The organism is Achromobacter sp. Bel, assembly GCF_012928505.1.
Taxonomy (GTDB): Bacteria; Pseudomonadota; Gammaproteobacteria; order Burkholderiales; family Burkholderiaceae_B; genus Achromobacter.
Genome location: NZ_JABBJN010000033.1, coordinates 1 through 56,648 on the forward strand (window position 1 = coordinate 1; position 56,648 = coordinate 56,648).

General features: G+C 65.3%; 47 protein-coding genes, 1 tRNA gene, 1 pseudogene and 1 riboswitch (1 of these 50 running past the window's edge). Of the genes and pseudogenes, 29 read left to right on the forward strand and 20 right to left on the reverse strand.

All coding sequences use genetic code 11. From position 1 onward, the window contains the following. From HG262_RS19830 to HG262_RS19855, 6 genes are all read left to right on the forward strand, one after another. On the forward strand, window positions 1-350 hold a 350-nt coding region (locus HG262_RS19830; protein ID WP_169272645.1), incomplete at its 5' end, for a (2Fe-2S)-binding protein. Beyond that, the gene (locus tag HG262_RS19835) at window positions 347-1,501 is read left to right on the forward strand and encodes an FAD-dependent oxidoreductase (RefSeq protein ID WP_169272646.1); all 1,155 of its coding nucleotides are present in this window, start codon (window positions 347-349) and stop codon (window positions 1,499-1,501) included. The genes HG262_RS19830 and HG262_RS19835, both read left to right, overlap by 4 nt. Then, window positions 1,498-2,439 (forward strand): ABC transporter permease, encoded by a 942-nt coding sequence (locus tag HG262_RS19840; RefSeq protein WP_169272647.1) that lies wholly within the window; start codon window positions 1,498-1,500, stop codon window positions 2,437-2,439. Before HG262_RS19835 ends, HG262_RS19840 begins: the two co-directional genes overlap by 4 nt. Then, entirely contained in the window at window positions 2,436-3,308 is an 873-nt protein-coding gene (locus HG262_RS19845; RefSeq protein WP_169272648.1) for an ABC transporter permease, read from the forward strand. Before HG262_RS19840 ends, HG262_RS19845 begins: the two co-directional genes overlap by 4 nt. After that, on the forward strand, window positions 3,305-4,324 hold the full coding sequence (locus HG262_RS19850) for an ABC transporter ATP-binding protein (RefSeq protein WP_169272649.1): 1,020 nt from the start codon (window positions 3,305-3,307) through the stop codon (window positions 4,322-4,324). The genes HG262_RS19845 and HG262_RS19850 overlap by 4 nt, the downstream gene beginning before the upstream one ends. Next, window positions 4,321-5,316, forward strand: a complete 996-nt coding sequence (locus HG262_RS19855; RefSeq protein ID WP_169272650.1) for an oligopeptide/dipeptide ABC transporter ATP-binding protein — start codon at window positions 4,321-4,323, stop codon at window positions 5,314-5,316. The genes HG262_RS19850 and HG262_RS19855 overlap by 4 nt, the downstream gene beginning before the upstream one ends. Window positions 5,317-5,384: 68 nt before the next feature. Here the strand turns inward: HG262_RS19855 and HG262_RS19860 are convergent, their stop codons facing one another. Further along, a complete protein-coding gene (locus HG262_RS19860) occupies window positions 5,385-6,428 on the reverse strand; it encodes a LacI family DNA-binding transcriptional regulator (protein ID WP_169272651.1) in 1,044 nt (347 codons plus the stop codon). A 141-nt stretch (window positions 6,429-6,569) separates the two neighbouring features. Between HG262_RS19860 and HG262_RS19865 the strand changes: the two genes are divergently transcribed. The 3 genes from HG262_RS19865 to ggt all read left to right on the forward strand — a co-directional run bounded on the left by HG262_RS19865 (window position 6,570) and on the right by ggt (window position 11,203). After that, on the forward strand, window positions 6,570-7,919 hold the full coding sequence (locus HG262_RS19865) for an MFS transporter (RefSeq protein ID WP_169272652.1): 1,350 nt from the start codon (window positions 6,570-6,572) through the stop codon (window positions 7,917-7,919). Next, window positions 7,916-9,298 (forward strand): amidase, encoded by a 1,383-nt coding sequence (locus HG262_RS19870; protein ID WP_169272653.1) that lies wholly within the window; start codon window positions 7,916-7,918, stop codon window positions 9,296-9,298. The genes HG262_RS19865 and HG262_RS19870 overlap by 4 nt, the downstream gene beginning before the upstream one ends. A gap of 189 nt (window positions 9,299-9,487) precedes the next feature. Beyond that, window positions 9,488-11,203: a gamma-glutamyltransferase gene (gene ggt, locus HG262_RS19875; protein WP_169272654.1), complete on the forward strand. Its 1,716-nt coding sequence runs from the start codon at window positions 9,488-9,490 to the stop codon at window positions 11,201-11,203. Window positions 11,204-11,270: 67 nt separating this feature from the next. On the opposite strand, the gene HG262_RS19880 is transcribed toward ggt, so the two are convergent. Beyond that, window positions 11,271-12,635 carry a lysozyme inhibitor LprI family protein gene (locus HG262_RS19880; protein ID WP_248293431.1) on the reverse strand — a complete coding sequence of 455 codons (1,365 nt, stop codon included), beginning with the start codon at window positions 12,633-12,635 and terminating at the stop codon, window positions 11,271-11,273. A 121-nt stretch (window positions 12,636-12,756) separates the two neighbouring features. On the opposite strand from HG262_RS19880, the gene HG262_RS19885 reads away from it, so the two are divergent. Together HG262_RS19885 and HG262_RS19890 are read left to right on the forward strand one after the other, a co-directional pair. Next, on the forward strand, window positions 12,757-13,440 hold the full coding sequence (locus tag HG262_RS19885; protein WP_169272655.1) for a MarC family NAAT transporter: 684 nt from the start codon (window positions 12,757-12,759) through the stop codon (window positions 13,438-13,440). Then, the gene (locus HG262_RS19890) at window positions 13,427-14,485 is read left to right on the forward strand and encodes a DUF4105 domain-containing protein (RefSeq protein ID WP_169272656.1); all 1,059 of its coding nucleotides are present in this window, start codon (window positions 13,427-13,429) and stop codon (window positions 14,483-14,485) included. The genes HG262_RS19885 and HG262_RS19890 overlap by 14 nt, the downstream gene beginning before the upstream one ends. 6 nt (window positions 14,486-14,491) lie before the next feature. Here the strand turns inward: HG262_RS19890 and HG262_RS19895 are convergent, their stop codons facing one another. Further along, window positions 14,492-15,127 carry a TetR/AcrR family transcriptional regulator gene (locus HG262_RS19895; protein WP_169272703.1) on the reverse strand — a complete coding sequence of 212 codons (636 nt, stop codon included), beginning with the start codon at window positions 15,125-15,127 and terminating at the stop codon, window positions 14,492-14,494. A gap of 168 nt (window positions 15,128-15,295) precedes the next feature. Between HG262_RS19895 and HG262_RS19900 the strand changes: the two genes are divergently transcribed. Beyond that, a complete protein-coding gene (locus HG262_RS19900) occupies window positions 15,296-15,538 on the forward strand; it encodes a hypothetical protein (protein WP_169272657.1) in 243 nt (80 codons plus the stop codon). 113 nt (window positions 15,539-15,651) lie between these two features. Here HG262_RS19900 and HG262_RS19905 read toward each other — a convergent pair whose 3' ends face one another. The 3 genes from HG262_RS19905 to HG262_RS19915 form a co-directional block, all read right to left on the reverse strand. After that, entirely contained in the window at window positions 15,652-16,788 is a 1,137-nt protein-coding gene (locus HG262_RS19905) for a porin (protein WP_169272658.1), read from the reverse strand. Between the two features lie 487 nt (window positions 16,789-17,275). Next, window positions 17,276-18,562: an LLM class flavin-dependent oxidoreductase gene (locus HG262_RS19910; RefSeq protein ID WP_169272659.1), complete on the reverse strand. Its 1,287-nt coding sequence runs from the start codon at window positions 18,560-18,562 to the stop codon at window positions 17,276-17,278. Window positions 18,563-18,567: 5 nt separating this feature from the next. Continuing rightward, on the reverse strand, window positions 18,568-19,350 hold the full coding sequence (locus HG262_RS19915) for a 3-oxoacyl-ACP reductase (RefSeq protein ID WP_169272660.1): 783 nt from the start codon (window positions 19,348-19,350) through the stop codon (window positions 18,568-18,570). Window positions 19,351-19,462: 112 nt separating this feature from the next. Then, a riboswitch (TPP riboswitch) is annotated at window positions 19,463-19,570 on the forward strand. A 103-nt stretch (window positions 19,571-19,673) separates the two neighbouring features. On the opposite strand from HG262_RS19915, the gene HG262_RS19920 reads away from it, so the two are divergent. Beyond that, window positions 19,674-21,125, forward strand: a complete 1,452-nt coding sequence (locus tag HG262_RS19920; RefSeq protein ID WP_169272661.1) for a sodium:solute symporter family protein — start codon at window positions 19,674-19,676, stop codon at window positions 21,123-21,125. Window positions 21,126-21,277: 152 nt separating this feature from the next. Here the strand turns inward: HG262_RS19920 and HG262_RS19925 are convergent. Continuing rightward, window positions 21,278-21,353: transfer RNA gene (locus tag HG262_RS19925), tRNA-Ala, on the reverse strand. A 68-nt stretch (window positions 21,354-21,421) separates the two neighbouring features. Further along, window positions 21,422-22,204 (reverse strand): exodeoxyribonuclease III, encoded by a 783-nt coding sequence (gene xth / locus HG262_RS19930; RefSeq protein WP_169272662.1) that lies wholly within the window; start codon window positions 22,202-22,204, stop codon window positions 21,422-21,424. A 123-nt stretch (window positions 22,205-22,327) separates the two neighbouring features. On the opposite strand from xth, the gene HG262_RS19935 reads away from it, so the two are divergent. Next, window positions 22,328-22,594 (forward strand): hypothetical protein, encoded by a 267-nt coding sequence (locus tag HG262_RS19935; RefSeq protein WP_169272663.1) that lies wholly within the window; start codon window positions 22,328-22,330, stop codon window positions 22,592-22,594. Between the two features lies 1 nt (window position 22,595). Here HG262_RS19935 and HG262_RS19940 read toward each other — a convergent pair whose 3' ends face one another. Both HG262_RS19940 and HG262_RS19950 read right to left on the reverse strand, forming a co-directional pair. Further along, window positions 22,596-22,895, reverse strand: coding sequence for a hypothetical protein (locus HG262_RS19940; protein WP_169272664.1), 300 nt, complete (start codon window positions 22,893-22,895; stop codon window positions 22,596-22,598). 1,409 nt (window positions 22,896-24,304) lie between these two features. Then, window positions 24,305-25,237, reverse strand: coding sequence for a hypothetical protein (locus HG262_RS19950; protein WP_169272666.1), 933 nt, complete (start codon window positions 25,235-25,237; stop codon window positions 24,305-24,307). Window positions 25,238-25,628: 391 nt separating this feature from the next. Between HG262_RS19950 and HG262_RS19955 the strand changes: the two genes are divergently transcribed. Further along, window positions 25,629-25,853: a hypothetical protein gene (locus HG262_RS19955; RefSeq protein WP_169272667.1), complete on the forward strand. Its 225-nt coding sequence runs from the start codon at window positions 25,629-25,631 to the stop codon at window positions 25,851-25,853. Between the two features lie 34 nt (window positions 25,854-25,887). Here HG262_RS19955 and HG262_RS19960 read toward each other — a convergent pair whose 3' ends face one another. Further along, on the reverse strand, window positions 25,888-26,691 hold the full coding sequence (locus tag HG262_RS19960; RefSeq protein ID WP_169272668.1) for a FadR/GntR family transcriptional regulator: 804 nt from the start codon (window positions 26,689-26,691) through the stop codon (window positions 25,888-25,890). Between the two features lie 272 nt (window positions 26,692-26,963). On the opposite strand from HG262_RS19960, the gene HG262_RS19965 reads away from it, so the two are divergent. Beyond that, complete coding sequence (locus tag HG262_RS19965; protein WP_169272704.1) at window positions 26,964-28,400, forward strand: aldehyde dehydrogenase family protein; 1,437 nt, start codon at window positions 26,964-26,966, stop codon at window positions 28,398-28,400. A gap of 113 nt (window positions 28,401-28,513) precedes the next feature. Next, complete coding sequence (locus HG262_RS19970; RefSeq protein ID WP_169272669.1) at window positions 28,514-29,218, forward strand: riboflavin synthase subunit alpha; 705 nt, start codon at window positions 28,514-28,516, stop codon at window positions 29,216-29,218. A 31-nt stretch (window positions 29,219-29,249) separates the two neighbouring features. Here HG262_RS19970 and HG262_RS19975 read toward each other — a convergent pair whose 3' ends face one another. Next, window positions 29,250-30,746, reverse strand: coding sequence for a M81 family metallopeptidase (locus HG262_RS19975; protein WP_169272670.1), 1,497 nt, complete (start codon window positions 30,744-30,746; stop codon window positions 29,250-29,252). Window positions 30,747-31,059: 313 nt separating this feature from the next. Here HG262_RS19975 and speG point away from each other — a divergent pair, with 313 nt between their 5' ends. After that, entirely contained in the window at window positions 31,060-31,644 is a 585-nt protein-coding gene (speG, locus tag HG262_RS19980; RefSeq protein ID WP_169272671.1) for a spermidine N1-acetyltransferase, read from the forward strand. Between the two features lie 42 nt (window positions 31,645-31,686). Here the strand turns inward: speG and HG262_RS19985 are convergent, their stop codons facing one another. Beyond that, a complete protein-coding gene (locus tag HG262_RS19985) occupies window positions 31,687-33,852 on the reverse strand; it encodes a heavy metal translocating P-type ATPase (RefSeq protein WP_169272705.1) in 2,166 nt (721 codons plus the stop codon). Between the two features lie 354 nt (window positions 33,853-34,206). Between HG262_RS19985 and cadR the strand changes: the two genes are divergently transcribed. Further along, entirely contained in the window at window positions 34,207-34,641 is a 435-nt protein-coding gene (gene cadR, locus HG262_RS19990) for a Cd(II)/Pb(II)-responsive transcriptional regulator (protein ID WP_169272672.1), read from the forward strand. Between the two features lie 79 nt (window positions 34,642-34,720). Here cadR and HG262_RS19995 read toward each other — a convergent pair whose 3' ends face one another. The 3 genes from HG262_RS19995 to HG262_RS20005 all read right to left on the reverse strand — a co-directional run bounded on the left by HG262_RS19995 (window position 34,721) and on the right by HG262_RS20005 (window position 38,848). Then, on the reverse strand, window positions 34,721-37,048 hold the full coding sequence (locus tag HG262_RS19995) for a TonB-dependent receptor (protein ID WP_169272673.1): 2,328 nt from the start codon (window positions 37,046-37,048) through the stop codon (window positions 34,721-34,723). A gap of 287 nt (window positions 37,049-37,335) precedes the next feature. Next, complete coding sequence (locus HG262_RS20000; RefSeq protein WP_169272674.1) at window positions 37,336-38,361, reverse strand: FecR family protein; 1,026 nt, start codon at window positions 38,359-38,361, stop codon at window positions 37,336-37,338. Continuing rightward, window positions 38,348-38,848, reverse strand: coding sequence for a sigma-70 family RNA polymerase sigma factor (locus tag HG262_RS20005; RefSeq protein WP_169272675.1), 501 nt, complete (start codon window positions 38,846-38,848; stop codon window positions 38,348-38,350). The genes HG262_RS20000 and HG262_RS20005 overlap by 14 nt, the downstream gene beginning before the upstream one ends. 216 nt (window positions 38,849-39,064) lie before the next feature. On the opposite strand from HG262_RS20005, the gene HG262_RS20010 reads away from it, so the two are divergent. The 6 genes and pseudogenes from HG262_RS20010 to lpdA all read left to right on the forward strand — a co-directional run bounded on the left by HG262_RS20010 (window position 39,065) and on the right by lpdA (window position 45,228). After that, a complete protein-coding gene (locus HG262_RS20010; protein WP_169272676.1) occupies window positions 39,065-39,658 on the forward strand; it encodes a nitroreductase in 594 nt (197 codons plus the stop codon). Window positions 39,659-39,790: 132 nt separating this feature from the next. Then, window positions 39,791-39,922, forward strand: a pseudogene (locus HG262_RS20015) (acyl-CoA dehydrogenase family protein); the annotation flags it as partial. 270 nt (window positions 39,923-40,192) lie between these two features. Further along, on the forward strand, window positions 40,193-41,425 hold the full coding sequence (locus tag HG262_RS20020; protein WP_169272677.1) for a 3-methyl-2-oxobutanoate dehydrogenase (2-methylpropanoyl-transferring) subunit alpha: 1,233 nt from the start codon (window positions 40,193-40,195) through the stop codon (window positions 41,423-41,425). A 2-nt stretch (window positions 41,426-41,427) separates the two neighbouring features. Next, window positions 41,428-42,471 carry an alpha-ketoacid dehydrogenase subunit beta gene (locus HG262_RS20025; protein ID WP_169272678.1) on the forward strand — a complete coding sequence of 348 codons (1,044 nt, stop codon included), beginning with the start codon at window positions 41,428-41,430 and terminating at the stop codon, window positions 42,469-42,471. Window position 42,472: 1 nt separating this feature from the next. Continuing rightward, window positions 42,473-43,822 (forward strand): dihydrolipoamide acetyltransferase family protein, encoded by a 1,350-nt coding sequence (locus tag HG262_RS20030; RefSeq protein ID WP_169272679.1) that lies wholly within the window; start codon window positions 42,473-42,475, stop codon window positions 43,820-43,822. A gap of 2 nt (window positions 43,823-43,824) precedes the next feature. Then, entirely contained in the window at window positions 43,825-45,228 is a 1,404-nt protein-coding gene (gene lpdA, locus HG262_RS20035; protein ID WP_169272680.1) for a dihydrolipoyl dehydrogenase, read from the forward strand. 175 nt (window positions 45,229-45,403) lie between these two features. Here lpdA and HG262_RS20040 read toward each other — a convergent pair whose 3' ends face one another. Next, the gene (locus HG262_RS20040) at window positions 45,404-45,865 is read right to left on the reverse strand and encodes a MaoC family dehydratase (protein ID WP_169272681.1); all 462 of its coding nucleotides are present in this window, start codon (window positions 45,863-45,865) and stop codon (window positions 45,404-45,406) included. Window positions 45,866-45,923: 58 nt separating this feature from the next. Then, window positions 45,924-46,838: a tripartite tricarboxylate transporter substrate binding protein gene (locus HG262_RS20045; RefSeq protein WP_169272706.1), complete on the reverse strand. Its 915-nt coding sequence runs from the start codon at window positions 46,836-46,838 to the stop codon at window positions 45,924-45,926. A gap of 279 nt (window positions 46,839-47,117) precedes the next feature. Here HG262_RS20045 and HG262_RS20050 point away from each other — a divergent pair, with 279 nt between their 5' ends. Together HG262_RS20050 and HG262_RS20055 are read left to right on the forward strand one after the other, a co-directional pair. Further along, complete coding sequence (locus tag HG262_RS20050; protein ID WP_169272707.1) at window positions 47,118-48,020, forward strand: LysR family transcriptional regulator; 903 nt, start codon at window positions 47,118-47,120, stop codon at window positions 48,018-48,020. A gap of 117 nt (window positions 48,021-48,137) precedes the next feature. Further along, the gene (locus HG262_RS20055) at window positions 48,138-49,298 is read left to right on the forward strand and encodes a CaiB/BaiF CoA-transferase family protein (protein WP_169272682.1); all 1,161 of its coding nucleotides are present in this window, start codon (window positions 48,138-48,140) and stop codon (window positions 49,296-49,298) included. Window positions 49,299-49,328: 30 nt separating this feature from the next. Here the strand turns inward: HG262_RS20055 and HG262_RS20060 are convergent, their stop codons facing one another. Together HG262_RS20060 and argH are read right to left on the reverse strand one after the other, a co-directional pair. Beyond that, complete coding sequence (locus tag HG262_RS20060) at window positions 49,329-51,347, reverse strand: PEP/pyruvate-binding domain-containing protein (RefSeq protein WP_169272683.1); 2,019 nt, start codon at window positions 51,345-51,347, stop codon at window positions 49,329-49,331. A 366-nt stretch (window positions 51,348-51,713) separates the two neighbouring features. Further along, entirely contained in the window at window positions 51,714-53,135 is a 1,422-nt protein-coding gene (gene argH, locus HG262_RS20065) for an argininosuccinate lyase (protein ID WP_169272684.1), read from the reverse strand. A 148-nt stretch (window positions 53,136-53,283) separates the two neighbouring features. Here argH and HG262_RS20070 point away from each other — a divergent pair, with 148 nt between their 5' ends. After that, window positions 53,284-54,648: a mechanosensitive ion channel domain-containing protein gene (locus tag HG262_RS20070; protein ID WP_169272685.1), complete on the forward strand. Its 1,365-nt coding sequence runs from the start codon at window positions 53,284-53,286 to the stop codon at window positions 54,646-54,648. A 76-nt stretch (window positions 54,649-54,724) separates the two neighbouring features. Beyond that, window positions 54,725-56,648, forward strand: partial view of an NAD(+) synthase gene (locus HG262_RS20075; RefSeq protein WP_169272686.1) — the 5' portion only. Its footprint extends 143 nt past the window's final position; only the first 1,924 of its 2,067 coding nucleotides appear in the window; the start codon lies at window positions 54,725-54,727; its stop codon lies off the right edge, out of view.

The following is a 56,648-nucleotide window of genomic DNA, read 5'->3' on the forward strand; positions in this document are numbered from 1 at the left end:
CGTCGTTGCTGCGACTGCGTCCGATGCTGGATGCCATGTATCCGCCTCGGGCGGCCATCTTTTCCCCGCCCGACGACACCATCGTGTGCCGCTGCGAAGAACTGACGGCAGGCGATATCCGCAAGGCGGCCGCCATCGGCCAGCCCGGACCCAATCAGATCAAGTCCTACACGCGTGCCGGCATGGGCCCATGCCAGGGCCGCCAGTGCGGCTACACGATCGCGCATATTCTCGCGGCGGAACAGAAGCGGCCGGTGGCGGAAGTGGGGTTCTACCGCATCCGCCCGCCGCTCAAACCGTTGACGCTGGGGGAACTGGCGTCGCTCGACATCGAGGAAACGCAACCATGAGCACGCGCACTTGCGATGTGATCGTGATCGGCGGCGGCCTGCACGGCCTGTCGGCAGCGTTGCAGATGGCGCGCCAAGGCAAGCGGGTGGTGGTGATCGAACGCCATTGGGTCGGCCGGCACGCCTCGGGCGCCACGGCGGCCGGCGTGCGCACGCTGAACCGGGACCTGGGCGAACTGGACCTGTCATTGGAGGCGATGGACATGTGGCACGACATGGCGTCGCTGGTCGGCGACGACTGCGGCTTTCATGCCAACGGGCAGATCTGCGTGGCGGAAACGCCTGCCGCGCTGGCCGCGCTGCAGACCCGCGTCGACGGGCTGCGCGCCAGCGGCTACACCCACGAAGAACTGATCGGCCCCGATGAACTGCGGCAGTTGTTGCCGGAACTCAGCCACCATTGCCTGGGCGCGTCGATCGCGCGGCGCGACGGCGCGGCGGATCCGCACCGCGCATTGCGCGCGTTCCGCCACAGCGCCGAAGCCGCGGGCGTGGCCATCATCGAACACTGCGGCGTGACCGGGCTGGCGCGCGCCGGGCAGGATTGGCGCGCGCAGACCGACGCCGGCGATTGGACCGCGCCGTATGTGGTCAACACGGCCGGCGCCTGGTCCGCGCGCGTCGCGGCCATGGTGGGCGACGACATCCCGCTGGCGACCAAGTCGTCCATGATGATGGTCAGCGAGCGCCTGCGCCCCTTCATCAAACCCGTGGTGGCCATCATGGGCCGATCGCTGTCGTTCAAGCAATCCGACCAGGGCACCCTGGTGATCGGAGGCGGCCTGCAAGGCATCCCCGACCTGGACCGCGAAACCTCCACGGCGCGCATGCAGGTGCTGGCCAAGGGCGCCCATGCCGCCACCGATCTGTTTCCGGCCGTGCGCGATATCCGCATCGTGCGAGTGTGGGCGGGCCTGGAAGCGAAAACGGCCGATATGTTGCCCATCGTCGGCCCGTCGCCCAACGCGCCGGGCGTATTCCATGCGTTCGGCTTCTCGGGCCATGGATTCGAGCTGGTGCCGGTGGTCGGCGCCGCGCTGACCGACCTGGTGGTTCATGGAAAAACCGACCGCGCCATCGGCAACCTGCAAGCGCAGCGTCTGATGCGGGGCAAGGGCGCCGCGCCGTCCGCACCGGAGCACGCATCATGATGCGCTACGCCATCAAGCGCCTGCTGCTGGCCATTCCGACGCTGTTGGCCATGTTGACGGCGGTCTTCATCCTGGTGCGGCTGGTGCCGGGGGACCCTGCCGCGGTGATGCTGGGCGACCAGGCCAGCGCCGAAGCCCTGGCGGCCTTGCGCCTGCGTCTGGGACTGGATCTGCCCACGCACGTGCAGTACCTGCGCTTTCTGGGTGACATGCTGACGGGCAACTTCGGCGTGTCCATGGCCAGCGGCCGAACCGTGCTGCAGGAAGTGTCGCTGGTGCTGCCATGGACGCTGCAGCTCACGGCGGCGGCCATCGTGATCGGCGTGGCGTTCGGCTTGCCCATGGGTATCTGGGCCGCGCTGCGCCGCAACGCCTGGCCGGATTACCTGGGCCGCCTGCTGTCGCTCACCGGCTTGTCCTTTCCGGCTTTCGTGTCCGCCATCCTGATGCTGCTGGTGTTCGCCATCCAGTTGCGCTGGTTTCCCGTCATCGGCGCGGTCGGCGCGGGCGACTGGACGACGCAATTGCGCGGCCTGGCGCTGCCCGCCTTCAACCTGGGCCTGATCATGATGGCGTACGTGATGCGCGTCACGCGTTCATCGATGCTGGGAGTGATGGGCGAAGACTACGTGCGTACCGCAAGGGCCAAAGGCGTTCGGCCGATGCGCCTGATCGTGCGCCATGGGCTGCGCAACGCGCTCATTCCGATCGTGACCGTGGTGGGCCTGTACTTCGGGACGCTGATCGGCAACTCGGTGCTGACCGAGATCGTGTTCAACCGGCCGGGCCTGGGCAAGCTGATCCTGGGCGCGCTCAACAGCCGCGACTACACGCTGCTGCAGGGGCTGATGGTGGTATTCGCGTCGTGTGTGATCGTCGTCAATCTGCTGACCGACCTGGTGTACGGGCTGGTCGATCCAAGGGTGAAATACAAATGAGCGCTGTCGCCGCCATTCCGTCGTCCCGCCCCAATGCCTTGTGGCAGGCGTTGTCCAAGAACCGGCTGTCGTGGATCGGCATCGGGCTGCTGCTCGTGATCGTGCTGGCCGCCGTGTTCGCGCCGTGGCTGGCGCCACACGATCCGTTGCAACAGAACATCGCCTATCGGCTGGAGCCGCCATCGGCGGAGTTCTGGCTGGGCACCGACAGCTACGGGCGCGACGTGCTGTCGCGCCTGGTCTACGGCGCGCGCGTGTCGCTGCTGGTGGGCTTTGTCGCCATCCTGATCGCCATGTGCATCGGCTCGGCGCTGGGCATTCTGGCGGGTTATCTGGGCGGCCTGGTCGATCAGCTCATCATGGGCCTGGTCGACGTCCTGCTGTCGTTTCCCACCTTGCTGCTGGGCTTGATGGTCGCCGCCATGCTGGGCGCCAGCCTGGAAAACCTGATCATCGCCATCGCCATCACCGAAATCGCGCCGTTCGTGCGGGTGGCGCGCGCGCCCACCATCGCCCTGAAACAACGCGATTTCGTGGAAGCGGGCAGGGCGCTGGGCTATGGCCCGTTGCGGCTGATGGGCGTGCATATCCTGCCCAACATGGTGTCGGACGTGGTGGTGCTGGGGTCGCTGTGGATGGCGTCGGCCATTCGCACCGAGGCGTCGCTGAGCTTTATCGGCCTGGGCGTGCCGCCGCCCGCGGCGACGTGGGGCAGCATGATTCGCGAAGGGTTCGAGAACATCCTGGATGCCTGGTGGCTGACGGTGTTCCCCAGCGTGGCGATCCTGTTGACCGTCCTGGCGCTGAATCTGCTGGGCGATGCCCTGCGCGACGCCATTGATCCCAAGTTGCGTTCGGAGCGCTCATGAACCCTCAACCGAACAGCCTGTCAGGCTCCCAGGCTCCCGTGCTGGAGCTGCGCGACCTGCGCACGGAGTTCCGCGTGGGCGGCGGCTGGCATGCCGCTGTGCGCGACGTGTCGCTGCAAGTGGGGCGCAACGAAACGCTGGCGGTCGTCGGCGAATCCGGTAGCGGCAAGAGCGTGACGGCCTTGTCGGTGTTGCGCCTGCTGCCGGAGGCGGGGGCCCGCCACGGTGGCGGGCAGATCCTGCTGGATGGCGCCGATCTGGCGGCGCTATCCGAAAAGCAGATGATGGCACTGCGGGGCGAATCCATCGCCATGATCTTCCAGGAGCCGATGACGTCGCTGAACCCCACGATGACCGTGGGCGACCAGATCGCCGAGGCCATCCGCCAGCATCGCCGGCTGCCGTGGAAAGAGGCGCGCCGGCTGGCGCTGGCCGTGCTGGAGGAAGTGAAGATTCCGGCGGCCGCCAAGCGTTTCGGCGACTACCCGCACCAGTTCTCGGGGGGCATGCGCCAGCGCGTCATGATCGCGATGGCCTTGGCGTGCAAACCCCGGGTACTGCTGGCCGACGAGCCGACCACTGCCCTGGATGTCACGATCCAGGCGCAGATCCTCACGCTGCTGTCGGATCTGAAGGCCGCGCACGGCATGGCGGTGCTGTTCATCACGCACAACCTGGGCGTGGTCGCGCAGATTGCCGACCGCGTCGCGGTCATGTACGCCGGCGAGGTCGTCGAGACCGCCGACGTGCAGACGCTTTTTGCACGGCCCACGCACCCGTACACCGAAGCGCTGCTGCGCGCGATGCCGCGCGTGGACGCCGATAGCGCGGTGCTGGAATCCATTCCGGGCGGGGTGCCGGCCATCACCGCCATGCCCAAAGGCTGTGCCTTCGCGCCGCGCTGCCGCCTAAAGGAGGCGCGGTGCGAAGCCGAACGGCCAGCGCTGACCCGTATCGGCCCGTCTCACGAGGTGCGCTGCGTGGTGCGCGCCGAACCGCTTGGGGGCAAGGCATGAGCGATCTTCTGCAAGTCCGCAACCTGGTCAAGCGCTTTGAAAGCGGCGGCGGTTGGCTGGGTGGCGAAAAACAGGTGGTGCGGGCGGTGAACGACGTGTCGTTCAGCGTCGCGCGGGGCCAATCGCTGGGGTTGGTCGGGGAGTCCGGCTGCGGAAAATCGACCGTGGCGCGCACCTTGCTGCGGCTGATCGAACCGGACGAGGGCAGCATCGTCTTCGACGGGGTGGACATCCGGCAGGCCGGCGCCTCCGCCCTGCGCGCATTGCGCCGCCGCATCCAGATCGTGTTCCAGGATCCCTATGCGTCGCTCAATCCGCGGCGCACCGTGCGCCAGGCGCTGTCGGAGCCGCTGTTCGTCCACAAGCTGGGCAATGCGGCGCAAATCGCCGCCAAGGTGGAGCAGGCCGTTGGCGAAGTGGGCCTGCCGGTGTCGGCGCTGGACCGCTTTCCGCACGAGTTTTCGGGCGGGCAGCGCCAGCGCATCGGCATCGCCCGCGCATTGGTGCTGGACCCGGAATTGATCGTGGCCGATGAGCCCGTGTCGGCGCTGGACGTGTCGGTCCAGGCGCAGATCCTGCAACTGATGGAACGCCTGAAGCGCGACCGCGGTCTGTCGTTCGTGTTCGTCTCGCACGATCTGGGCGTGGTGCGCCACTTTTGCGACACGGTCAGCGTGATGTACCTGGGCCGCATCATCGAACACGGGCCCACGTCGCAGGTGCTTGACCGTCCCTTGCATCCGTACAGCCGGGTCCTGCGGGATTCGTCGCCCGTGCCGGACCCGGCGGCGCGCATCCGATTGCTGAAGATCGAAGGCGAAATCCCCGCGCCCACGCACTTGCCGCCGGGTTGCACGTTCCATCCTCGCTGCGCCCGCGTCCAGGCGGATTGCGCCAAGCGGGTGCCCGCGCTGGAATCGTTGGGCGGCGGCCGGTCGGCGGCCTGTTTCCATCCGCTGGTCGAGGATGCCCCGGCCATGGTCCAGGCCTGAACTCAGGTTGAAGGGCAGGTCAACGGCCGGGCCGGCATTCAGGTCCAAACCGTGGCCGCAAGCCGGCGTCAGCCCGCGATGCGTCGCTTGCTGCTGTCGCGCACGACCAGTTCGGGCGCCAGCCGCAGGCTGTCCGGCTGGCCGCCTGCCAGCTTCTGCAGCAGCAGTTCCAGGCCCAGCCGTCCCATCTGGTGCATGGGCGAATGGATCGTCGTCAGGCCGATAGGCAGCGCGCCCGCAAGCGGCGTGTCGTTGTAGCCGACGATGGCGACGTCGCGCCCGGCTTCCAGGCCCTGGTCGCGGGCGGCGCCCATGACGCCTACGGCCAGGAAGTCGTTGACGGCGAAGATCGCGGTGGGGCGGTCGGCGGGCGACAGCAGCCGGGCGCCGATGTCGCGGCCGGCGTCGGTGTCGAACGGGCTTTCGATGCGCCAATGCGCCGGCACGTCCACGCCGTGCTGCGCGCAATAACCGAAGAAGCCGTCGGAGCGGTCGCGGCCGGTGCTGGCGAACGGTTCGCCCACCATCACGGCGATGCGCCGATGGCCCATGTCCAGCAAGTGCTTGGCCGCCAGCCGGCCGCCTTCCAGATCGTCGCAGGTGACCGCGCAGTGGTGGTCGGCATGGCGGCTGACCAGCACGAAGGGCACGTCGCGCCGCGCCAGTTCAGCCAAGAGCGGGTTGGGCGGCGCGTTCGCGGGCGCGCTGTGCGCGTCACCCAGGATCAGGCCGTCCACGCGGCGCGCCAGCGCCATGTCGATCAGCTTGCGCTGTTTGTCCGGGTCGTCCTGCGTGTTGGACACGAAGGTCAGGTAGCCGTGCTCGGCGGCGGCCTCGTCGATGCCTTCGTAGATGGTGGCCAGCACCATGTCCGACAGCCGGGGCACCAGCACGCCGATCGTGCGGCTACGCCGCGTCTTCAGGCTGGCCGCGTGGGGATTGGTCTGGTAGTGCAATTCGGCGGCAAGCGCCCGGATGCGTTTCACCGTGTCCGGGGCCGCTGCGCCGCGCGCATCGTCTTCGGATCCGTTCAGGACCCGGGACACGGTTGAAACATTCAAGCCGAGCTCCCGCGCCAGGCTTTGCAGCGTGACAGGGCGCGATCTATTCATGGGGCTGGAGGATACACGCGGAAATAGCGCAGCAGGGCGCATTCCGGCAACCTAGGGTTTTCACCGAGTCGATTTTTGGATTTGGACCCCTTAGCATTGCGCAACCCAAACGTTTGGGTAAACCGACTGGATAGACACGCAATGACAACTGAAAGCCAGGATTCCCGGTTCCGGTACCGGATCTTCACCATGGTCGTGCTGCTGGCGCTGATCAACTACATCGACCGCGGCGCCATGTCCTACGCGGCCGCGCACATCACCGGCGAATACGGCCTGGACCGCGGCGCCTGGGGCTCGGTGCTGGGCTACTTCGGCTACGGCTACATGGTTGGCGCCCTGTTCGGCGGCATGCTGGCCGACCGCTACGGCCCGCGCAAAGTCTGGATCGTGGCCGGCGTGGCCTGGTCCGTGTTCGAAATCGCCACCGCCTGGGCGGGGGATTTCGGCCTGGCGTTCCTGGGCGGTTCCGCGCTGGCTGGCTTCGCCACCATCCGCATCCTGTTCGGTGCGGCCGAAGGCCCGGCGTATTCCATCATCAACAAGACCATCGCCAACTGGGCGACCACGCGCGAACGCGGTTTCGTCGTGGGGTTCGGCCTGCTCAGCACGCCGCTGGGCGCCTTGCTGACGGCCCCCGTGGCGGTGGGCCTGCTGACGCTGACCGACAGCTGGCGCGCCATGTTCTTCATCCTGGGCGGCGCGGGGCTGCTGGTGCTGGTGTTCTTCATGCGCATCTTCACCGACCGCCCGGAAACCAACCCGCGCGTGTCGCCGCAGGAACTGGCCGAAATCCAGGCTTCGCGCGCCCAATCGGCCACGGGCGCCCAAGCGGCCGATGCGCCCGCGCTGCCGTGGTGGAGCTTCTTTCGCAGCAAGACGCTGTTGCTGAATACGCTGGGCTACTTCGCGTTCATGTACGTGAACTTCCTGCTGTTGACCTGGACGCCCAAGTACCTGCAGGACAACTTCGGTTATAGCCTGTCGTCGCTCTGGTACATGGGCATGATCCCCTGGACGGGCGCGTGCGTGACCGTGCTGCTGGGCGGCCGCATTTCAGACTTGCTGTTCAAGCGCACGGGCAGCCTGAAGATCGCCCGCAGTTGGTTCGCCGCCGCCTGCCTGCTGGCCACGACCTTGTGCTTCCTGCTGGTTTCGCAGGCGCAGTCTGTGTTCGCCGTCATTGCCCTGATGACCCTGGCCAACGCGCTGAACGCCTTGCCCAATTCGGTCTACTGGGCGGTCGTGATCGACACCGCGCCGTCCAACCGCGTAGGCACCTTCAGCGGCCTGATGCACTTTTTCGCCAATATCGCCTCCATCCTGGCGCCGACCCTGACGGGCTATCTGACGGCGCGTCATGGCTACTCGGTGATGTTCATCGCCGCATCGGTGGCGACAGCCGTCGGCATGGTCGCTATGCTTCAGGTGCGCCCGGGCGTGGGCCCGCGCATGCCCGCCAGTCCGGCCCAGCCTTCCGGAGCTTCCCAATGACCCAAGCCAACCCGACTTCCCCGCAACTTGCCGTCGAACCCGGATTCTTCCGGGGGCGTCGCATCGCCGACTTGCAGCAGGCCATGGCCAGCGGCAGCCTGACCGCCGAGGATCTGGTGCGCCACGCCGGCGCCGCCATCGAGCGGCTGAACCCGCAGCTCAACGCCTTCGTCCATGTCGACATCGCCGCCGCGCTCGCCGTCGCCCGCGAACGCGACGCCGAACGGGCAAGCGGCAAGGTGAGGGGGCCGTTGCATGGCATTCCCATCGCCATCAAAGACAACGTCGACACGGCCGACATGCCCACGACGATGGGCGCGGCCCATTTCCTGGGCCACCGGCCGCCAGCCGACGCGCGCTGTGTGGCGCTGCTGCGCGAAGCCGGCGCCATTGTCGTCGGCAAGACGCTGACGCATGAATTCGCCTACGGGCCCACCGGCGACCGCAGCGTGCAGGGCGCGGCGCGCAACCCGTGGCGCACCAGCCAGATGACCGGCGGTTCCAGCGCAGGCAGCGCGGCCGCCGTCGCGTCCGGCATGGTGCCCGTGGCGTTGGGCACGGACACTGGCGGTTCCGTGCGCGTGCCGTCCGCGCTATGCGGCCTGGTCGGCTTCAAGCCCACGCATGGCCGCGTGTCCGACGCGGGCGTGTTTCCGCTTGCGCCGACGCTCGAAGATCCGGGTGTGCTGGCACAGTGCGTGGAAGACGCGCAAGTCTTCATGCAGGCGTTGAGCGGCGGCGCGATCGCTCCCGCCATCGCTGGCGTTGACGCGCCGCGGATGGGCTGGGTGGCAAACGTTCCCTTCGCCATCGACGACGCGGCCGTCACCGCTTGCGTGCGGGCGGCAGCGGAACGCTTCGCCCGCGGTGCCGTGCCCGCGGCGCCCGAGGTCACGCAGTACGCGCGCGCCTTGCAAAGCGCGCTGGGCGCCATCCAGCGCGCGGAAGCCTATGAAGTCCATGCCGAACGCGTGGAATCCGAACCCGGAAAGTTCGACCCCGAAGTGCTGGAACGCCTGCGCGCCTCGCGCCCCGTGCAGGGGTGGGAGTACGTGCGGGCGCTGAAGGAAAGGACCCGTTTGCAAGCCGAATTCGCACGCCTGTTCCAGCAGGTGGATGTCCTGGCGCTGCCCGCCGTCGCCATCACCGCGCCCGCGTTGCAGCAACGCACCGTGGCGGGGCCGGGCAGCGCGGGCGTGCGTGAAACGTTGCTTGGCCTGACCAACCCCTGGAATGTGTTGGGGCTGCCCGCCATCAGCCTGCCCGCGGGCTGGGTGAACGGCATGCCGGTAGGCTTGCAGCTTGTCGCCGCGGCCGGCGCGGACGAGACCTTGCTGGCGCTGGCCGCCAGCCGCTGGCAAGCGCCGCCAGCAGACTGACCGGATGGGCCGGCCGGTGCCGCGTCGCGTGCGCGGGCCGGCCCCGCATGCTGCGCCGCGGCATGACGCGGCGGAATGGCGGCGGTAGTTTTTTTCGTTTGCGGCGTTGCCGGGCGGCTCCCAGAATGACTTGGCGGCGCCGGCTGGCTGGCCTGCGTCGACATCCAAAAAATAATGAGGAGACGTTGTATGCAGGGCTATACCCGCAATCCGTTGTTCGTCGCCGTCTTGAGCGCATCGGCGCTGTTCGTGGCCTTGCCGGCCCAGGCGGTATCGCCGCCGCCAGCGCAAGGACAGAACGGCATGGTCGCCAGCGCTCACAAGCTGGCCAGCCAGATCGGCGTGGACGTACTGAAGCAGGGCGGCAATGCCGTGGATGCTGCCGTCGCCGTGGGCTATGCACTGGCCGTGACGTTGCCCCAGGCGGGCAACCTGGGCGGGGGCGGATTCCTGGTGATCCGCATGGCCGATGGCCGCGAGACCATGGTCGATTTCCGCGAAGCCGCGCCCTTGGCCGCCACCGCCGACATGTACCTGGACCCGGATGGCAAGGTGCGTCGCGAAGCCGTGTCGCGATCCTGGCTGGGCGCGGCGGTGCCGGGCACCGTGGCCGGACTGGAATACGCTCGCGGCCACTACGGCACCCTGCCCAGCAAGTCGCTGGTGATGCCGGCCGTGGCGCTGGCTCGCGACGGCTATGCGCTGACCCAATGGGACGATGTCGTGGTTCACGCCGACCTGTTGACCGCCTTTGCCAAAACCGATGCCTACGTGGGCAAGTACTTTCTGAACGGCGGCCGGCCCTACCGCGCCGGCGAAACGTTCCGCCAGCCTGCGTTGGCCAAGACCTTGCAAACCATCGCGGACGACGGACCCCAGGCGTTCTACCAAGGGTGGATCGCGGACGAGACCGTGCGGGCCAGCAAGGCGGGCGGCGGCATTTTCGCGCCCGAGGACTTCGCGCAGTACAAGGCCCTGACCTACAAGCCCATCCACTGCAACTATCGGGGCTATGAACTGGTGTCGGCCGCACCGCCCAGTTCCGGCGGGATTTCGCTGTGTGAAAGCCTGAATGTGCTGGAAAACGTGTCGCTCAAGGATATGGGCCTGCGTTCCGCCGCCAGCACGCACCTGTACATCGAAACCCTGCGCCGCGCCTTCGCGGACCGCAACGTTGAACTCGGCGACCCGCGCTTCGTCGAGAACCCCGTCGACAACCTGATCTCGAAATCCTATGCGCAACAGGTGCGCGCCAGCATCGATCTGGGCCGCGCGACGCCGTCATCGGCGATCAAGGGCGGCACGCCGGTCAAGGAAGGCAACCACACCACCCATTACTCGATCGTCGACAAGGCGGGCAATGCGGTGTCCGTCACGTACTCGTTGGGCTTGCGCTTCGGCACGGGCAAAGTCGCGGGCGACGCGGGCTTCTTCCTGAACGACACCATGGAGGGCTTTACGGCCAAAGTGGGCGCGCCCAACGTGTTCGGCCTGATCCAGGGCAAGGCCAACGCGATCGCGCCGGCCAAGCGTTCGCTCAGTTCCATGACGCCGACGGTGGTGCTCAAGGACGGCAAGGTCTACATGGTGACCGGCAGCCCGGGCGGTCCGCGCATCATCACCACGACCCTGCAGACCCTTCTCAACGTCATCGACTACGGCATGGATGTGCAAGCTGCCGTCGACGCGCCACGCATCCACCATCAATGGCTGCCGGACACCGTCTATCTGGAAGCGGGCGCGTTGTCGCCGGACACGCAGGCGTTGCTCGAGAAAATGGGCCACACGTTCAAAGTCCAGGAAAACTGGAGCGTGGCCGACGCCATCGTGGTGGACCGGGACCGTGGCCTGATCTTCGGTGGTCACGACAACCGCGCGCCAGCCGGAGCGGCGTTGGGCTACTGAGCGCACAGGCAGGCGTCCGCGCTCGATGGCGGGCAGGGCAGGCGGCGGCCGATCGGCCGCCGCTGTTCTAGATCGGGCCGACCGACGTGCCGAAACGGATGGCGTGGCGCCTGCCTTGCACCAGGAATTCCTCATCGCCGTTGTCCGCGCCGGGCTCACGCATCCACATCATGGCCGACAATCCGGACTTGGCGTCATAGCTGCCGAACCAGTCGATCAGCCGCGCGACATAGCAGCGCGCACCCACGTGCACCGCGATATCGGCCACGGTTTCATAGGAATAGTGCCCCGCGCCATACTGGTAGTAGCGGTCCCGCTCGTCGTCTTTCACGTCGGCGGGGATCGGGCACAGCGGTCGGGCCGGTGCGCCCGGCGGGTTGGCGGAATCTCCGCCGCCCCTTGCGGATTCGGGGTCGACCCCGGCCAATGCCTGCGTCAGTCCGGCATGCAAGGCGTCGTCCAGGATGCGGACCTCGTCTTTATCGGCGCGCTTCTGCTGTTTCGGCACTTGCAGCTGATAGCGGTACTGGACGGTCAGGGTGGGCACCTCGCCCACCGCATGCAGGGGCCGCAGCAGATAGACCTGGTCCGCGCCGTAGTTGCTGTTGCGATAAGCCGCGTAGACGCGGCCGCGCAAGCGGACCCAGTCGCTGCCCTGGTTCGAGCCGCGGCCGTTCAGCGTGTACAGGCCGGACACGGCATCGCCATTGGCGCCGATGGCCTCGGCGTAGCGGTCGCCCACGCGCCGCAGGGCGCTGATGTCTGAAAACAGGCCGGTACCGCCGGTGTAGGAATCGATCACCAGGTCGCGCTGGCCGTCCCCGTCCAGGTCCATCAAGGTGTAGGACGCGGCCCCGTTCTCGCCGCCGGCGTCGATGCCGGACGCCTGCAATGCCTTCCACTCGTCCGGCGTCACGCCGTCTGGCCGCTTGGCGGGGAACCTGGCCTCGTCGTCATCGACGTTCGCTCGGACATTGGCGAAAGTCGTCATGCCGCCCTGGATGGACAGGGCCGCCAGCGCGTCCTCCAACGGGAACTCGGCGTTCTTGCGGCTGGCGGCCTCTACCGCCTGGCGCAGGTCTTCCAGCGCGAGCCGGTCGGTCTCGTCCGGCACGTAGGCCGTGGCGCTGCGCAGCAGGTCCTGCAAGGCGCTCAGGCGCACCAGGTACTGGTCGCGGATGCAGCCGGCGTCGGCGCCGCAGCGGTTGCGCGCGCGCAGCCAATCGCGCTGGTCCTGCCGCAAGGCGGTGCGGCCGTCCGGCCGGGCAGCGCCCAGTTTGCCGTAGACGACCGACAGGTCGCTGTCACGGCGCAGCAGGTCCGCGTCAGCGCAGATGGCCAGTTCGGTAGGGGTCTTCGCTTGCGCGCAGTTCATGCCTGCGGCAAGCGCGGGCGGGGCAAGGGGTGCCAGCGCCAGAAGGACGGCAAGCAAGGGTTTGGGGATCGGTGTCAACGTTCGGCGGGGAGTGGGTGAGGTACAGTGCATTACACGATTGAACCGTTGAACCAGGCAAGCCGGCCGTTGCGGCCCGCGCCAAATATTTGTGAGTTCCATGATCGACGACCTGATCCAACTGGGCAAACTGATCAGCCTGGGCCTGGCGCTGATGCTGCCGCTGGCCAATCCGCTGACATCCATGACGCTGCTGCTGTCCCTGGGCCAGCAAATTCCCTACAAAGAGCGCGAACGCCAGGTCACCCAGGCGGCCTTCTACGTCGTCGGCATCATGCTGGTGACCTATTACGCGGGCGCGTGGATCATGCACACGTTCGGCATCTCGATCCCCGGCCTGCGCATCGCGGGGGGACTCATCGTGGTCAGCATCGGATTCAGCATGCTGTTCCCGCCCGCCGAGTCGCGCACGCTGGAATCCGAGGCGGCCGCCGACGCGCAACAGCGGCAAACGCCCAACATCGCCTTCGTGCCGCTGGCGCTGCCCGGCACCGCGGGGCCGGGCACCATCGCCATGATCATCAGCGGGGCCGCGTCGGTGGATACCGCGATCACCCCCGACTATGCGCCGTGGGTGATCGCGGTGACGCCGGTCATCGTGTTCGCCTTGCTCGGCGTGTTCTTCTGGATCTGCCTGCGCTCGGCGGGCCGCATCGTGGCGGTGATCGGCCAAAGTGGCGTCGAAGCCATCTCACGCGTCATGGGCTTCCTGCTGGTCTGCATGGGCGTCCAATTCGTGATCAACGGCGTCCTGGAAATCGTTAGCCAGCATGCCGGCGGATAGCCCGGCGTCGCGTGGCGGTTGGCTGCGGCGCGGCGCAGTCGTCTTCGGGCGCGTCGCCGGCAGCCTGCTGGTCGCGGCCTCCGCCTTGTGGGGCGGATTGGCGATCGCCTATCAGGCGCCGGGCGGCGTTTGGGGAAAAGGGGCCGCCGCGCTGCTGTGGACGGGGCTGTGCACGGGCGCGCTCGTTGCGGTGTGGCGCCGCGGCCCGTGGCGCCGGCGCGCCGGATGGGCCTATGTGGCCGGGGGGCTCGTGCTGTGCGGTTGGTGGCAGACGCTTGCGCCTTCGAATGACCGCGTCTGGGCCGACGATGTCGCGAAGATGGTGCGCGGCACGGTGCAAGGGCCGGTGGTCACGCTTGCGAATGTGCGTAATTTCGATTGGCGTTCGGACGACGACTACACGGCGCGCTGGGAAACCCGCCAATACGACCTGGACCAGCTTGTTTCCGTGGATATGGCGCTGTCGTATTGGTCGGGTCCGGCGATCGCCCACACGTTGGTGTCCTTCGGTTTCTCGGATGGCCGTCATGTGGTGTTCTCGGTCGAGATCCGCAAAGAGCGAGGCGAGCAATTCTCCGAGATCGGCGGGTTCTTCAAACAGTTCGAATTGAGCGTGGTGGCGGCGGAGGAACGCGACATCCTGTACGTGCGCGCCGGGCCGCGCGGCGAAAGCGTCTACCTGTATCCGGTGCGCATGCCCGTGCCTGTCATGCGTGAATTGTTCCTGTCGTATGTCGCCACCGCCAATGCGCTGGTCGATACGCCCCGCTTCTATCACACGGTGACAGCCAATTGCACGACGCTGGTCTATCAGATGGTGCGCGCCATCGTTCCGGGGCTGCCGCTGGACACCCGTATCCTGTTGTCGGGCTATCTGCCCGAATACCTGTACGAGCAGGGCGGCTTGGACGCCAGGGTGCCTTTGGAGGTGTTGCGCCAGCAGGCAGCGGTCGGCCCGCTGGCCGCGCCCGGCGACGACCCGCAGGCCTTTTCCCGCCAGATCCGGCGGCATGGGCCGTCCGCGCCGCTAGCCCCAAGCCCATAGACGCCGCTACGCCTGATAGGCGCGCAACAGCGTATCGACGCCGTAGTGGCAGGTGGCCAGATGGTCGGCGCGCGGGCCGTCGGCATACCCGCCGACCAGCCGCGCATGGAATGCGATGCCGTTGATCAGATTGCCCAAGGTCAGTGCGGCCTGGCGCGGGTCGTCGATCTTCAGCTCGCCGCGTTGGCAGGCGTGCCGCAGGCATTGTTCCAGCGGCGTGTGGACTTGCTTGTCGACGGCCTGTTGCAGGGCGGCTGCGAGTTGCGGCATCCGGTGGCATTCAGACACCAGCAGGCGGTGCAGGGCGGCCGACTTGGGCTGTACGGCATAGGCCAGGAGGCGCACGGCAAGATCGTGCAGGGCGGCCCCTACCGGCTGGCGGGGTGGCGTCGCCAGGAATACGGCGGCCCGCAGATTGTCCAGTTCAAACTGCAGCACGGCCGCCAGCATGCCCTCTTTGTTGCCGAACAGCTGATAAGCGGTCGCCGCGGATCCCCCGGCCTGTTGCACGATGCGCTGGATGGAGGTCTGCGCGTAGCCGTGTTCCAGCAGGGACTGGCTGGCCGCTTCAAGCAGCCGCCGCCGCCGGGCTTCGCCCTTGCTGGTCAGCGCGCGCGGCACGGAATCGGCCTGATCGCCCATCACCTGTTTCTCCCCGTTTCCAATCCGTGTTTTCAGACGAATTTACCCGACTTTAGGCATGTAATGTAGAGTACATTACACTCTCAAGCGCTTCACGCGTGCGCATTTCTCTCACGTGAGTTTTGGGTCTGGTATCGGAACCGGGCTGTTTTGAAGGAGGGCGCCAAGATGTCCTGGCTAACCCTGAGCATTGCCCTGATTGTCGCGGCCGCCATTGCTGCGGTCCTGCTGCGCCACCCCGGTGTTGTCTTGTACGACTGGATCGTCACCCGTCAGGCTGCCGCCCGCGCGCGCCGTTCCGCCATGGCCCGGGTGCGCCCGGCCACGTTCCAGGCGCGTCCCGCCCTATCCGCTGCGCAAGCGCAGCCGCGCCCCACCGAGCACGCCGAACCCGCCGCCATGGCGGGATAGCCGCTTGGCGATCTTTTCCCTGCGAAGATAAAAAAAGGCCATCCTGGAAAGGATGGCCTGAAAGTAAGGAAGGGCGCCCCGACTCTGCTCAGTTGGGGCGGCCCGTAGCCTGCTTAGAAGCGATGGCGGATGCCGACGCCGACCGTGCTCATCTTGTTGCCATCGATGAAGGCGGCGCCATCGGCGTAGGACGCCAGGGCGTACAGATTGGTCCGCTTGGACAGGTCGTACGTGTAGCCCAGGCTGTAGATGTCCATGGCGTACAGGTTCTTGTTCGGATCAGCACGCTGCCACGACGCGAAGACGTTGCTGGCGCCGCCGATCGGCGCGCTCACGCCGACCATGTACGAGTTGATGCGCAGGCCGTCCCACGTGAAACGGTCGTTGGAGAAGCCTTGGCCTCGGGCCGGGCCGCCAGCTTGTTGGCGGCCGCCCATCAGCTCGAAGTCCTGGCCTGCGAAAACGCCGTCTTCCGAACGGCCGTAGGCCAGCGACAGCTTGACCACTTCAAAGTCGTACGCACCGCCGATGATGAACTGCTGCGGTTGCGGCTGGTTCGGCTTGCGGTATTGCACGTCATACGACAGGGCCAGCTTCAGCGGGCCGTTGTCGTAGCGCACGCCGGCCGTGATGGCGCGGTTGTTTTCCTTGGTCTTGAAGCCGGTCGGGCCTTCGACGTCATCCGTCGAGAACGAGTAGCCCACGCCGCCCTGGAAGCCGCTCCAGACCGGGGTCTGGTACATGACCATGTTGTCGTAGCGGACCGTGTTGGCCGCGCTGAAAGCCATACCCATGTTGGCGTTCAGGTAGTCCAGCGAGAACGGGTCGATATCGCCGAAGTACTTCGACGCGATGTTGGTTTGACGGCCCAGTTCCAGCAGACCCCATTGGTCGCTGCTCAGACCGATCGTGGCCTGGCGGCCGAACAGGCGGTCGCCTTGCGAGCGGTTGCCGTTATTGGCCGTGAAGCCGCTTTCCAGCGTGAAGACCGCCGACAGGCCGTCGCCCAGGTCTTCCGTGCCGCGCAGGCCGAAGCGGGAACCGTTCTGGATGCCATCGTTCATGCCGATGCGGGATTGATAGTCACCGCCATACACGCCACGATTCGAATCGGTGGTGCCGACCTTGCCGCGTTGGTACGTCAGACCCAAGTCGACGATACCGTACAAGGTGACGGACGTCTCAGCCTGCGCCGCACCGGCCATGCCAGCCAGAATCGCGCCTACGAGCAAAGTTTTCGTTAGTTTCATATCCACATCCGGTTCTAAGGCTTGTATTGCCTGCTTTCAGCGCCGTGAAAGCAGCCCAGGTCTCCACAATAGGGAAGGCCGCCGGAAAACATGAAACTGAATACTTCTTAATGGTTCTTTATATAAAAATTGGGGCCGTATTTACGGGATTTTCCCCTGACGGCGGCCTGAAGGCAAAAAAATTAGTTACTTGGTTCACACATAAAAACGGGTCATTTATGGCTTAAGAACAACAGTTGCCCAAAAAGTGACCGGCATTGGCCTCGTAAATCTACGGCTAAGCATTGATATTATTGAAGAAAATAATGTCTGCTTGTTGCGTACAAATTGATAAAGTGTGTCTATCATTTCGTTGCGACTGAGACCGCATTGCATTCAAATGCGCCTGCCTGCGCCAGCAATCCATGAAAAATGCGCATCGCGCCGGCCGGCGGATGCGCACGGGTGGGGCGACCCGGGTCTCGGTGCGTGACCCGTCGCCTTGCCGTCAGCGGGCGGGTCTTTGCAGTCCCAAGTGCCCGCGCAGCGTGCTGTGTTCATACTCGGTGCGGAACAGGCCGCGGCGCTGCAGGACGGGAACCACGTGGTCGACGAAGTCGTCGATGCCGCCGGGTAAGGCGGGCGGCATCAAGTTGAAGCCGTCCGCCCCATCGTTCCTGAACCAGAATTCCATCTGATCCGCGATCTGCTCGGGCGTGCCGACCATCGTGCAGTGGCCGCCGCCAGCGGCCAAGCGCCCCAGCAACTGGCGCACCGTGGGCTGTTCCGTCTCGATGATCCGCAGAATCGTCGCGTACCGGCCTTTTGGCCCCTGGAATTCGGACAGCGGGGGCAGCGCCGGCACCGGCGCGTCCAGCTCCCAACCGCTGCAGTCCTGCAATACGAAGGTTCCCAGTTGCCGCAGCGACGCGTCGCTGGGCAGCAGCTCGTCCAGTTCGCGCTGCTTGGCCCGGGCCTCGGCTTCGGTGGCCCCGACATAGGTGACCAGGCCGGGCATGATCGGGACGAAGGCGTCGCGGCCCGCGGCGCGCACGCGCTGCTTGATGTCGCGGTAATAGGACTGCGCGGCAGGCAGGTCATACGCCACGGCATAAATGGCTTCAGCGCGGCGGGCGGCCAGGTCGCGGCCCTGGTCGGATGCGCCGGCCTGGAACAGCACGGGGTGGCCTTGCGGCGGGCGCGGGACGGTCAGCGGGCCGTCGACCAGGAAATGATCGCCATGGTGGTGGATCGGGTGGATGCGTTCCGGCACGCCATAGACGCCGTCGCGGTCGATGGACAGGGCCTCGTCTTCCCACGAATCGAACAGGCGTAGCGCGACGTCCACGAACTCTTCGGCGCGGGCATAGCGCCAGTCGTGCCCGGGCATGGCCTCGTAGCCGTGGTTGCGGGCTTCGGCGTCGAACATGGAGGTCACCACGTTCCAGCCCATGCGGCCGCCTGAAATGTGGTCCAGCGACGCAACCATGCGGGCGGCGTGGAAGGGGGTGAAGAAGGTGCTGGAGACCGTGCTGATCAGGCCGATGCGGGTCGTGGCCCGCGCAATCGCGGCCATGGCGGTCAGCGGCTCCAGGTACCAGCGCGGGCCGTCGCCGATGTTGTCCGTGGATTGGCCGTCGGCAAAGAAGATGGCGTCCAGCTTGCCGCGTTCTGCGGTGCGGGCCAACGCTTCGTAATAGCGGATGTCGCCCAGGCGTTCGGCGGCCGAGCCCGGGTGGCGCCAGGCCGCTCGGTGATGGCCGCAGCCGAAGATGAACAGGTTCAGGTGCAGCATGGCGGTCAGTTCTTGACGAGGCCGCCGTCCACGACCAGGTTCTGGCCGGTGACGCTGCGCGACCACGGGCTGGCGAAGAACAGCACGGCATCGGCGAATTGCTCGGGCGTGGTGACGGCGCGCAGCGGCGTGCTGGCGGCGATCAGGTCGAACACCGCCTCGGGCGTGGCCGCCGACGCGTCGGTCGTGCGCAGCAAGCCGCCCGACACCATGTTGACGGTGATGCCGTGCGGGCCCAGGTCATGCGACAGCGTGCGGGTGAACGACAGCAGGGCGGCCTTGGCGGCGGTGTAGTCGTGGTAGGGCACGACCGGGTTCTGGACCAGGTTGGTGCCGATGTTGATGATGCGGCCGACGCCGGCGCCGCGCATGCCGGGCAGGGTGGCCTGCACGGTGTTCAGTGCGCCGCGCACGCAGCCTTCGATCTGGTGGTTCAGATCGTCCCAGGTCAACGTATCGGCGTGCGGGCGGGCGTCGCCATTGAACTGGAAGGCGGGCAGGGCGTTGTTCACGACGGTCGTGACCGGCATGCCGAAATGGCTTTGCGCCTGCGCCACCATGGCCCGAACGGCCTGCGCGTCGCGCACATCGGCGGCGACGGCCAGCGCGCGGTCTGGCGCGGTGGCCGCCAGCGCCTGGGCGGCTTCGGCGCTGTTCAAGTAGTTGATGGCCACGCGCGCGCCTTCGCGCAGGAAGGCGCGCACGATGTGTGCGCCCAGGCCTCGGGCGCCGCCCGTGACAAGAATCAGTTGTTCGTTCAGGGCGGGGGCGGAGTGTGCAGGGGACATGGTGAGGCTCGTCGATTCCATCGGCAGGCACACAAAACGGGTGCCGCAAGCGGGCGAACTTAGCATGAATCAATGCGCCGTTGACATTGCCTCGCCGCTCTCCTAACCTTGCGGCAATTCCTGGGGGAGCCCTGTTTCGGGCTGAGATTCCGCGTCGTCGCGGTAACCCTTTGAACCTGATCCGGGTAATGCCGGCGAAGGGAAGGACATCGCACGACTCGCGCGCCCTCCCTAGACTTTCATCCATCTTGCGGCCCCTGCATCCGGGCGGGCCGCGCTGTTGCGCGCCCGGCTTGCCGCCGGGAGCGGGAGGGCCGTTTCGCATGTTGACCCAATCCACCGCCTTGATGTGGCTGTTGCTGTTTTCCGGCGGCTTCGCGCTGGCCAGCGTGCTCTACACGCGGCGCAAGCGCGGCACCCTGGAAGACTACATCGTGGCCCGCAACAGCCAGGGCGCCTTCGGCACGATCCTGACGCTGATGGCATCCACGCTGGGCGCATGGATCCTGTTCTCGCCGGCGCAGGCGGCCACGTGGGGCGGCCTGGCGGCGGTGATCGGCTATGCGCTGGGATCGATGTCCCCGCGTCTGGTGATGATTCCGCTGGGCCGGCGCATGCGGGAACTGATCCCGCACGGGCATACGCTGACCGAATTCCTGATGGCGCGCTACGGACGGCCGATGTACGGGCTGGCGCTCTTCATCATGCTGTTCTACCTGTTCATCGCCTTGTCGGCCGAAGTCACCGCGATTGCCAAACTGGTCACGATGCTGGCCCCGGTGCCGCTGTGGGCCACCGCCGCCATCGTGATGGGCACGACGCTGCTGTACACCACCTACGGCGGCCTGCGTTCGTCGATCTTCACGGATCAGGTGCAGATGATGGTCATCGTGCCCTTGCTGGTGATTCTGTGCGTGGTCGGCTGGCAGGCCGCGGGCGGCGTGTTGCCGACGATCGAAGCGCTGCAGGCCAAGGCCCCCCAGTTGCTGGACGTGACCGATCCCGGCGGGGTGAAAGCGGGTTTGACCTTCTTCGTGGCGATTTTGCTGACGGGTATCTTCCACCAGGGCAACTGGCAGCGCATCTATGCGGCGAAAGACGCGCGTTCGATGCGTAACGGCTTTCTGTTAGGTGGCATCCTGGCCGCGCCGTTCATCTTCCTGATGGGCTTGTTCGGCCTGGCCTTCGTGGGCGTTGCGCCGGCGGGCGACAGTTCGATCGCGCTGTTCAGCGTCATCATGCCGCACGCGCCCGCCTGGTTCGTGATCGCGCTGATCCCTTTGGGCTTGGCGCTGGTGATGAGCACGGCCGACACGGCAATCAGTGCCGTGTCCAGCATCGTCGCGGTGGACATGCGCCGCCTGATGCCCAACGCCGACGGCATGGACATGAAACGGCTGGCCCGCTGGGCGGTCCTGCTGCTGGCCATCCCGGTCATGATCGTGGCGTCGCAGGGCTACAGCGTGCTGTACCTGTTCCTCTTGGCCGACCTGCTGTGCTCGGCGGCCGCTTTTCCCGTGTTCTACGGTTTGTTCAGCCGCAAGCATGATGGCCTGACGGCGACCACCGCGACCATCACCGGGCTGGCGGCGGGTCTGTTCTTCTTCCCGGCGCCGGGCGACAAGCCTACGTTCCTGTTGGAATCGTTCTTGCTGGCGGCCTTTGTTCCGGTGGTCACGACGGTGCTGATGCGCCTGGTTCGGCGTGGCGGCCAGCAGTTCGATTTTGCGACGTTAAGCGCCGCGGTGCGCCGACTGGATCGGGACGCGGTCTAAGGCTCGATACTGCGGGGGTCGATAGGGTGGGGGCGATATGGGGGGGCTAGGCGCCGAACCGGATGGGCGCCCCGACTAAACGGGCGCCTCGCCGATCAAAACAAAAAAGCCTTGGAGCACATAACGTGTCCAAGGCCTTTTCGTCTGGAATTTGGTGGAGCGGAGGAGGATCGAACTCCCGACCTTCGCATTGCGAACGCGACGCTCTCCCAGCTGAGCTACCGCCCCAATGAAGCAAGACCAAAACTATACAGGAACATTCTGGCGGCGCGCAACACGCCGCCAGACAAAAATTTTCAGACAAATTCCAGCGTGGCAATTACCGGCGCATGGTCCGACGGCTGCTCGTTGCGGCGCGGTTCCTTGTCGATCACGCAGGCGACGCAGCGCTTGACCAGCGGGGCCGACAGCAAAACGTGGTCAATCCGCAGGCCGGCGTTGCGGCGGAAGGCGAACTGGCGGTAGTCCCACCAGGAAAACGACTTTTCAGGTTGCTCGAACAAGCGGAAGGAATCGGTCAGGCCCAGATCGAGCAGCGCGCGCAAGGCGGCGCGTTCCGGTTCGGACACCAGGACCTGGCCTTCCCACTTTTCCGGGTTGTGCACGTCTTCGTCGGCGGGGGCGATGTTGTAGTCGCCCAGCACGGCCAGGCGCGGGTACTGCTTGATCTCTTCGGCCAGCCACTTGTGCATGGCCTCGTACCAGGCCAGCTTGTAGACGTACTTGTCGGAGTCCAGCGACTGTCCGTTGGGGCAGTAGGCGCATACGACGCGCACGTCGCCTTCGGGGCTGGGGAAGGTCAGGGCCAGGACGCGCTGTTGCGGATCTTCGTAGTCGGGGATGTTGCGGACCATCGACGTGCCTGGCATGCGCGAAACGATGGCGACGCCGTTATAGGTCTTCTGGCCGGCCCAGACCGCGTGGTAGCCCGCCTCCTTGAAGGCGTCCTCGGGGAATTTGTCGTCGGTGAGCTTCAATTCCTGGATGCACAGCACCTCGACCGGATTGGCAGCCAGCCAGTCCAGCACCTGCTGCAGGCGCACGTTCAGGGAGTTCACGTTCCAGGTGGCTAATTTCATGATTTTTGTAGACCGTTTGTTTATGCGGTTCTCAGGGGTGCTGCCTTCCAAAAAAACCCGGCCTAGCTACTGATCTGGCTACTCATCCGGGGCGTGGTTGGCGGGCGCCGGGGACAAGGCCAGATGATACCTGCTCATGCTGCCTTCCTCTGCTTGCCGCGCACGATCAGTGCCTGGACGCTGACCGGCGCGGGCGACGCCGAGCCGCACTGGGTCATTAACGTCATGTTCACCGCCTTCCGCTTGTTGTTCTACGCCTTCAGCTGCTTCAAAGCCCGCCTCGCCCGCTTGAATGTTCTGACTGCCTGTGAGTTCGCTTCTGCTGTAGAACTCCCCCATGAGAAGACGCGACTTCTGATGCAACGTTTCTCTGGGGGAAATCCCAACTGAATCACCGGATATGATCGATATTCTGTTTTTTATCGCGGCTCATCCAAAATTTATTAAAAGCAAAGAAGGCGACCGCCATTACGACTGCAGTTGCTAGTCCACCGAGCAAGCTTCTGTCGAGAGATATGTTACGAACCCAATGGTTGACCATCGTTACTACGACGATGGAAGTCGATGCCAGAATTGTCGCGGCAGTGGCTCGTTTGAAGCGCGAATTGGTTGCGCAGTATTTTCCTAACGCCGATGTGAAATAGGTTAAGAGGCAGATCGAAAATACGGATATAAGTTCGTCTTTTTGCATGGGGTCACCGCAAGGTTGGAATAATATTAGTATTAACGACGAAGGATGGGTACGTCCTTCCTTCGTCACCTCTGTCTGCTATCGGCCTTGATAATTCCACGGCACTGGTCGGCCATTCCGATAATTGCAACGAACTGGATCGCAATCGCTCATGCCAGGCCCAAACGATCCATACGGGCTAAAAGGTCTTCGCTCCGAGACGCCCACTGCTGCTGACGTCCCGATGCCCACGGCACCTTGAGCGACTGTTGCTGCAACAGGGTTTAAACCAAGCCCAGGGACCAGACCGGCGGCAGCGCCGCCTGCGCCTGCCAGGAGGACGCCCGACATTGTCGGCGTGGTTCCGTTCGCGAGACTGCCAGCGATGTGCGCTCCTGCTCCCACCAACGCCCCTATGCCAGCACCTACGAGCGGCCCTGCTGCACCCTGAAATTTGTCCTGCTCGAGTGTTGTAAGGCCGGTTGCGGAATGCGGCGTGTCCATGAATGCACTTGCCCATGCATTGGGTAGCTCGGCAGAATGCGAGATGGTCTGAAAACTGCCAATTACCAAAGCGGCAGTGATTGCAAAATAGCGGAAATTTTTTTTCAAGGTTATCTCCATAGAAATACTGGGGTGAAGAACCCCAATCTACATCGACGGCCTGTTGAAAAACAGGTTAGCAATTTCCGCGTCATATTTTAAATTTCAGGCTCACTTAGTCGGGTAATGACCAACTCACAGGCAGGGGCGAGGTGCGAAAGTGTCGTATGCGATCAGTCCGTTGGAAAAATGCCCCTATCTGTTGAGGAGAAGTGTTGGGGGTATCAGGAACATGTTGTGTCGGTCTTACGAGCATTAATACCCCACTAATTTTCCCTTCGGCGTCCCTGGTGCCCCAGCGAGATAAGAAGTCATCAAATGCGTATGCTCTATTCCCGGAAGCAGGATCTGCAACAGTCACGCTAGCGTCTCCGATATTTCTCAGTACTACGAAATGCCCCACAGTGGTGCGCGTACGCCGTGGGTGCATAAATAGGACGGCCGGAACCGTTAATTTTTGCAGGTCCGCCGCATCGACTCGTAGTGATATGGATTCGTACCCAAGTAGTTTCAACGCGTGGGCCATGTCCGTGAGTGAGTATGGGCGATCGACGGTGGGTAGCAAACTCAGCACCCGGGCCTCGCTAGTTGGCGCGTTGAAATGGCTGGTTAGTAGCGTTGCAATGGAGGCTGCGCCGCAGGAATAATCGAAGTATTGTCGAACGACTCCCTGGTCTCGCAGAGTTTTCCAAGATTCAATTGTGCGATTTCGATTGTCATCTAATTCAGTTCCCAAAGCCGTCAGGGGCATAGTCACCAAAACGAGGGCGCGAGTTAGTATGTTGAAAGCGGAAAAACTCAAAGCCGTCGCCTTCGCAGCCGCGCAATTAGTTTTCATACATGAAGCTAAGTTGCGCACTATTGTCCCCCGACGTGCCGGACAATTTTGTTAGAAAATTACCGTAGAGCGATATCCGTTCGTTCAATGCATATCCAACGCCCAGCGTCATATGAATCTGACTCTCGTTCAGGTTTAGCTTGCGGCCGGCGAAACGGTCCGCTATCTGGTAAGAGAACTGCAACCCAGAAGACAACGTTACTCGGTCATTTGCTAGAAAGGAGATCGCAGGAGCGACAGTGAAGGAAGTCCCTAACTGGTATTTTTTCCCTTCAAAATCGACGGGCCTTTTAAGCGTAGTGGAGGCAGTTAACGACATGACAACGGGGTCGTCGATCAAGTAACCGCTCAGCCCCATCGTGACACTATGAAGATATACTGTCTTCGGTCGAAATGGCAGCATGGATAAGCGGTCAGCAATGCCTAGGGAGCCAAACGCAAATGCGCTGGTCGAACCGCCTCGATAAATACGAGTGGAGAGATTTGCTGATAAAGAACTGAAGGAAAACCGCTGCTCCCGTTGAAGGTCACCGGTGGTGTCGCTATAAGTTTGAGTGTGTGACCAAGATCCAGTCGTCCGAAGACCGATTTCGTTGTTTTCGGTAATGCCATACCTAATCCCTAGCATGCCCACAAGCTGGTCTGTCTGCCGCTGCTCAGTGTCGAGGCCGGACACAACAGGCACTGCAAGAGTCGGGGTGAGCTGGAGGTTCGCGCGGGTATATCCCTTGGTCGAATCCGAAGCGTAATTCCCGTATGAAATTCCACCTTCATATCTGACTTTCCCTTCATCGGATACAAACTCATCAATGATCCATATCGGAGCAGACGTTCGCGAATCGGAAAGCAGGGACTCTTTGCCCCAAGCAGTGGCCGATAAGAGTGCTGCCCAAGCGACAAACAGAGGTCTCATTTTCTTCAAGCTGAAACTCCCATTTTGCGAAATAACAAAAATGAGATACTAAATAGATCTCATTTTCAATCGCAATAGGATAATTCCTATTTTTATATAAACGTGTCGTCGGCGGGTACGGTTGCGGCGGTTCCTCTTCTTTCTCTTTTAGCTGCTTCCCAGGTCACGCCGTCGGATCCCGGCAGGTTTGCGAGAGGGCTAGGGCACCGAAGACTTTTTGTCGCTTGGCGCCCTGCGTTTATGCAGGCTGCTGAGGGGGATGCACGTTGGAAAGCAGGTGCGCATCTGCATAAGGCATGGGGGTGCGGGTGTGGAAAAGGCCGAGAAGTCGCAACAATTCTGTGAGAATTGCTGAACATTATCGCCAGTCTCATTTCGTAGTATCTCCACTGAAAGAAAAATGAAAGGTGGAGATGTGGCGATCTGCAGTGAATGCGAGACCATCGCGCAGCACACCCGCGGGGCGCCTGGCCATGCCGGGCTGATCAGCCTTGGCCCGGTGCGCAGCCTGCGGGCGGTCAGCCGCAAGGCGACCCACGAAGCGTTTGTCTGCGTGGTCTGCGATACCGGCTGGGATTACCTGGACGATAAGCGCGATCCGTCGGCCGGCTGGACGCGATGCTGATGCCCCTTCGGCCCGACCTGCCAGGCCGGGCTGATCAGTGCTCCGAACCGCTGTTCAGCATTCGGCTTTTCGCCTTTTCGATGTGCGCGCGCATGACGTTGCGGGCGCCGTCCGCGTCCTGTTGCAGGATCAGCAGGTAGATGTGCCGGTGTTCGTCGATGGCGGCGCGGGTGCGTTTCCAGGGTTCGCTGTGGACCAGATGGCGCATGACGTTCACGGCGTGGCTGACGTCGTACTCCAGCGATTTCAACACTTGCACGAAGCGTTGGTTGCTGGTGGCCGCCGCGATGGCGCGGTGAAAGCCGTAGTCGTGATGGTGGGCGATGGCGCCCGAGGCGTCGGCTTCTTCGTAGCCCGTCAGCATGCGATCCATCTCGCGCAGGTCGTCCGCGGTGCGGCGCAGGGCGGCCAAGTAGGCGCATTCGGGTTCGATCACCATGCGCAGCTCCAGGCCCTCCAGGATATGGCCGACGCGGCGCGCAGGGTCCACGGCGGGCATGCCGCCCATCAGGTCGGGCTTGGCGCGCACATAGGTGCCCGACCCGCGGATGGAGTCCACGAGCTGGTCTTCGCGCAGCCGGTCCAACGCCTGCCGCACGACGGGGCGCGACACCTCGAACAACGCCGCCAATTCCAGTTCCGTCGGCAACTTGTTGCCGGGCGCGATCTTGCCGGTGGCGATGGCGTAGAACAGGCTTTCGTACACGCGTTCGGCAAAGCGCTCGGCACGCACATAGCCCAGGCCAGAGGCCACCTCGGCCAGCACGCCCAGTTCGGGACGGGGGCGGGTAGCGGCTTCCAACAACGATTCCAGCTGCGGGTCACGCACGTCGCTCATCGGCGCGCTCCTGAAGAAAATGCCGAGTTTGTCATTCGTCATGACAAACCGCGGCGGGATGGGATTCCGGCCTAAATCCCTGAAATATTAGGGATTACCCGAGGCATCGGAAAAATGTCCTGAAGCTTGGGACAAAAGCTGTCAATTCAATTGACAAGTTGCGGGGGCCTCTCGTACCTTGCTCGAAACCCCATGGATTCCTGCCCGAGACGCTGCACGCGTGTCGGCGTCAATTCCGCAACCGGCCGTCCGGCCGCTACTTTACTCCGCACATCGTGACTCAGAAGAACTTTATCGCCAACCAATGGGTGGCCGCTGCCGCCGGTGAAACCATTCCCGTCCTGAACCCGTCCGATGGCAACGCCTTCGAGGCGATCGCCCGTTCGGGCGAAGCGGATATCGACCGCGCCGTGCAGGCCGCTCGCCAGGCGTTTGAAGGCGAGTGGGGCCAGATGGCGCCTGCCGCCCGCAGTCGTCTGCTGATGCGGATCGCGTTCGCGCTGCTGGACCGCCAGGAGGAATTGGCGCAGTTGGAATCGGCCGACACGGGCAAGCCGATCAAGCAGGCCCGCGGGGACGCCGCGGCGGTTGCGCGCTATTTCGAGTTCTATGCCGGCGCGGTCGACAAGCTGCACGGCGAAACCATTCCCTATACGCCGGGCTTCACGGTGCTGACTGTGCGCGAAGCGCATGGTGTCACCGGCCACATCGTGCCCTGGAATTACCCTTTGCAGATCTTCGGTCGCAGCGTCGGCGCGGCGCTGGCCGCGGGCAATGCCTGCGTGGTCAAGCCCGCCGAAGACGCGTGCCTGTCGCTGCTGAAGCTGGCCGAGATCGCCGCCGAAGTGGGTTTGCCCGCCGGCGCCTTGAACATCGTCACCGGCTACGGCCACGAGGCCGGTGCGGCGTTGACCGCGCATCCGGGCATCGACCACATCTCGTTCACCGGTTCGCCGCAGACGGGCAAGATGGTGGCGCACGCTGCCGCTGAAAACCATGTGCCGGTCACGCTGGAGCTGGGTGGAAAGTCGCCGCAAGTCGTGTTCGACGATGCCGACCTGGACGCCGCCATGCCGGTGCTGTTGGCCGCCATCATCCAGAACGCCGGCCAGACCTGCTCGGCGGGCAGCCGTGTGCTGATCCAGCGTGGCGTGTACGAAACCGTGATCAAGCGCCTGTCGGAGGCCTTCTCTGCCACCGTCACCGGCCCGGCCGCGCAAGACCTGGACGTGGGGCCGCTGATCAGCGCCCGCCAGCACGACCGCGTGCGTGGTTTCCTGGCCGAAGCCGAGGCCGAAGGCCTGAAGGTCGCTGCGCGCGGCAAGCTGAAAGACGGCGCGCCCGCGTCCGGCTACTACCAGCCGCCCGTGCTGTTTCGCGACGTGCCGCCCGACAGCCGCCTGGCGCAGGAAGAAGTGTTCGGCCCGGTGCTGGCCGCGATGGTGTTCGGCACCGAGGAAGAGGCGCTGGAAATCGCCAACGGCACGCTGTACGGCCTGGTGGCGGGCGTGTGGACGCGCGACGGCGCGCGTCAGATGCGTCTGGCCCGCAAGCTGCGAGCCGGCCAGGTATTCGTGAACAACTACGGCGCCGGCGGCGGCGTGGAGCTGCCGTTCGGCGGTTCGCGCCAGTCGGGCTATGGCCGTGAAAAGGGCTTCGAAGCGCTGTATGGTTTCACGACGCTGAAGACCATCGCGATCCGTCATTGATGTCGCGGCGGGTGGCGTCCGCCACCCGGCCTTTGCGGGGCGGCTTCCGGCAAAATATCGGTTAACGTTGATGTTTTGCTTCAGGGGCCTGCCGCCCCGTATTCAGGATCCGTATGTTTACCGGTATTGTTCAAGGCACCGCGAAGATCGCGAAGATCGCGGATCGCGAAGGCCTGCGCACTTTCACGCTGGAATTCCCCCCTGGTTTCTGCGTCGACCTGGCCGTTGGCGCCAGCGTTTCGACGGACGGCGTTTGCCTGACCGTCACGGAACTGCTGTCCGACAACCAGGCGACCTTCGATGTCATGCTGCAAAGCCTGGCCATCACCACGCTGGGCAGCTATGCCGAAGGCGACCGCGCCAACGTCGAGCGTGCCGCCCGCGATGGGGCCGAGATCGGCGGGCATCCGTTGTCCGGCCATGTGGACTTCACATCGGAAGTGGTCATGGTGAAGTCGTCCGACACCAATCGCCTGATGCGTTTCAGCATCCCCCCGGATTTCCGCAAGTACGTCTTCGCCAAGGGCTATATCGCCATCAACGGCGCCAGCCTGACCGTGTCGGAAGTGAGCCGTGCCGAGGGCTGGTTCGAAGTCTGGCTGATCCCCGAAACCCGTCGCATGACGGTCTTTGAAGACAAGCAAGTGGGTGATTTCGTGAATATCGAAATCGAACGCAGCACGCAGGTGGTGGTGGACACCGTGCGCGAGACGGTCCAGGAAAGCCTGGGCAAGCTGCAACCGCTCTTGGAAGCCATTCTGAAAGAGAAGGGGCTGACGCTGGAAGACTTCGTCAGCCCTCAGGGCAAGCTCAAGTAAGCTTGCCCGGCCAGGCGCCCTTTATCGCCCTTTATCGGCCCTTGAACGGCTGCCCCAGCGGCCGGACCCGGATGCCCGGCTGCAAGCGGGTCCAGGGCAGGTCCGCCGGGTCGGCCTGCATGGGCCCCGGCGCCTTGGCTACCAGCACCTCGTGGGCGATCGGCTGGAAGTCGGCGCGGAAATGCACCGAGCTCTTCACGACCAGTATTCCCATTTCCTCGGGCTGCACGCCGCCCACGCGGAACAGGTTGCGGTCCAGCATCTGCGCCTTGCTGGCGCTGACCACGACGCGCACGCCGCCGATCCGCAAGCCGGCGACCGCGCCCAGGTCCATGTCCATGCCGTGCATCATCGGGCCGTCAAAGCGCAGCTTGCCGGGAGATAAGGTTTCGACCAGGAATTCGCCTTCGAAAGCCGTGTCGCCCGCGACGCCCGATTGGCCGCCCAAGCGCAGCGTGACCGTCTTGCCGACGCCGGCGGCCGTGGCCGCGCGCACGGCGTCCGGATCGTAGAAAAGTCCCAGTGCCGCGTTTTGCGCATCCGCCTCGACCAGCGCGCGCAGCATGCCCGTGGTGTTGGCGTCGCCCCCCGCGCCCGGATTGTCCTGGGTGTCCGCGATGACGACCGGACGCGTTGCGCCATGCGCCAAGGCCTGTGCGCGGCGTACGGCTTCGGCCGGCTCCAGGAAGTCGGGCGACCATTGCGGCTCCAGCTCCAGCACGCGCTGGTACAGCGCGTCCGCGACTTGCTCCACCGCCGCCGCATCCGAACCGTACGCCCACACGACCGGGCCGCATTCGGGGAAGTCCGCCGCCGGAAAGCCGGGCGCGAAAGAAACGGAGGCGACGCCCGGGGTCCGCTCTAGTTGGGCCAGCGTTTCGTATACGCCTTGCGACGGCTGCAGCATCGTGCACATGCCGTTGATCGGAATCAGGAAAGGCAGGCGGCGTTCGCTGCGCACCCAGTGGCGGCCCGCCGCGATGCGCGCCAGCAGCAGGCGCGCCGCGTGTTCGCCGGTATCCGCCATGTCCACGTGCGGATACGTGCGGAAGGCGGCCAGCCCGTCGGCTTCGCGCAGCATCTGCGCGGTAACGTTGGCGTGCAGGTCCAGGCTGGCGATGACCGGCACGTCGGGTCCCACGATCCGGCGCACGCGCGCCAGCAGTTCGCCTTCGCCGTCGTCCAGGTGTTCGGTGACCATCGCGCCGTGCAAGTCCAGGTAGACGGCATCGTACGGGCCCGCCCGCGCGGCATCCAGGATTTCGCCGGCGATGCGCTCGTAGGCGTCGCGGGTGACGTGGGCGGACGGGCTGGCGCCGGCCCAGATCACCGGGCGCACGGTATGGCCCTGAGCCTGGATAGCGTTGATGAAGCCGCCTGCGGGAATGTTGACCGAGCGCAGCGCCAGCACGTCTTCGCCCCGCACCATGGCGGGAAAGCCTTCACCCCGGACGAAATTGTCGTAGCCGGCCTTGGACGGCGCAAAGGTATTGGTCTCGTGCTGAAAGCCTGCCACCAGGATATGCATGTCGTTTCCTCTTGTTCATCGGGATAGCGCGCAACAGCCGGCAGTGTGGCACGAGAGCGGCGGGCAAGCATCGGGAAAAGCGGCCTGAATCGTCACGGCGTGGACAGACGATTGCCGGTTGCCGCGTGGCGTTCGGCGCGTCGCATGGCGTTACTTTTTTTCATTCCAGATATTTATAGATCCAGCAATGACAAGGCTTTCCGTAAACTTATGGGCTGAGAGCCGCATGGATAGCCGAATAAATACTGAAACGCCCATGAAAAGGGCGTTTTGGGCGGGTTCGAATACAATGTAGGCACTTTCGGAGGTTTCTATGTCGGTCATATCCGATATCAAAATACGCCCCCTGGAGCGCGGCGACCTGCACTTTGTGCACAAGATCAACAACAACGACGTCATCATGCGTTATTGGTTCGAAGAGCCCTACGAGGCCTACGACGAACTGGTCGCCCTCTATGACCGCCACTTGCACGACCAGAACGAGCGGCGCTTCATCATCGAGCACGACACCGGCCAACCCGCAGGCCTGGTGGAACTGGTGGAAATCGACTATATCCACCGCCGCGCAGAATTCCAGATCATCATCGCGCCCAGCTATCAGGGCCGGGGCTACGCCAAAGCGGCGACCCGCATCGCGGTGGGCTACGCGTTCCGCGTGCTGAATCTGCACAAGGTCTACCTGGTGGTGGACAAGGACAACATGGCGGCCGTGCACGTGTACGAACGCTGCGGCTTCCAGATCGAAGGCCTGATGAAGGAAGAGTTCTTTTCCAATGGCGCCTATCGCGACGCCTATCGCATGGCGCTGCTGCAGCACGAGCATCTGCGCGATGTGGGCCCCGGCGCGCCGGATGCTCCCGTACTGCGCGATTGGCCGCAGGAAGAACAGACGGGCTGAGCGCCCGTCCTTCCATCCGTTTCCGTCTTGACGCTGCGCGCCTCAGGCTGCTGCGCGCAGCAGGCGCAGGCCGTTGGCCACCACCAGCAGGCTGGCGCCGACGTCGGCGAACACCGCCATCCACAGCGTCGCGTTGCCGGTCATGGCAAGCGTCAGGAACACCACTTTGATGCCCAGCGCCAGCGTGATGTTCTGCATCAGGACGCGATGGGTCGCGCGCGACAAGCGCAGGAACGTCCCGATCTTGCGCAGGTCGTCGTCCATCAGCGCCACGTCGGCGGTCTCGATGGCCGTGCCCGTTCCGGCAGCACCCATCGCGAAACCGATGTCGGCGCGCGCCAACGCCGGCGCGTCGTTGATGCCGTCGCCCACCATGCCCACGCGGCCGCTGGGCGCCAGCTTGCTTTCGATGGCGGCCAGCTTGTCTTCCGGCAGTTGATCGCCGCGGGCCTCGTCGATGCCGACCTGTTTTGCGATGGCCTGGGCCGTGGGGGTGTTGTCGCCCGTCAGCATCAGGGTGCGTACGCCCAGCGAATGCAGGTCGGCGATGGCGGCCGCGCTGGTGGGCTTGACCGTGTCGGCCACGGCGGCCAACACCAGCACGCGTTGGCCGTCGGTCAGCGCGATGGCGCTCTTGCCTTGACGCTCCAGTTCATCCAGGCGGGCTTCCAGCTTGGCGCTCGAGACGCCCAGTTCGCGCATCAGGCGGCGGTTGCCCAATTGGTAGGTCACGCCGTCGAGCTGCGCGCTGACACCGCGGCCGGGCAGGGCCGTGAAAGTGTCGACGTCCAGCAGGACCTTGCCTTCGTCGCGGGCCGCATTGGCGACCGCCAGCGACACGGGGTGATCGGAACGGGCGGCCAGGCTGGCGGCGATCAGGGCGGCGGGCTGGCGCGTCTGCTCGGATACGTCCCATTCCTGCATGTCGGTCTGCACCGGCTTGCCGTGCGTCAGCGTGCCGGTCTTGTCCAGCGCCAGCCACTTCAGGTTGCGGCCTTCTTCCAGATAGACGCCGCCCTTGACCAGGATGCCGCGCCGCGAGGCCGCGGTCAGGCCGCTGACGATGCTGACCGGCGTTGAAATCACCAGCGCGCACGGGCAGGCGATGATCAGCAGCGCCAGCGCGCGATAGATCGCGTCGAACCACGGCTGGCCCCACAGCAGGGGCGGCACCACCGCCACCAGCACGGCCACGGCCACCACGGCGGGGGTGTAGATGCGCGAGAAACGGTCGATGAAGCGCTGGGTCGGCGCGCGGGCACCCTGGGCCTGTTCGACGGCGTGGATGATGCGGGCCAGCGTCGTATTGCCGGCGGCCGCGGTCACGCGGTATTCGAACGAGCCCGACGTGTTCACGGTAGCGGCGAACACGGGGTCGTCCTGCGCCTTTTCCACGGGCAGGCTTTCGCCGGTGATGGGCGACTGGTCCACGGCCGAACTGCCACTGACGATGATGCCGTCGGCGGCGATGCGTTCGCCCGGGCGCACCCGCACCACGTCATCCACCTGCAATTGCGCGGCGGGGACTTCCAGCCAGCGGCCATCGGCCTGGCGCACCGTGGCCGTTTCGGGGGCCAGGTCCAGCAGGCCGCGGATGGCGTTGCGCGCGCGGTCCAGCGAACGGGCCTCGATTAATTCGGCCACGTTGAACAGGAACATCACCATGGCCGCTTCGGGCCACTGGCCGATCAACACCGCGCCGGTCACGGCAATGCTCATCAAGGCATTGATGTTGAGGTTGCCGTTGCGCACGGCGATCCAGCCCTTGCGGTAGGTGGTGAGGCCGCAAGCCAGAATGGCGGCCACGGCAAATGCCGCGGTGGCGCCCAACGGCCAGCCGGCGAAATGCGAAAACTCGGACAGGGCGGCCAGTACGCCCGAGCCGCCGATCAGCCACCAGTTGACGGGTTTGGCCGCGGGGGCAGGGGTTTGGGCCGCGCCGTCGGCCAGAGGTTCCGGCGTCATGTCCAGCGACTTGATGGCGGCCATGATGCGGTCCAGCGCGCCCTCGGCGTGCACCACCGTCAGCACGCGCTGCATCAGGTTGAAGTCCAGCGCATGCACGCCGTCCAGGCCGTCGAGCTTCTTGCGGATCAGCGTTTCCTCGGTGGGGCAGTCCATCTGGCCGATGCGCAGGCGCGCCAGCAACTGGCCGGGGCCGGCGGCAAGCGTGGCGGCGCCGCCGCTGGACAGCGAGAGGTTCTCCATGCCGTGGGCGTGGCCGCAGCAAGCGGCTTGCGCTGGCGCGTGGCGATGGCCGTCGTCTTGGGCATGGGCATGCTTGTGGCTGTGATCATGCTTGTGATCGTGATCATGGCCGTGACCGTGATCGTGATCGTGCGAATGCCCGTGGTCCGCGCCGCCGGCCGCGTGATCGTGCCCCGCCTTGCCATGCCCGCCGCAGCAGGCGCCGTCTTGGCCCGGGGGCAGGGATTCGTGGATTTTGACTGGAGGGAGGGACATCTTCTTCGCCTTATGTAAGCTGATGGCCGTATTCCACACCTTGGAGTTACTATAGGGTCAACCCCTTAATTTCCATCGGATGCGATCCAGGGAGGCGCGATGCGTATTGGCGAATTGGCCACGGCGGCGGGCACCACCGTCGAAACCGTCAGGTACTACGAGAAAGAAGGGCTGCTGCCCGCCCCGGAACGCGGGCTGAACAATTACCGCAGTTACGGGCAACCCCATCTGGAGCGGCTGCGGCTGATCCGGAACTGCCGGGCGCTGGACATGACGCAAGACGAAATCCGCGCCATCCTGTCGCTGGCCGACAACCATCAGACCGGGTGCGGCCCCATTAACGAGCTGTTCGACGAGCACATCTCACACGTGGATGAACGCATCGCCGAACTGACGCAATTGAAGACACAACTGACCGAATTGCGGCAGCGTTGTCTGTCGGCGCGGCCCGACACCGAAGATTGCGGGATCTTGCACGGTTTGTCGGAAATGCAGGTGGAAGCGCGCCCGGAGCGGCATACGCATCTGGGATGACCCCCGCGTGAAGTCCGAGGCTCCGTGGGTGCAATGGGGCGCCGGCATCGCCGGCGCCCCATTGCATGTGTCCGCCTGATCAGTAATTGATCGAGGCCGACAGGATGTACGTCCTGCCCGCCGCGTTCGTCACGAATGATCCGGATGCCAGCCAGTACTTCTTGTCGGCGACGTTCTCGACGTTGGCGCGGAACACGACGTCCTTGCCGGCGATCGTGGTGGCGTAACGGGCGCCGAGATCGAAGCGCGTATAGCCCGGCAGACGGAGCGTGTTCGTGTTGTTGAGGTAGACGGACGACGTGCGGATGGCACGGCCATTCAGGCTGAGGCCCTGCACCCACGGAGTATCCCAATCCAGGCCCAGGTTGTAGGTGCTGGCGGGGACGCCTGCCGGACGGTTGCCCTGGCTCACGCCGCCGGGGGTCTTGGTGAGTTCGCTGTTGATGTAGGCGGCGCTTGCCATCAGGCGAAGCCCGCGAGTGATTTCCCCATAGCCGGTGAGCTCCAGGCCGCGGTTGCGTTGTTCTCCGAAATAGCCGTAGACGTTGTTGTCGTTGGCCTGTCCGGAAGGGCGCGCGATCTGGAAGAGGGCCAGGGTGGTGGTGATGTTGCCGTCCCAGTCCACCTTTACGCCGGTTTCGTATTGCTTGGACTTGTAAGGCGCGAGGACGGCGCCCCGGTTTTCGTACGTGTCGCCCACGATCGTGCCACGGGTCAGGCCTTCGGCGAAGTTGGCATAGACCGATACGTTGTGCAGCGGCTTGACGACAATGCCGCCGATGGGGGAATTGGCGCTGGCCCGGTAGCCACTGGTGCGCGCGCCCGTGGTGGTGTTGTAGCTATCGACCTGGACCCTTTGGTGGCGCACGCCCGCGGTCAACAGGATGCGATCCTGGGCAAAAGAGAGCGTGTCGGCCAGGGCGAAGCTGGTCAGCGTGGTGTCGGACGCTTTCTGCGGCGTCAGGCGCACCGAGGGGCCGTCGGGGATAGGCGTGGGATCGTAGATGTTGGAGGCCACAATCGCCGACCCCGTCGAATAGGCGTTGCCCGCTTCCTGATTCAGATAGGTGGCGCCCAGCGCGACGCGATGCTTGACGCTGCCGGTGTTGAAGCGGGCAGTCAAGCCGGTATCGCCGCTGCTCGTTTTGGAATACGAGTCGTAGTAGGTGGTCATGACGTTGAAGTTGCCGTCTTGATCCACGGATTGGCGAGCGCCGGCTGCGTTGACGGTGACGGGGAAAACCTGCCGTACCTTGCCTTCCCGATACCCCGCCGCGATGTGTCCGGTCAGGTTGTCGGTGAAGTCATATTCCAGGCGCGACATAATCGTGCTGTCGCGTTGCGATAGGCGGGTGCCGGGATAGAAGTTGATGTCGCCGTCGGGCGGCGCGGGCAATGCCGTCACGGTCGGCTGCCAGCCAATCTGTGAACGGAAGTTCTCGATCACGTCTTCCTGGTGAATGGCGTCGGCCGACCAGCGCAGGCGCGTGCCGCGGTAGTCGATGCCCAGCGCGGCCATGTCCAGGCCTTGCTTGCCGTCGCGCAGCGTCGACTCCCCGCCGCGCTTGACGCCGTTAAAGCGCAAGCCCCAGGCATTGTCTTCGCCGAAACGTTGGCCCAGATCAAGCTGAGCGGTAAGGTTGGCCTTGCTGGCGTAACCCAGCGTGGCGCGCGCTAGCGGTTCGTCGTCGGCGCGCTTGGTCACGACGTTGATCGCGCCGCCGATGCTGCCATTGGGCGGGATCCCGCGCATGAAGGCGCCGGGGCCTTTAAGCACTTCCACGCGCTCCAGGATTTGCACGGGCACGCGGCTGGACGACACCAGGCCATACAAACCGTTGACGCTGACGTCGCCGCTGCCGACGGCAAAGCCGCGTATCTGGAAGTCTTCGCCGAAGCCGCCGCTTGACGTCAGGTTGCGGACCGAGGCGTCATTGACGACAACGTCGGCCAGGGTGCGAGCCTGCTGATCGTAAAGCAGTTCAGAGGTGTAGTTGACGGTGCTGAACGGCGTGTCCATCACGTCCTCGGAACCGAGCAAGCCCAGGCTGCCGCCCGTGGCGACCTGGCCGCCCGCGTACGGTTCGGCAAGGGTGCCAAGAATGCCGGCGGTCACTGTCACTGCTTCGAGTTGCACGGTATCTGCGGCTGCCTTCGCGCGCGACAAGGTGACGTTGTTGCCCTTGCGCGTGTACGCGATACCCGTCCCTTGCAGCAGTTGGCGCAAGGCCTCCTCTGGCGAGAGGTTGCCGGAAATGGCGCGCGCGGTCTGGCCGGCGAGCACATCCTGGGAATAGAAGATCTGCAAGGAGGTCTGCGCACCTAACTGCAACAGCGCATCGCCCAATGGCTGCGCCGGGATGTTGACGCTGACAGGCGCTTCCTGGGCCTTGACGGGGGGCGTCATGCCGAAGACGAGTGATAGCGAGAAGGCAAGTGCGCTGAGAGCAACGCGCGGAGGCACGCGCAATAGAGGTCGGGCAGATACGTGGTTCAAGATCGATAGCTCGGTCGGAGGCGCGCAAACGAGGCGTGCAGGTTACGGAAGACGGCGGGTGGAATGCGCTGGGCAGGTCCGCCCCTTCCTCTCTAGACGCATGAGCAGGGTTGAAACCGGAATAAGAATCGCTATTATTGTGTAACGTTTTAGTTACATTTAGATGATCCGTTCCGGTCGGCCGCGCGTGCGGCGGGTCAGCGCGCGGTGACGCGTATTCCGCCGTCCGGAAGGCGATCCACGGACACGGGGGCGATGGCGGGGAGGGCATCGATCATGGCCAGCGGGTCGTCTACGCTGAAGACACCCGAGATGCGATGCTGGCCGAGTTCAGGCGCTTCAAGACGTGCGGGCCGCGGCAGGTAGCGGTTCATCTCGCTGATGACCGTGGCCAGGGGGATATTGTTGAAGATGATCTTGCCGCGTTGCCAGGCGACAAGATTCTGGATGTTGACCTGCGTGACCTCGCTTAATGTGTCGCCTCCATAAGCAATGGCCTGTTGGCCCGCGGTCAGGCGGCGTTCGCTCTGGCGCCACCAGGGGCCCGATTCCAGCCGCACGGAACCCGATTCGACGCTGACCTGCAAGGTTTCGCTGTCGCGACGCACGTTGAAACGCGTGCCTGTCACCGTGACTTGGCCGACGCCGCCCAGCACGAGAAACGGCCGCGACGCATCATGGTGGACGTCGAAAAAGGCCTCGCCTTGCGCCAATTCCACCCGGCGTTCGCCAGCCCCGAAGCGCGCGACGAGGCGGGTGTCGCCGTTCAGGTGCAGCGTGGAGCCGTCCGGCAGGGCGACTTGCCGCCGTTCGCCTTTGCGGGTCGCAAAATTGATCACTTTTTCGTCGTGGTCAAAGACGTAGGGCGCCGCGAGAATACCCGCCACGACCGGCAGCGAACAGGCTGCCGCCATTCCCGCCGCGAAGCGCCGTCGCGACATCGGCGGCGGCCTGGAGTCGGCCATCGACGCTTGCATCAGGCCACGCAGGCGCGTGTGGGAGACCGACAGCATCGCATCCCATTGAGCGCTCAGTTCGCGATATTGGCGCTCATGGGCAGGATCGGCGCTGCGCCAGGCCGCGAATGCCTGCCGATCCAAGTCCGTGGCTTCGCCGGAATGCATGCGCGAGAACCAATGGGCCGCGTCGCGCGGCGGGTCAAGCGCGTCGGGGCCGCTCGTATGCGAGGACTTGCCGGCACGGCCGGTATCAGAGAGGGGCATGGTGTTGCAGCCGATCGTTGATGTGGCGCACGGAGCGCGTCATGTATTTTTCCACCATGCTGCGCGAGATGCCCATTTCCTGGGCGATTTCGGTGTGCGTCCATCCTTCCAGGCGGCACCTGAGGTAGACCTGCCGGCACTTGGGGGGCAGGTCTTCGAGCGCACGGACGAGCTCGTCGGCAAGTTGCTGGAACCGGATGCCGTTGTCGGCCGGCGGGGTGGCGGGATGCTCACCTCCGGGCATGTCGTCCAGTGACGTGATGTCCAGCGTGTTGATGTGCCGATGCCAGCTCACCAGGCGGTTGGAGGTGCCGCGGGACATGTATGCGCGGGGGTCATAGATCGCCGCGACATCGCCTTCCAGCATGCCAAGCACGGTATCGTGCATGGCGTCTTCGCCATCCTCGCGTCCTCGTCCGCGCCACTTGCCGATCATGTCAGCGTAATGGGCGAGCCAGTCTTTCCTGGCCTTGGGGGGAAGGGACATGAGAAAACGCTTGGACAAGAAAAATGGTTATTGATTCTAATATGCATTCGTATGTTTGGGTGAATTCGAGCGGTGTGTGGGGCAGGGCAGGGACAACCGGCCCAGCGGTGCGGGCATTCAGATGGAATGACCTCTGACGGCGGCGGGAATGGCGCAGACGGGCGGGGACTTGGCGTAATATGAGAATCTGTTTCTTTCCCATTTGCGCCCGAATCAATGACCGTAACCACTACCGCCACTCCGCTGCACGCCCTGACCACGCGCCGTTCCGTGAAGTTCCTGCGGGGCCCGGCGCCCAAGCCCGACGAGATCGAACAGATTCTGCAAGCCGCCATGTCGGCCCCCGACCATGGCGCGCTGCGCCCGTGGCGTTTTGTCGTGATCCAGGGCGAGGCCATCGGCAAGCTGGCGGATGTGGCGCTGGAAGCGGTCAAGCGCAGCGGCGACCCGCGCATGACGCCTGAAAAGGAAAAGTCGGTGCGCGAATGGATGGCCGGCGTGCCGCTGTTCATCGCCGTGGCGCAGAAGATTGCGCACGACAACACCAAAATCCCCGAACACGAGCAACTGCTGGCCACCGGCTGCTCGGTCATGAACATCCTGAACGCCGTGCACATGCTGGGCTACGGTGCGTTCTGGAGCACCGGGGTCGGCACCTACGTCGAAGACGTGCAGAACGCGCTGGGACTGGATTCGCTGGACTACCGTTTCCTGGGCTATCTGGCCATCGGCACGCCGGGTTGCGCCGTGCCGCCGGCCAACCGCCCCGACTACCGCGACTTCGTTACGGAGTGGACCGGCCCGGTCTGAACGCGGTCGCTCGCCAGCCGCTTCACAACCCCCGGCATGGCCGACGCGTCGTGCATGCTCTGGTTCAGGCGGTCCACCCCTGGACGCGGCGTGCCTTTCGGCGCGCAGCTTGCCCGCCTTGACCTGGGGCAGGGCGCTGGCCACCTCTTGGTGGAACCGGCTGATAGCCTGTACCGCGAAATCCGCGCGCTGCGTATCTACGAGGGGGCCAGCGAAGTGCAGAAGATCATCATCGCCCGCGACGTGCTACGGGCTGCCGCGTGAACGCATTCTGAACGCTTCGCACGCGCAGGATTGGCGCGGGCGGCCGGTCCGGACCCGCGCCGCCATTGGCGCCGCGGCAGGTAACCGCCCGCGGATGCTTGCCGCCATTCAGGTCGCCCAACGGCGGGGGCGGCTGTGCTATTGTCGTTAACCGGCCGCCTGCGTTCATCCTGCAAGCGGGCCGGCGATGGTGCGGTTCGAGGCTACCCCCTTGAGCCGTCTCCTTGGTAGGAAGAAAACGCATGACACGATCAAGCGTGGAGACAATATATGAGCCAATATGGGCCGCTGAAGTTGCACGTCCCCGAGCCCACAGGGCGTCCGGGTTGCAAGACCGACTTTTCCTATCTGCATCTGTCGCCGCCTGGCGAGGTGCCCAAACCCCCCATTGATGTTGCCGCGGTCGATACCGGCGGACTGGCGTACAGCCTTGTCCGGGTGATCGACGACGACGGCCGCGCGGTCGGGCCGTGGGCGCCCGAGATCAGCAATGATCAGCTGCGCGCCGGCATGCGGGCCATGCTGAAGACGCGGATCTTCGACGGCCGCATGCTGACCGCGCAGCGCAAGAAGAAGATCTCGTTCTACATGCAGAGCCTGGGCGAAGAAGCCATCGGCACGGCGCATGCGCTGGCGCTGGAGCAGGGCGACATGTGTTTCCCGACCTACCGCCAGCAGAGCATCCTGCTGTCGCGCGACGTATCGCTGGTCACCATGATGTGCCAGCTGATGTCGAACGAACGCGACCCGCTCAAGGGCCGCCAACTGCCGGTGATGTACTCGGACCGGAAAAACGGCTTCTTCACCATTTCCGGCAACCTGGCTACGCAGTTCATCCAGGCGGTGGGTTGGGCGATGGCCTCCGCCATCAAGGGCGACACGCGCATCGCGTCGGCCTGGATCGGCGACGGCGCCACGGCCGAGGCCGACTTCCACACGGCGCTGACGTTCGCGCATGTGTATCGTGCGCCGGTCATCCTGAACGTGGTCAACAACCAGTGGGCCATTTCCACTTTCCAGGCGATCGCCGGCGGCGAAGGCGCGACCTTCGCGGGCCGCGGCGTGGGCTGCGGCATCGCGTCGCTGCGGGTGGACGGCAATGATTTCCTGGCGGTCTATTCCGCCTCGCGCTGGGCCGCCGAACGCGCCCGCCGCAACCTGGGCCCGACCCTGATCGAATGGGTGACGTACCGCGCCGGTCCGCACTCGACCTCCGACGACCCGTCCAAGTACCGCCCCGGCGACGACTGGGCGCACTTCCCGCTGGGCGATCCGATCGAGCGCTTCAAGAAGCACCTGATCGGGCTGGGCATCTGGTCCGACGCCGAACACGATGCCGTGCGCGCCGAACTCGACGCCGAGATCGTCGCGGCCCAGAAGGAAGCGGAAAGCTACGGCACGCTGGTGGACGGACACGTCCCCAGCGCGGCCAGCATCTTTGAAGACGTCTACAAAGACATGCCGGAGCATCTGCGCCGGCAGCGCCAGCAGCTCGGAGTCTGATCATGGCAATTGACAACAACGCTGGTCCGGCCTCGTCGCCGATGACCATGATCCAGGCATTGCGCTCGGCCATGGATGTGATGCTGGAGCGTGACAACAACGTGGTGGTGTTTGGCCAGGACGTCGGGTATTTCGGCGGCGTCTTCCGGTGCACCGAGGGCTTGCAGACCAAGTACGGTAGCTCGCGCGTGTTCGACACGCCGATCTCCGAAGGCGGCATCGTGGGCGTGGCGGTGGGCATGGGCGCCTATGGCCTGCGTCCCGTGTGCGAGATCCAGTTCGCCGACTATTTCTACCCCGCCTCCGACCAGATCGTGTCGGAAGCCGCGCGCCTGCGCTACCGCTCGGTGGGCGAGTTCATCGCCCCGATGACCATCCGCATGCCTTGCGGCGGCGGCATTTACGGGGGGCAGACGCATAGCCAGAGTCCCGAAGCCATGTTCACGCAGGTCTGCGGGCTGCGCACGGTGATGCCGTCCAACCCCTATGACGCCAAGGGCTTGCTGATCGCGTCGATCGAGAACGATGATCCGGTGATTTTCCTGGAACCCAAGCGGCTCTACAACGGCCCCTTCGACGGTCACCACGACCGTCCGGTGACGCCGTGGACCGGGCGTCCGGGCAGCGTGGTGCCCACCGGCTACTACACGGTGCCGTTGGACACCGCCGCCATCGTCCGGCCGGGCAAGGCGCTGACAGTGCTGACCTACGGCACCACGGTGTATGTCTCGTTGACCGCCGCGGAAGAGACCGGGATCGATGCCGAAGTCATCGATCTGCGCAGCCTTTGGCCGCTGGATCTGGAAACCATCGTGAACTCGGTGAAGAAGACCGGCCGTTGCGTAGTGGTGCACGAAGCCACGCGCACCTGCGGGTATGGCGCGGAGCTGATTTCGCTGGTGCAAGAACACTGCTTCCATCACCTGGAGGCGCCCGTCGAGCGCGTGACCGGTTGGGACACGCCCTACCCGCATGCGCAGGAGTGGGCGTACTTCCCCGGCCCGCGCCGGGTCGGCGAAGCGTTCAAACGCGCGATGGAGGTCTGAGATGGGAATCCATATCATCAAGATGCCTGACATCGGCGAGGGCATTGCCGAGGTCGAACTGGTGGGTTGGCATGTCAAGGTGGGCGATACCGTTGCCGAGGACCAGCCGCTGGCCGATGTGATGACCGACAAGGCCACGGTCGAAATCCCGTCGCCCGTGGTCGGCAAGGTGGTCGCGCTGGGCGGCGACGTGGGCCAGGTCATGGCCGTGGGCGGAGAACTGATCCGCCTGGAAGTGGAAGGCGAGGGCAACGTCCGCGCCGGTTCAGCGACGCCGCAGAAGGCGGCGCCTGCCGCAGCCGAGGCCCCCGCGCCCGCCAAGACGGACGGTGCCGCCAAGGCGGCTGCCGGCGGCATCGCCGGCCAGATTGCGGTATCCGTGTCGCAGCCGGCAAGTCCGGCGTCGGCCCAGCCGCAACCCATCGCCTCGCGTCCCGCCGTGGCCGCCGCGCCCGTCGTGGCGCGCCAGCCGGGCGATAAGCCGCTGGCCTCGCCCGCCGTGCGCAAGCGCGCGTGGGATTTGGGGCTTGAGCTGCGCTACGTGCAAGGCAGCGGCCCGGCCGGCCGGATCATGCACGAAGATCTGGATGCCTATCTGCAGTCGCAGGGGTCAGGCGGCGCCGTGCGCGGCGGCTCGGCCTATGTGCAGCGCAATGACGAGGAAGCCGTGCCCGTCATCGGCCTGCGCAGGAAGATCGCGCAGAAGATGGCGGAATCCAAGCGCCGCATCCCGCACTTCAGTTATGTCGAGGAAATCGATGTGACCGAACTGGAGGATCTGCGCGTCCAGCTCAACCTGAAGTGGGGCGATTCGCGCGGCAAGCTGACGCTGCTGCCGCTCTTGGCGCGGGCCATGGTCGTGGCGCTGCGGGACTTCCCGCAGATCAATGCGCGCTATGACGACGAAGGCGGCGTGGTGACGCGGTACGGCGCCGTGCACATCGGCATCGCCACGCAAAGCGACGGCGGGCTGATGGTGCCGGTGATGCGCCACGCCGAGGCGCGCGACCTCTGGTCCATGGCGGCCGAGATCGGCCGGCTGGCCCAGGCCGTGCGCAACGGCACCGCGGGGCGCGACGAACTGTCCGGTTCGACCATCACCATCACCAGCCTGGGCCCCTTGGGCGGCATCGTCACGACACCGGTGATCAACCATCCCGAAGTCGGTATCGTGGGCGTGAACCGCATCGTCGAGCGGCCCGCTTTCCGCAACGGCGCCGTGGTGGCGCGCAAGCTGATGAACCTGTCGTCGTCCTTCGACCACCGCGTGGTGGACGGCATGGACGCGGCGCGCTTCATCCAGGCGGTGCGCGCGCTGCTGGAACAACCCGCGCTGCTTTTCGTGGAGTAAGCATGAGCCAGATCACAAAGACAACGACATTGCTGGTGATCGGCGGCGGCCCCGGCGGCTACGTGGCCGCCATCCGCGCCGGCCAATTGGGCGTGCCGACCATTCTGGTCGAAGGCGGCCAGTTGGGCGGCACGTGCCTGAACATCGGCTGCATCCCTTCCAAGGCGCTGATCCATGCGGCCGAGGAATTCGACAAGGCGCGCCACTATGCGGACAAGTCGCCGCTGGGCATCTCGGTGCAGACGCCGGCGATCGATATCGCGCAGACCGTGGCATGGAAAGACGGCATTGTCGGCAAGCTGACGGGCGGCGTGGCCGCGCTGTTGAAGAAGAACGGCGTGCAAGTGGTGCAGGGCTGGGCCAGCTTGCTGGACGGCAAGACCGCCGAAGTCGCCACCGCCGACGGCGGCAGCCTGCGCATTCAGTGCGAACACCTGCTGCTGGCGGCTGGCTCCGAGCCTACGCCGCTTGCGTCCATGCCGTTTGGCGGCATCGTGGTGTCGTCCACCGAAGCGCTGTCGCCTGCCAGCATCCCCAAGCAATTGGTGGTGGTCGGCGGCGGCTACATCGGCCTGGAACTGGGCACGGTGTACCGCAAGCTGGGCGCGGAAGTCGCCGTGGTGGAAGCGCAAGACCGCATCCTGCCGACCTACGACGCGGAATTGACCAAGCCCGTGGCCACCGCGTTGGCGAAGATGGGCGTGGCGCTGCATCTGAACCGCAAGGTGCTCGGCCTGAACGGGGCGGGCGACGCGGTGCGGGTGCAAGACGCCTCAGGCGCCGAAACCCAGTTGCCCGCCGACCGCGTGCTGATCGCGGTGGGGCGCCGTCCGCGCACGCAGGGCTGGGGGCTGGAAAGCCTGCAGCTCGACCGCAAGGGCAATGCGCTGCGCATCGACGACCAGTGCCGCACGTCCATGCGCGACGTCTGGGCCATTGGCGATATCGCCGGCGAACCCATGCTGGCGCATCGCGCCATGGCGCAGGGCGAAATGGTGGCCGAACTGGTGGCGGGCAAACGCCGGCATTTCCAGCCGGCGTCGATCCCTGCCGTGTGCTTCACGGATCCCGAGGTCGTGGTGGCGGGCTTGTCGCCGGCCGAGGCGGAAAGCGCGGGGCTGGATTGCCTGACGGCGTCCTTCCCGTTCGCCGCCAACGGCCGCGCCATGACGCTGGAGTCCACCGACGGCTTTGTCCGCGTGGTGGCCCGGCGCGACAACCACTTGATCGTGGGTTGGCAGGCGGTGGGGCGCGGCGTGTCGGAACTGTCGACCGCGTTCGGCCAGTCGCTGGAAATGGGCGCCACGCTTGAAGATGTGGCCGGCACCATCCACGCGCACCCGACCTTGGGTGAAGCCGTGCAGGAAGCGGCGCTGAAGGCGCTGGGCCACGCGCTGCATATCTGAGGCGCCACCCCCGCACTGCGCCACCGCGCTCCCGGTCCGCCGGGGCAGCAAGCACGCAACGCGTGCGCGGCGTGGGGGCCCTTCTTATCGCCGGGCCGCCCCAAGATAAGAAGGCCCCCTTGGGGGGCAGCAAGCACGCAACGCGTGCGCGGCGTGGGGGCCTTCTCTCTCTCTTTCAGTCCAGGCGTTTGCGCAGCAGGTACTTCTGCTGGCCGTCCATCACCGGCACGCCGTGCTGGTTGCGCACGTCGCTGCGCATGGTCAGCACGCCGGTGCTGCGGCCGGGCACCAGCTCGGTCACGCGCAGGGACGCATACAAGGTGTCGCCCGAGAACACGGGCTTCAGGAAGCGGCTGCTTTGCTCCAGGAAAGCTTTCAGCGAATCCTCCACCATGTGCGGGAACAGGCCGGCGCCCGCCGCTGTCTGGATGGCTACCTGGAAACCGTGCGCCAGCATGTGCGGCATGCCATGGGCGCGGCAGTATTCCACGTCGTAATGCACGGGATGGTTGTCGCCGCTGGCCAGTTGAAACGCGGCGAAAAGCGCGTCGGTCATGGTGCGGGAGGGCAGGTTGAAGACTTCGCCGACCTCGAAGTCCTCGAAGTAGCGCTGGGCGCACAGTTGATGCGTGATCATGCCGGGCTCCTGTTTGGGATGGGTTGCGAAAAGAGGGGGCGATCGGCGCTTCGGCGCGTCAATTCGCCGTCATGTTGGCCGCGCGGGCGACCTGGCTCCATTTCTTCAGTTCGCTTTCCAGGAAGCTGGCCAGCGCGGCGGGCGAGGGCTCGGTTTCCAGCACCAGGCCCATGTCGTAGGCGCGGCGCTTCAACGCGTCGTCCTGAAGCGCCGCTTGCAGGGTGGACGTTAGCGTCTTGATCACCGGGGCAGGAGTGCCGGCGGGCGCGAACACGGCGTTCCAGGTATAGGCCTCGTAGCCGGGAACGGCTTCGGCAATGGCCGGCGTGTCGGGCGTCTGCGGCAAACGCTGGCTCATCGACGTCGCCAGGAGGCGCACGGTTCCGGCATGCACCTGCGCCAGGCCGGTGGGGGCGCTGTCGATCATGAATTCCAGGTGCCCGCCGATGACGTCGGCCATGGCAGGGGCGCTGCCGCGGTAGGGCACATGCATGGCGCGGGTGCCGGCCAGGTAGTTGACCAGTTCGGCGCCCAGGTGCGGCGCGCTGCCGATGCCGGCGGAACCATAGTTGACCTTGCCGGGGTGGGATTTCAGATAGGCCAGGAATTCCGGCAGGGTCTGCGCCGGCAGGGATTTGTTGACAACCAGCACCAGCGGCGCCTTGGCGGCGAGGCCGACCGGGGCGAAGTCCTCGACGGTGCGGTAGGGCAGTGTCGCGTGGATGCTCGGGTTGACGGCATGCGCCACCGTGGTCAGCAGCAAGGTGTAGCCGTCGGGCGTCGCCTTCGCGACCGTTTCCGTGCCGACCAGCGTGCCTGCGCCCGTGCGGTTTTCGACGATGATCGTGGTGCCCGCCTGGCGGCCCCAGCTTTCGGCCAGGGCGCGGGCGAAGGTGTCCGTCGGACCGCCTGCCGCATAGGGCACCACCAGCTTTACCGGTCGCGAAGGAAAGCCCGACTGCGCCCAGACCATAGGGGCGGCCGCCAGCAGGCCGATGGCCGCGGCCAGTTTTCGGGCCGGCGCGGCCCAGCGGGATAGGGGGGGCATGGTTTGTCTCCGTTCATTGTTTTGCCTGCCGGATGCCGCCGGGTTGTCCCGGCGGATGGCGGCGGCTTCGGGTTTGTTCCCTGGTTTCGGCAAAATATAAAGACGATGATCCGGGGCGAACAGTCGAATGTTTTTTCCTCGGCTTAGAACCTTTCTAACAGTGGCTTTCCTTGCCGGCGTGGCGGGGGTTGCGGAGTGATGGCGTTGCGCTACGAACTGACCGACTTGCGTGTTTTCATGGCTATCGCCGAGGCCAAGAGCCTGACGGGCGGTGCGTCCGACCTGCATTTGACGGCGCCATCGGCCAGCTATCGGCTTAAGAACCTGGAACAGGCGATGGGGGTTCCGCTGTTCGTGCGCACGCAGAAGGGCATGTCGCTGACGCCCGCCGGCATGACCGTGCTGCGCTACGCGCAGACCATCTTCGCCAATGTCGAGCGCCTGCAAGGCGAAATGCGCCGGCACACGGACGGTGTCGAGGGGCATATCCGCGTGTTCGCCAACAGCAGCACGATGAGCAGCCTGCCTGCGGCGCTGAGCCGGTTCCTGGCGGCCTATCCCAACGTCAACATCGACCTGGAGGAACGCCTTAGCGCCGAAACGGTCAAGGCGGTGCTGGACGGGCATGCGGATGTGGGGCTGGTGGCCGGCGCCATCGAGATGCGCGGCCTGGAATTCATCACCTACGGCAAGGACGAACTGCTATTCATCATTCCGCCGCGCCATCCGCTGGGACTGCACCTGCGCGTGTCGCTGGAGGCCGCGCTGGCGCACGACATCGTGGCGATCGGCCGCAAGAGCAGCAACTTCCTTTACCTGCAGCAGATGGCCGAACAACTGGGCATCAAGCCCCGGGTACGCGTGCATGCGCCCAATTTCGATGCGGTGCTGCGATGCGTGCAAGAGGGCGCGGGCATTTCGCTGGTGCCCCGCTCGGTCGCCGCTTCGGCGCTGGCGCAGGGCAAGGTCGAAGGCGTGGAAATCGAAGAGGCGTGGGCGGTGCGCGAGCAGCGCGTGGTGATGCGCAGCATGGAGGCGTTGCCCGTCTTCGCGCGCGATTTCGTGGGCTACGTCACCGAGCTTACCCCCGCCGACGCTGGCGATTAGAGAATCTTGAAGCGCGGTTAAAAATTATCGACTGGCCGCGGCGCGCAGGGCGTTCCTATAATTTTTTCGCATTGCCGGCCGGCTATCGGGCCGGCGCCCTTGGACGCGCAGGACGATATGACCGCAGCTTTGAAACCCTTGGACGGCATCACCGTCGTCGCGCTTGAGCATGCCGTGGCGGCCCCGTTCGCCAGCCGCCAATTGGCGGACCTGGGCGCCCGCGTGATCAAGATCGAACGCCCCGGTACAGGCGATTTCGCACGCGGCTACGACGCCGCGGTGCACGGCCAGTCTTCATTTTTCGTGTGGGCCAACCGGGGCAAGGAAAGCCTGTGCCTGGATCTTGAACAACCGGCCCAGCGCGCCGCGCTGCAGCGGCTGCTGGCCGACGCCGATGTCTTCATCCAGAACCTGGCCCCGGGGGCGGCGCAGCGCAAGGGGCTGGACTTTGCCGCCTTGCACGCGGAGTTTCCCCGGCTGATCGTGTGCGACGTGTCCGGGTACGGCGACAGCGGCCCCTTCCGCGAGAAGAAGGCTTACGACCTGCTGATCCAGGCCGCGGCCGGCTTGATCTCGGTCACGGGAACCCCGGACGCGCCAGCGCGCACGGGCATCTCGATTGCCGATATCTCGGCAGGCATGTACGCGTATTCCGGCATCTTGACGGCCTTGCTGCAGCGAGGCCGCACCGGCGAGGGCCTGCGGGTGGAGGTCACCATGTTGGAGGCGCTGGCCGAATGGATGTCGTACCCCTTGAATGCGGCTCGCTACGGCGGTTCGCCGCCGGCGCGCAACGGCGTGGCGCATCCGGCTATCGCGCCGTATGGCCAGTATCAGGCGGGCGACGGCAAGAACATCATTTTCGGCCTGCAGAACGAACGCGAATGGGTGCAGTTCTGCGCCGGCGTGCTGCAGGACCCGGCTATCGCGCAAGAGGAGCGCTTTTCGTCCAACGTGCTGCGTGTCGCCAACCGCCAGGCGCTGGATGCCCGTATCGCCGCATGCTTCGCGCCGCTCTCGCGCGAAGAAGTGCTGCGCCGGCTGGACGACGCCGGCATCGCCAATTCCGCGCTGAACACCATGCACGACGTCTGGGACCATCCGCAGTTCGCCGCCCGCGACCGGTGGCGCGACGTCGCCACGCCGGCGGGGCCCATCCGGGCCTTGCTGCCGCCCGCCACGCTGTCGGGCATGGAGGCGGCGATGGGCGACGTGCCGGCGCTGGGCCAGCACACAGAGGCGATCCTGGCCGAACTGGGCGTTACGCTGCCCGCTTGACGCGACTGCCGGGGGCGCCGCGGCGCAATCCTACTTGCTGCCGTCGACGTAGGGCCGGGATTGCAGGATCAGGATCTTGTCGCCTTGCACGGCCCATTCGATGTCCTGGTCCACGTTGCCCAGGCGCAGCTTGATCTGGCTGCCCACGGCGGCCAGCCGGGCGACCAGTGCGTCGTTCAGCACCTGACGGGAGCCTTCGATCGGCACTTCGCGCACGCCGCCCGCCTTGTCCGCGACCAGTTGCGTGTCTTCGGCCGACCGGCTCAGCACCTGCACAGCCTTGGACCAGCTGGAATACATCAGCTGTTCCGCTTGACGCTTGCCTTCCACGACCTTGATGCCCAGGCCGCGCTTGGCCGAGAGGTAGGTCACATAACGGCGAGAGGGGTCGAACGGATCGCGCGTGATCATCACGCCCGAGCTGTCCGAGGCCGCCGCCTGCTGGACCAGCACCGCCATGACCACGCCGTCCTGGCCGATGCCCGCGGCGCGGCGGGCCTCATAGGCTTCGAAGTTGTAGATGGATGCCCAGACCGTCAATACCGCTTTGGGCAGCGCGTCGGCTTGCGTCACATTGGGGACCGTGGTGTAGAGCCCCGCGCCGCTGAATCCGGGCAGGTCTTCGGAGTTCGACGAGCTGCGCACGAACACGCCCCGGCCGTGCAATTGCTGTTGCCAGCGTTCGCGCCATGCGGCCGCAAGCGCGGGGTCGGGCTGGGCCTGGATGATGTCCTGGCGCAGCGCGGCAAGCTCGCTGCGGCGGACATTGGCGTCGCTGGCGAAGTCCGGCCGCTTTTCCAGCGCGGCGATGCGTTCCGGCACGTGCAACTGTTGCATGAATGCCGCGTATTGCGCGAAGGGAATGCAGAAACCGTCCGGCACGCTGGCCAGGGGCGCCAGGGAGGATTTCAGGGCGCCCAGATTGGCGGCCTTTACGCCGCAATGGCGGCTGTCGCGGGTGGCCATGCCGGTAAGCGGCTTGAGCGCTTTGACGGTCAGGTCGGGCTTGGGCAGAGGCAGGCCGGCCGCCTTGGGAGGCGGGGTCGCGGGTGTTTCGGGTTTGGCCACGGGTCGCACCTGATAGCCATTGCTGAGGACGTCCAGCTCCACCCACTGGCCGTCGTATTGGCGTAGCGCGGCTACCCCATCGCGCACATAGGCGTTCGGGATGCGCCAGCCCTTGGCCAGCAGGTTCACGTGCGACAGCAGGGTGGAGGGTCGTTGCGTGACCAAGCCGGCGACGGGCGGCAGCGCAACCGGCACTTCGTCCAGCACCAGGATGTCGGTGGGCGCCAGATCGTGGGTGCCGTCCAACGAGGCCACGATGCGCAAGCGGCCTATGGCATGCCCGGTGTTCAACGGCAGGAAGGTCTGTTCGCGCAGCAGGGCCTCTTGGGTGACGAAGTCCAGGCCTGCGCCTTGCGCGGTCTGTTCGTGCATCGTGGAGTTGGCCTTGAAGCGCAGCGGCGCGTAGAAAGTCGCACGCAGCCGGTCCCCGGTCAGGGCCAGCAGTTCGGGCGTCAGCCGGTCGCCTTCCCAGAATTCATAGGTGTAGCCCGGCAGGTCGCGTTGCCAGCTCAGGGTGCCGAACAGCAGGCGGCGCTGCGGGTCCTTGTATTGGGCGATCAGCGTGGCCTTGTCCGCCCCGGGCAGCAGCCGGCGTTCGCGGGCGAAGGTCTCGTGCAGCGTATAGCGCGGCGTATCGATGTAATAGATGCGGTCGGCATGTTTGCGGTCGATCACGAACAGCACATGGGGGATCTCAAGCGGCGTGCCCGGGTTGTACACGCGGGCCAACTGCTGAAATGCCGCCTGGGTACGGATCTGGCCCAGAAACGCGGGGCCGCCGCGCTTGGCGTCTTCGGCCTTGCGCGCTTCGATTTCGTCTGGCCGCAAGGGCCGTGCGTTTTCGTAAGGGGAGGGCTTGCGGGCGGTTTGCGCCTGGGCGGTGGCGCCGATCCCCACGGCCGCGAGGCCGAGTGCGGTAAGGACGATCAGGCTGGGCCGGCGCAGCGGGCCAAGACAATGGGATGCAAGCGATAGGCGCATGGAAAGGTGGGCGGAACGCAAGGAGTTGCGATGATATCGGAGCGCCTCCGCCACGCCGTGGATGGAGGTGTCCAGTTGTATCCAGTCATTTGCCTGAGCGCCCCACGGCCTTACAAATACCCAATTTCAGTGATACGCGCCGAGGCGCGATTGCCGTGTAATCCAGGTTCGGCTGTCAGTCGCGCCGGCGACGTGAGAACCCGACCGTCAGCATGCCCGACGGAACGGGTTCTTGTAGGGCCTTTTCGCAGGGACAGCAAATGCTGTCCCTGTTTTTTTTCGAATGATGCCCCCGACTGGTCATGGCGCCCCATGCAACAAGGCCCCCGAAAGGAGGCCTTGTCTTCGTTCCAGCCTGAGTGGAAATCAGCCTTCGGCCGTTTCCGCCAGCACGCGTTTGGCTTCTTCAGCCACGCGCTCGGGCGCCGTGCCGCCGATGTGCTTGCGGGCGGCAACCGAGCCTTCCAGGGTCAGCACCTGGTGGACGTCGTCACCGATCTGGGCGTGATAGGCCTTCAGTTCGTCGGTGGACAGGTCGGCCAGGTCGCAACCGCGCTGCTCGCAGTCGCGCACGGCGTGGGCCACCACTTCGTGGGCGTCGCGGAAGGGTACGCCGCGCTTGACCAGGTAGTCGGCCAGGTCGGTGGCGGTGGCGAAGCCCTGCAGGGCGGCGGCGCGCATGTTGTCGGCCTTCACTTTGATGCCGGCGGCCATGTCGGCAAAGATGGTCAGCGTGTCGCGCACGGTGTCCACGGTGTCGAACAGGCCTTCCTTGTCTTCCTGGTTGTCCTTGTTGTAGGCCAGGGGCTGGCCTTTCATCAGGGTCAAGAGGGCGACCAGGTTGCCGTTCACGCGGCCGGTCTTGCCGCGGGCCAGTTCGGGCACGTCGGGATTCTTCTTTTGCGGCATGATCGAGCTGCCGGTGCAGAAGCGGTCGGCCAGGTCGATGAAGCCCACGCGCGGACTCATCCAGAGCACCAGCTCTTCGGACAGGCGCGACACGTGCGTCATGATGAGCGCGCCGGCGGCGCAGAATTCGATCGCGAAGTCGCGGTCGGAAACGGCGTCCAGCGAGTTGCGGCACACGCCGTCGAAGCCCAACGTCTTGGCGACGCGTTCGCGGTCGATCGGGAACGAGGTGCCGGCCAGCGCGGCCGCGCCCAAGGGCAGGCGGTTCACGCGGCGGCGGCAGTCGGCCAGGCGCTCGGCGTCGCGGCCGAACATTTCGGCGTAGGCCAGCAGATGGTGGCCGAACGTGACGGGCTGGGCGACTTGCAGGTGGGTGAAGCCCGGCATGATGGTGCCGGCGTTGTCCAGCGCGACCGCCGCCAGCGCATGACGCAGCTGGCGCAGCAGGTCTTGCAGATTGTCGATTTCGTCGCGCAGCCACAGGCGGATGTCGGTCGCCACCTGGTCGTTGCGGGAACGGCCGGTGTGCAGGCGCTTGCCCGCATCGCCCACCAGTTCCACCAGACGCTTCTCGATGTTCAGGTGTACGTCTTCCAGGTCCAGCAGCCATTGGAAGCTGCCGGCGTCGATTTCAGACAGGATCTGGGTCATGCCGCGCTGGATGTCGGCCAGGTCCTGGGCGCCGATGATGCCCTGGGCGGCCAGCATGTCCGCATGCGCGAGCGAGCCCTGGATGTCGTGCCGCGCCAGGCGCTTGTCGAAATCCACGGACGCCGTGTAGCGTTTTACAAGTTCGGAAACCGGTTCCGAGAACCGGGCGGACCAGGCCTGCGCCTTATTGGCGAACTGGTTTTGATCGGAGGAGGGAGTGTTTGCCATGATGGGCGGAATTATAGGGCCTGCCGCCGATGGGGCGCACGCGGCGGGGTAGCATGACCCCGATATTGCCGGGCCGGAACCTCGGACCGGCGCGACTTGTCGGATAATCCACAGTCAGTTTCAAGAACTTAGAGCGAGTACACGACATATGCCCCTGGAATGGGAAGAACTGGTTACCCAACTTGACACCCACATGCCGCGCGAGGCCTGGGCGCAGACGCTGGTGGGCATCGGCGTGCTGATCCTGACGGCGCTGTTCGTCCAGTGGGTCGTCGCCCGCGTGGTGCTGCTGCTGGCGCACCGCGTGCTGGTGCTGAGCGGCCGCGGGGATTGGGACCAGGCCTTGCAGCGCCGGCGCGCCTATCAGAACCTTTGGTATGCGGTGCCGTTCGCGGTGGTGTCGATGGGCATCGACCTGGTGCCGCACGTGGAAAGGGCGGTGACCATCGTGGGCCGGCTGGCGCATGCGGGTGCATGGATCTGCGTGTTCGTCGCGTTCTCGGGGGTGCTGAGCGCCTGGCAGGACACGTATTCGGCGACCACACGAGCGCAAACCCGATCGATCAAGGGCTATATCCAGATTGGCAAGCTGATCCTGATGGCGGTATGCACCGTTTTGGTGCTTTCCATCCTGATCGACCGGTCGCCGCTATGGATGATCTCGGGCCTGGGCGCCTTGTCGGCGGTGCTGCTGCTGGTGTTCAAGGACACGCTGCTGTCGCTGGTGGCCAGCACGCAACTGACCAGCAACGACATGCTGCGCATTGGCGACTGGATTGAAATGCCCCAATCCAACGCCGACGGCTTCGTCAAGGACATCGCCCTGCATACCGTCAAGGTGCAGAACTGGGACAACACCGTCACCACGGTGCCCACCTACAAGCTGTTTTCGGAAAGCTACCGCAACTACCGGCACATGTTCGAATCCGGCGGCCGGCGCATCAAGCGGACCCTCCGGATCGATGCCTCCAGCGTGCGTTTCCTGACCGACGACGAAGCGCAGCGCCTGATGCGTTTCCGTCTGCTGCACGACTATTTGCAAGCCAAGACCCACGACATCGCCCAGGCGAACCAGACGATGGGCGAACTGGCCAGCGTGCCGGCCAACCGGCGTCGCCTGACCAACATTGGCACGTTCCGGGCCTACGGCCTGGCGTTCCTGAAGCAGAACAAAGAGGTCCGCCAGGACATGGCGATGATGGTCCGCATGATGGAGCCCACGGCGGACGGCATCCCGGTCGAGGTCTATTGCTTTACGGCGGTGACGGCCTGGGTAGAGTACGAGCGGATCCAGGGCGACATCTTCGACCACCTGCTGGCCATCCTGCCGGAACTGGGTCTGCGCCTGTACCAGCAGCCGTCCGGCGCCGACATCGGCGCGATGGGCAACTATCTGCGCGAGGGCGCCGTTCAGGCCGCCTTGGCGGGCGAGCGCGACCGGCAGGCCCTGGCCCCGCCGATGGATGCCATGCCGCCCGAGCGCGGGCTGACCGACGGCAAGATGCCCCGTTAGGCGGGGGCGCCCCGGGGCGCCGTGAGATAATCCGGGGGTTGGAACTCAGTCATCATTGACCCAGGCGATCACCCCGATGTCGAACCCGTTCTTCAACCTGTATTCCCACGGCTTCGCCCGGGTGGCGGTCGGCGTGCCCGAATGCCGGGTCGCCGACCCCGCATTCAACGCCGCGCAGACCATCGAGCTGGCGCAGCAGGCCGCCCAGGGCGGCGCGGTGCTGGTGGCGTTTCCCGAACTGGGCCTGTCGGCCTATACCTGCGACGACCTGTTCCACCAGAAGGCCTTGCTGGACGAATGCGAGGCGGCACTCGCCCAGGTGGTGCAAGCCACGGCCGAGCTGGATATCGCCGTCATCGTCGGCGCGCCGCTGCGCGTGTCGCACCAGCTGTTCAATTGCGCGGTGGTGGCCGCAGGCGGGCGCGTGCTGGGCGTGGTGCCCAAGAGCTACCTGCCCAACTACGGCGAATTCTACGAAGCCCGCCAATTCAGCGCCGCCGATTGCGCTGCCGCGACCGAGATCCGGCTGCTGGGCGATACGGTGCCGTTCGGGCCCGAGCTGATCTTCCAGATGGAAAAGCTGCCGCTGTTCCAGTTCCACGTCGAAATCTGCGAAGACGTCTGGGTGCCCATTCCGCCGTCTTCGTTTGCTGCGCTGGCCGGGGCGACCGTACTGGTGAATCTGTCTGCCTCGAACATCGTCGTGGGCAAGTCCGAATACCGCCATCAACTGGTGGGGCAGCAGTCGGCCCGCTGCCTGTCGGCCTATATGTACACGTCGGCCGGGCGCGGTGAATCGTCCACCGACCTGGCCTGGGACGGCCAGGCGCTGATCTACGAAAACGGCGAGCTGCTGGGCGAGTCCGAGCGCTTCCTGAACCATTCCCACCTGCTTTTCTCGGATGTGGACCTGGATCGCCTGTCGCGCGAGCGCATGCGCCAGACAACGTTCGGCCAATCGGTCCGCCGCCACCAGGACGAGGTGCGCAAGTTCCGCGCCGTGCCGGTGCCGGTGAACCCGCCGCTGGACGATGCCGAACTGCCGCTTGAGCGGCGCGTGGCGCGCTTTCCCTATGTGCCGGCCGATCCGCAGCGCCGGGACGCCCGCTGCAAAGAGGTCTACAGCATCCAGGTGCAGGCGCTGGTGCAGCGCCTGTCGGCCAGCAAGATGGCCAAGGTTGTCATCGGCATTTCCGGCGGGCTGGACTCCACCCACGCGCTGCTGGTCTGCGCCCAGGCCATGGATACGCTGGGCCTGCCGCGTTCGAACATCCTGGCCGTCACCATGCCGGGCTTCGCCACCAGCACCCGCACGCTGCAGCAGGCGCGCCGCTTGATGGCGGTGGTGGGCTGCACGGCGTCCGAGATCGATATCCGCCCCAGTTGCCTGCAGATGTTGAAGGACCTGGGCCATCCCTATGCGCAGGGCAAGCCGGTCTACGACATCACGTTCGAAAACGTGCAGGCGGGTGAGCGCACCAATCACTTGTTCCGGATCGCGAACTTCAGCGGCGCCATCGTCATCGGCACGGGCGACCTGAGCGAGCTTGCACTAGGCTGGTGCACGTACGGCGTGGGCGACCACATGTCGCACTACAGCGTCAACGCCAGCGTGCCCAAGACGCTGATCACGCACCTGGTGCGCTGGGTGGCAGAATCCGGCCGCCTGGGCGAGGAGGGCGCCGAGGTGTTGCTGGACGTGCTGGGCACGGACGTCAGCCCCGAATTGGTGCCTGGCGGCGCCGACGACAAGCCGGTCCAGAAAAGCGAAGACGCCATCGGCCCCTACGAGCTGCAAGATTTCAACCTGTACTACACGTTGCGCTACGGTTTTGCGCCGACCAAGGTGGCCTTCCTGGCGCTGGCGGCCTGGCGCGACCGCGAGGCCGGCGCGTGGCCCGATGCCGGCCATGTGGCGCGCAACCAGTACGATCTGGCCGCCATCAAGCGCAACCTGAAGATCTTCCTGGACCGGTTCTTCCGCACAAGCCAGTTCAAGC

What these genes read in the sequence shown, in the direction of transcription:
- HG262_RS19860 (WP_169272651.1), bottom strand. Translation starts at nt 6,428, where the DNA reads ATGAATAGATCGCGCCCTGTCACGCTGCAAAGCCTGGCGCGGGAGCTC.
- HG262_RS19985 (WP_169272705.1), bottom strand. Translation starts at nt 33,852, where the DNA reads ATGGAGAACCTCTCGCTGTCCAGCGGCGGCGCCGCCACGCTTGCCGCC.
- ggt (WP_169272654.1), top strand. Translation starts at nt 9,488, where the DNA reads ATGCAGGGCTATACCCGCAATCCGTTGTTCGTCGCCGTCTTGAGCGCA.
- HG262_RS19920 (WP_169272661.1), top strand. Translation starts at nt 19,674, where the DNA reads ATGTTGACCCAATCCACCGCCTTGATGTGGCTGTTGCTGTTTTCCGGC.
- HG262_RS19960 (WP_169272668.1), bottom strand. Translation starts at nt 26,691, where the DNA reads ATGAGCGACGTGCGTGACCCGCAGCTGGAATCGTTGTTGGAAGCCGCT.
- HG262_RS19895 (WP_169272703.1), bottom strand. Translation starts at nt 15,127, where the DNA reads ATGGGCGATCAGGCCGATTCCGTGCCGCGCGCGCTGACCAGCAAGGGC.
- HG262_RS19910 (WP_169272659.1), bottom strand. Translation starts at nt 18,562, where the DNA reads ATGCTGCACCTGAACCTGTTCATCTTCGGCTGCGGCCATCACCGAGCG.
- cadR (WP_169272672.1), top strand. Translation starts at nt 34,207, where the DNA reads ATGCGTATTGGCGAATTGGCCACGGCGGCGGGCACCACCGTCGAAACC.
- HG262_RS19900 (WP_169272657.1), top strand. Translation starts at nt 15,296, where the DNA reads ATGTCCTGGCTAACCCTGAGCATTGCCCTGATTGTCGCGGCCGCCATT.
- HG262_RS19975 (WP_169272670.1), bottom strand. Translation starts at nt 30,746, where the DNA reads ATGCATATCCTGGTGGCAGGCTTTCAGCACGAGACCAATACCTTTGCG.
- HG262_RS19890 (WP_169272656.1), top strand. Translation starts at nt 13,427, where the DNA reads ATGCCGGCGGATAGCCCGGCGTCGCGTGGCGGTTGGCTGCGGCGCGGC.
- HG262_RS19995 (WP_169272673.1), bottom strand. Translation starts at nt 37,048, where the DNA reads ATGACGCCCCCCGTCAAGGCCCAGGAAGCGCCTGTCAGCGTCAACATC.
- HG262_RS19940 (WP_169272664.1), bottom strand. Translation starts at nt 22,895, where the DNA reads ATGCAAAAAGACGAACTTATATCCGTATTTTCGATCTGCCTCTTAACC.
- HG262_RS19865 (WP_169272652.1), top strand. Translation starts at nt 6,570, where the DNA reads ATGACAACTGAAAGCCAGGATTCCCGGTTCCGGTACCGGATCTTCACC.
- HG262_RS19955 (WP_169272667.1), top strand. Translation starts at nt 25,629, where the DNA reads ATGAAAGGTGGAGATGTGGCGATCTGCAGTGAATGCGAGACCATCGCG.
- HG262_RS20045 (WP_169272706.1), bottom strand. Translation starts at nt 46,838, where the DNA reads ATGGTCTGGGCGCAGTCGGGCTTTCCTTCGCGACCGGTAAAGCTGGTG.
- HG262_RS20055 (WP_169272682.1), top strand. Translation starts at nt 48,138, where the DNA reads ATGACCGCAGCTTTGAAACCCTTGGACGGCATCACCGTCGTCGCGCTT.
- HG262_RS20025 (WP_169272678.1), top strand. Translation starts at nt 41,428, where the DNA reads ATGGCAATTGACAACAACGCTGGTCCGGCCTCGTCGCCGATGACCATG.
- HG262_RS20010 (WP_169272676.1), top strand. Translation starts at nt 39,065, where the DNA reads ATGACCGTAACCACTACCGCCACTCCGCTGCACGCCCTGACCACGCGC.
- HG262_RS20030 (WP_169272679.1), top strand. Translation starts at nt 42,473, where the DNA reads ATGGGAATCCATATCATCAAGATGCCTGACATCGGCGAGGGCATTGCC.
- HG262_RS19870 (WP_169272653.1), top strand. Translation starts at nt 7,916, where the DNA reads ATGACCCAAGCCAACCCGACTTCCCCGCAACTTGCCGTCGAACCCGGA.
- HG262_RS19970 (WP_169272669.1), top strand. Translation starts at nt 28,514, where the DNA reads ATGTTTACCGGTATTGTTCAAGGCACCGCGAAGATCGCGAAGATCGCG.
- HG262_RS19915 (WP_169272660.1), bottom strand. Translation starts at nt 19,350, where the DNA reads ATGTCCCCTGCACACTCCGCCCCCGCCCTGAACGAACAACTGATTCTT.
- HG262_RS19850 (WP_169272649.1), top strand. Translation starts at nt 3,305, where the DNA reads ATGAACCCTCAACCGAACAGCCTGTCAGGCTCCCAGGCTCCCGTGCTG.
- HG262_RS19835 (WP_169272646.1), top strand. Translation starts at nt 347, where the DNA reads ATGAGCACGCGCACTTGCGATGTGATCGTGATCGGCGGCGGCCTGCAC.
- HG262_RS19885 (WP_169272655.1), top strand. Translation starts at nt 12,757, where the DNA reads ATGATCGACGACCTGATCCAACTGGGCAAACTGATCAGCCTGGGCCTG.
- speG (WP_169272671.1), top strand. Translation starts at nt 31,060, where the DNA reads ATGTCGGTCATATCCGATATCAAAATACGCCCCCTGGAGCGCGGCGAC.
- HG262_RS19905 (WP_169272658.1), bottom strand. Translation starts at nt 16,788, where the DNA reads ATGAAACTAACGAAAACTTTGCTCGTAGGCGCGATTCTGGCTGGCATG.
- HG262_RS19845 (WP_169272648.1), top strand. Translation starts at nt 2,436, where the DNA reads ATGAGCGCTGTCGCCGCCATTCCGTCGTCCCGCCCCAATGCCTTGTGG.
- HG262_RS19855 (WP_169272650.1), top strand. Translation starts at nt 4,321, where the DNA reads ATGAGCGATCTTCTGCAAGTCCGCAACCTGGTCAAGCGCTTTGAAAGC.
- HG262_RS20020 (WP_169272677.1), top strand. Translation starts at nt 40,193, where the DNA reads ATGAGCCAATATGGGCCGCTGAAGTTGCACGTCCCCGAGCCCACAGGG.
- HG262_RS20000 (WP_169272674.1), bottom strand. Translation starts at nt 38,361, where the DNA reads ATGCCCCTCTCTGATACCGGCCGTGCCGGCAAGTCCTCGCATACGAGC.
- argH (WP_169272684.1), bottom strand. Translation starts at nt 53,135, where the DNA reads ATGGCAAACACTCCCTCCTCCGATCAAAACCAGTTCGCCAATAAGGCG.
- HG262_RS20070 (WP_169272685.1), top strand. Translation starts at nt 53,284, where the DNA reads ATGCCCCTGGAATGGGAAGAACTGGTTACCCAACTTGACACCCACATG.
- HG262_RS19840 (WP_169272647.1), top strand. Translation starts at nt 1,498, where the DNA reads ATGATGCGCTACGCCATCAAGCGCCTGCTGCTGGCCATTCCGACGCTG.
- HG262_RS20005 (WP_169272675.1), bottom strand. Translation starts at nt 38,848, where the DNA reads ATGTCCCTTCCCCCCAAGGCCAGGAAAGACTGGCTCGCCCATTACGCT.
- HG262_RS20060 (WP_169272683.1), bottom strand. Translation starts at nt 51,347, where the DNA reads ATGCGCCTATCGCTTGCATCCCATTGTCTTGGCCCGCTGCGCCGGCCC.
- HG262_RS20040 (WP_169272681.1), bottom strand. Translation starts at nt 45,865, where the DNA reads ATGATCACGCATCAACTGTGCGCCCAGCGCTACTTCGAGGACTTCGAG.
- xth (WP_169272662.1), bottom strand. Translation starts at nt 22,204, where the DNA reads ATGAAATTAGCCACCTGGAACGTGAACTCCCTGAACGTGCGCCTGCAG.
- HG262_RS19935 (WP_169272663.1), top strand. Translation starts at nt 22,328, where the DNA reads ATGATACCTGCTCATGCTGCCTTCCTCTGCTTGCCGCGCACGATCAGT.
- lpdA (WP_169272680.1), top strand. Translation starts at nt 43,825, where the DNA reads ATGAGCCAGATCACAAAGACAACGACATTGCTGGTGATCGGCGGCGGC.